At 38.4% G+C, this 56567-nt stretch carries 57 protein-coding genes, 4 tRNA genes and 2 pseudogenes (1 of these 63 running past the window's edge); 40 read left to right on the top strand and 23 right to left on the bottom strand.

The features are described from left to right. Positions 1-653, bottom strand: partial view of an aminotransferase-like domain-containing protein gene (locus tag ACINWC141_RS07710; protein WP_081400061.1) — the start only. 814 nt of this gene lie to the left of the window's left edge; only the first 653 of its 1467 coding nucleotides appear in the window; its start codon is at positions 651-653; the stop codon falls past the left edge of the window. Positions 654-883: 230 nt separating this feature from the next. Here ACINWC141_RS07710 and ACINWC141_RS07705 point away from each other — a divergent pair, with 230 nt between their 5' ends. Further along, the gene (locus ACINWC141_RS07705; RefSeq protein WP_009389965.1) at positions 884-1753 is read left to right on the top strand and encodes a PhzF family phenazine biosynthesis protein; all 870 of its coding nucleotides are present in this window, start codon (positions 884-886) and stop codon (positions 1751-1753) included. 52 nt (positions 1754-1805) lie between these two features. Here ACINWC141_RS07705 and ACINWC141_RS07700 read toward each other — a convergent pair whose 3' ends face one another. Beyond that, entirely contained in the window at positions 1806-2585 is a 780-nt protein-coding gene (locus tag ACINWC141_RS07700) for a ferredoxin--NADP reductase (RefSeq protein WP_004791202.1), read from the bottom strand. Between the two features lie 101 nt (positions 2586-2686). On the opposite strand from ACINWC141_RS07700, the gene tsaA reads away from it, so the two are divergent. Further along, positions 2687-3409, top strand: coding sequence for a tRNA (N6-threonylcarbamoyladenosine(37)-N6)-methyltransferase TrmO (tsaA, locus tag ACINWC141_RS07695; protein ID WP_034678000.1), 723 nt, complete (start codon positions 2687-2689; stop codon positions 3407-3409). 18 nt (positions 3410-3427) lie between these two features. Here the strand turns inward: tsaA and ACINWC141_RS07690 are convergent, their stop codons facing one another. Next, positions 3428-4699 (bottom strand): MgtC/SapB family protein, encoded by a 1272-nt coding sequence (locus ACINWC141_RS07690; protein ID WP_009390044.1) that lies wholly within the window; start codon positions 4697-4699, stop codon positions 3428-3430. Between the two features lie 286 nt (positions 4700-4985). Between ACINWC141_RS07690 and tfpB the strand changes: the two genes are divergently transcribed. From tfpB to ACINWC141_RS07670, 4 genes are all read left to right on the top strand, one after another. Then, the gene (gene tfpB, locus ACINWC141_RS07685; RefSeq protein ID WP_009389913.1) at positions 4986-6743 is read left to right on the top strand and encodes a type IV pilus assembly ATPase TfpB; all 1758 of its coding nucleotides are present in this window, start codon (positions 4986-4988) and stop codon (positions 6741-6743) included. A 75-nt stretch (positions 6744-6818) separates the two neighbouring features. Beyond that, on the top strand, positions 6819-7178 hold the full coding sequence (locus ACINWC141_RS07680; protein ID WP_009389941.1) for a NirD/YgiW/YdeI family stress tolerance protein: 360 nt from the start codon (positions 6819-6821) through the stop codon (positions 7176-7178). A 107-nt stretch (positions 7179-7285) separates the two neighbouring features. Further along, positions 7286-7948 (top strand): response regulator transcription factor, encoded by a 663-nt coding sequence (locus tag ACINWC141_RS07675; RefSeq protein ID WP_009389992.1) that lies wholly within the window; start codon positions 7286-7288, stop codon positions 7946-7948. Further along, positions 7945-9285: a sensor histidine kinase gene (locus tag ACINWC141_RS07670; RefSeq protein ID WP_009389977.1), complete on the top strand. Its 1341-nt coding sequence runs from the start codon at positions 7945-7947 to the stop codon at positions 9283-9285. The genes ACINWC141_RS07675 and ACINWC141_RS07670 overlap by 4 nt, the downstream gene beginning before the upstream one ends. A 72-nt stretch (positions 9286-9357) precedes the next feature. On the opposite strand, the gene hemP is transcribed toward ACINWC141_RS07670, so the two are convergent. Further along, entirely contained in the window at positions 9358-9528 is a 171-nt protein-coding gene (gene hemP / locus ACINWC141_RS07665) for a hemin uptake protein HemP (protein WP_004643472.1), read from the bottom strand. Between the two features lie 136 nt (positions 9529-9664). On the opposite strand from hemP, the gene ACINWC141_RS07660 reads away from it, so the two are divergent. Next, entirely contained in the window at positions 9665-10567 is a 903-nt protein-coding gene (locus ACINWC141_RS07660) for an NUDIX domain-containing protein (protein WP_009390025.1), read from the top strand. Between the two features lie 25 nt (positions 10568-10592). Here the strand turns inward: ACINWC141_RS07660 and ACINWC141_RS07655 are convergent, their stop codons facing one another. After that, positions 10593-11144 (bottom strand): tetratricopeptide repeat protein, encoded by a 552-nt coding sequence (locus ACINWC141_RS07655; RefSeq protein ID WP_009390003.1) that lies wholly within the window; start codon positions 11142-11144, stop codon positions 10593-10595. A 21-nt stretch (positions 11145-11165) separates the two neighbouring features. After that, on the bottom strand, positions 11166-13562 hold the full coding sequence (gene mrcB / locus ACINWC141_RS07650; protein ID WP_009389931.1) for a penicillin-binding protein 1B: 2397 nt from the start codon (positions 13560-13562) through the stop codon (positions 11166-11168). Positions 13563-13747: 185 nt separating this feature from the next. Between mrcB and ACINWC141_RS07645 the strand changes: the two genes are divergently transcribed. Together ACINWC141_RS07645 and ACINWC141_RS07640 are read left to right on the top strand one after the other, a co-directional pair. Further along, complete coding sequence (locus ACINWC141_RS07645; RefSeq protein ID WP_004791221.1) at positions 13748-14656, top strand: NAD(+) kinase; 909 nt, start codon at positions 13748-13750, stop codon at positions 14654-14656. Then, the gene (locus ACINWC141_RS07640) at positions 14653-14925 is read left to right on the top strand and encodes a YeaC family protein (RefSeq protein WP_004791223.1); all 273 of its coding nucleotides are present in this window, start codon (positions 14653-14655) and stop codon (positions 14923-14925) included. Before ACINWC141_RS07645 ends, ACINWC141_RS07640 begins: the two co-directional genes overlap by 4 nt. A 198-nt stretch (positions 14926-15123) precedes the next feature. Here the strand turns inward: ACINWC141_RS07640 and ACINWC141_RS07635 are convergent, their stop codons facing one another. Next, positions 15124-16140 (bottom strand): glycosyl transferase family protein, encoded by a 1017-nt coding sequence (locus ACINWC141_RS07635; protein ID WP_009389998.1) that lies wholly within the window; start codon positions 16138-16140, stop codon positions 15124-15126. A 504-nt stretch (positions 16141-16644) separates the two neighbouring features. On the opposite strand from ACINWC141_RS07635, the gene ACINWC141_RS07630 reads away from it, so the two are divergent. Both ACINWC141_RS07630 and ACINWC141_RS07625 read left to right on the top strand, forming a co-directional pair. After that, positions 16645-18003: a dicarboxylate/amino acid:cation symporter gene (locus ACINWC141_RS07630; protein ID WP_009389883.1), complete on the top strand. Its 1359-nt coding sequence runs from the start codon at positions 16645-16647 to the stop codon at positions 18001-18003. Between the two features lie 163 nt (positions 18004-18166). Then, positions 18167-19312, top strand: a complete 1146-nt coding sequence (locus ACINWC141_RS07625; RefSeq protein WP_009390000.1) for an acyl-CoA dehydrogenase family protein — start codon at positions 18167-18169, stop codon at positions 19310-19312. Positions 19313-19361: 49 nt separating this feature from the next. On the opposite strand, the gene ACINWC141_RS07620 is transcribed toward ACINWC141_RS07625, so the two are convergent. Both ACINWC141_RS07620 and ACINWC141_RS20060 read right to left on the bottom strand, forming a co-directional pair. Beyond that, complete coding sequence (locus ACINWC141_RS07620) at positions 19362-19988, bottom strand: hypothetical protein (RefSeq protein WP_009390031.1); 627 nt, start codon at positions 19986-19988, stop codon at positions 19362-19364. A 108-nt stretch (positions 19989-20096) separates the two neighbouring features. Beyond that, positions 20097-20228: pseudogene (locus ACINWC141_RS20060) on the bottom strand (alpha/beta hydrolase); the annotation flags it as partial. A 169-nt stretch (positions 20229-20397) separates the two neighbouring features. Here ACINWC141_RS20060 and pheA point away from each other — a divergent pair. From pheA to ACINWC141_RS07600, 4 genes are all read left to right on the top strand, one after another. After that, on the top strand, positions 20398-21507 hold the full coding sequence (gene pheA, locus ACINWC141_RS07615; protein ID WP_003650703.1) for a prephenate dehydratase: 1110 nt from the start codon (positions 20398-20400) through the stop codon (positions 21505-21507). 106 nt (positions 21508-21613) lie between these two features. Then, positions 21614-23860 (top strand): bifunctional prephenate dehydrogenase/3-phosphoshikimate 1-carboxyvinyltransferase, encoded by a 2247-nt coding sequence (locus ACINWC141_RS07610; protein ID WP_009389747.1) that lies wholly within the window; start codon positions 21614-21616, stop codon positions 23858-23860. A 127-nt stretch (positions 23861-23987) separates the two neighbouring features. After that, entirely contained in the window at positions 23988-24371 is a 384-nt protein-coding gene (locus ACINWC141_RS07605; protein ID WP_009389892.1) for a hypothetical protein, read from the top strand. Between the two features lie 171 nt (positions 24372-24542). Further along, a complete protein-coding gene (locus ACINWC141_RS07600; RefSeq protein WP_009389994.1) occupies positions 24543-26003 on the top strand; it encodes an aminoacyl-histidine dipeptidase in 1461 nt (486 codons plus the stop codon). Between the two features lie 94 nt (positions 26004-26097). On the opposite strand, the gene ACINWC141_RS07595 is transcribed toward ACINWC141_RS07600, so the two are convergent. Then, the gene (locus ACINWC141_RS07595) at positions 26098-27066 is read right to left on the bottom strand and encodes a ribonuclease Z (protein WP_034677987.1); all 969 of its coding nucleotides are present in this window, start codon (positions 27064-27066) and stop codon (positions 26098-26100) included. Positions 27067-27142: 76 nt separating this feature from the next. On the opposite strand from ACINWC141_RS07595, the pseudogene ACINWC141_RS20710 reads away from it, so the two are divergent. Continuing rightward, positions 27143-27205 (top strand): annotated as a pseudogene (locus ACINWC141_RS20710) (hypothetical protein); the annotation flags it as partial. Between the two features lie 59 nt (positions 27206-27264). Here the strand turns inward: ACINWC141_RS20710 and ACINWC141_RS07590 are convergent. After that, complete coding sequence (locus ACINWC141_RS07590) at positions 27265-27897, bottom strand: alpha/beta hydrolase (protein WP_009389756.1); 633 nt, start codon at positions 27895-27897, stop codon at positions 27265-27267. A 124-nt stretch (positions 27898-28021) separates the two neighbouring features. On the opposite strand from ACINWC141_RS07590, the gene yaaA reads away from it, so the two are divergent. Then, positions 28022-28801, top strand: a complete 780-nt coding sequence (gene yaaA / locus ACINWC141_RS07585) for a peroxide stress protein YaaA (protein WP_009389943.1) — start codon at positions 28022-28024, stop codon at positions 28799-28801. A gap of 198 nt (positions 28802-28999) precedes the next feature. Here the strand turns inward: yaaA and ACINWC141_RS07580 are convergent, their stop codons facing one another. The 5 genes from ACINWC141_RS07580 to ACINWC141_RS07560 all read right to left on the bottom strand — a co-directional run bounded on the left by ACINWC141_RS07580 (position 29000) and on the right by ACINWC141_RS07560 (position 31731). Further along, on the bottom strand, positions 29000-29785 hold the full coding sequence (locus ACINWC141_RS07580) for a thiazole synthase (protein WP_009389790.1): 786 nt from the start codon (positions 29783-29785) through the stop codon (positions 29000-29002). Between the two features lie 13 nt (positions 29786-29798). After that, entirely contained in the window at positions 29799-29996 is a 198-nt protein-coding gene (gene thiS, locus ACINWC141_RS07575; RefSeq protein WP_009389800.1) for a sulfur carrier protein ThiS, read from the bottom strand. Between the two features lie 13 nt (positions 29997-30009). Beyond that, on the bottom strand, positions 30010-30375 hold the full coding sequence (locus ACINWC141_RS07570) for a DUF423 domain-containing protein (RefSeq protein ID WP_004643452.1): 366 nt from the start codon (positions 30373-30375) through the stop codon (positions 30010-30012). A 110-nt stretch (positions 30376-30485) separates the two neighbouring features. Next, on the bottom strand, positions 30486-31352 hold the full coding sequence (gene rpoH / locus ACINWC141_RS07565) for an RNA polymerase sigma factor RpoH (protein WP_004791254.1): 867 nt from the start codon (positions 31350-31352) through the stop codon (positions 30486-30488). Positions 31353-31485: 133 nt separating this feature from the next. Next, a complete protein-coding gene (locus tag ACINWC141_RS07560) occupies positions 31486-31731 on the bottom strand; it encodes a sulfurtransferase TusA family protein (protein WP_009389770.1) in 246 nt (81 codons plus the stop codon). A 375-nt stretch (positions 31732-32106) separates the two neighbouring features. Here ACINWC141_RS07560 and ACINWC141_RS07555 point away from each other — a divergent pair, with 375 nt between their 5' ends. Together ACINWC141_RS07555 and rhlB are read left to right on the top strand one after the other, a co-directional pair. Beyond that, positions 32107-32319: a cold-shock protein gene (locus tag ACINWC141_RS07555; protein WP_000126912.1), complete on the top strand. Its 213-nt coding sequence runs from the start codon at positions 32107-32109 to the stop codon at positions 32317-32319. A 103-nt stretch (positions 32320-32422) separates the two neighbouring features. After that, the gene (gene rhlB / locus ACINWC141_RS07550; RefSeq protein ID WP_034677977.1) at positions 32423-33574 is read left to right on the top strand and encodes an ATP-dependent RNA helicase RhlB; all 1152 of its coding nucleotides are present in this window, start codon (positions 32423-32425) and stop codon (positions 33572-33574) included. 38 nt (positions 33575-33612) lie between these two features. Here rhlB and ACINWC141_RS07545 read toward each other — a convergent pair whose 3' ends face one another. Next, entirely contained in the window at positions 33613-33993 is a 381-nt protein-coding gene (locus ACINWC141_RS07545; RefSeq protein ID WP_009390023.1) for a hypothetical protein, read from the bottom strand. Between the two features lie 209 nt (positions 33994-34202). Here ACINWC141_RS07545 and ACINWC141_RS07540 point away from each other — a divergent pair, with 209 nt between their 5' ends. From ACINWC141_RS07540 to ACINWC141_RS07485, 12 genes are all read left to right on the top strand, one after another. Further along, positions 34203-34778, top strand: coding sequence for a nitroreductase family protein (locus ACINWC141_RS07540; protein ID WP_009389775.1), 576 nt, complete (start codon positions 34203-34205; stop codon positions 34776-34778). A gap of 34 nt (positions 34779-34812) precedes the next feature. Next, positions 34813-35886, top strand: coding sequence for an NAD(P)H-dependent glycerol-3-phosphate dehydrogenase (locus ACINWC141_RS07535; protein WP_009389957.1), 1074 nt, complete (start codon positions 34813-34815; stop codon positions 35884-35886). A 56-nt stretch (positions 35887-35942) separates the two neighbouring features. Then, positions 35943-36398, top strand: coding sequence for a SixA phosphatase family protein (locus ACINWC141_RS07530; protein WP_009390026.1), 456 nt, complete (start codon positions 35943-35945; stop codon positions 36396-36398). Between the two features lie 23 nt (positions 36399-36421). Then, positions 36422-37561 carry a type II secretion system protein GspL gene (gene gspL / locus ACINWC141_RS07525; RefSeq protein WP_009389907.1) on the top strand — a complete coding sequence of 380 codons (1140 nt, stop codon included), beginning with the start codon at positions 36422-36424 and terminating at the stop codon, positions 37559-37561. Continuing rightward, positions 37561-38040 (top strand): type II secretion system protein M, encoded by a 480-nt coding sequence (locus tag ACINWC141_RS07520; protein ID WP_009389990.1) that lies wholly within the window; start codon positions 37561-37563, stop codon positions 38038-38040. The genes gspL and ACINWC141_RS07520 overlap by 1 nt, the downstream gene beginning before the upstream one ends. A gap of 89 nt (positions 38041-38129) precedes the next feature. Further along, entirely contained in the window at positions 38130-39134 is a 1005-nt protein-coding gene (locus tag ACINWC141_RS07515; protein ID WP_009389882.1) for a quinone-dependent dihydroorotate dehydrogenase, read from the top strand. A gap of 6 nt (positions 39135-39140) precedes the next feature. Next, entirely contained in the window at positions 39141-39728 is a 588-nt protein-coding gene (locus ACINWC141_RS07510) for a CvpA family protein (protein WP_034677974.1), read from the top strand. Between the two features lie 25 nt (positions 39729-39753). Beyond that, the gene (purF, locus tag ACINWC141_RS07505; protein WP_009389773.1) at positions 39754-41295 is read left to right on the top strand and encodes an amidophosphoribosyltransferase; all 1542 of its coding nucleotides are present in this window, start codon (positions 39754-39756) and stop codon (positions 41293-41295) included. A gap of 78 nt (positions 41296-41373) precedes the next feature. Next, positions 41374-43263 (top strand): M48 family metalloprotease, encoded by a 1890-nt coding sequence (locus ACINWC141_RS07500; RefSeq protein ID WP_005306963.1) that lies wholly within the window; start codon positions 41374-41376, stop codon positions 43261-43263. Between the two features lie 100 nt (positions 43264-43363). Beyond that, entirely contained in the window at positions 43364-44011 is a 648-nt protein-coding gene (locus tag ACINWC141_RS07495; protein WP_009389949.1) for a hypothetical protein, read from the top strand. 11 nt (positions 44012-44022) lie between these two features. After that, positions 44023-44988, top strand: a complete 966-nt coding sequence (locus ACINWC141_RS07490; protein ID WP_009389792.1) for a 2-hydroxyacid dehydrogenase — start codon at positions 44023-44025, stop codon at positions 44986-44988. A 142-nt stretch (positions 44989-45130) separates the two neighbouring features. Then, positions 45131-46558 carry a M48 family metalloprotease gene (locus tag ACINWC141_RS07485; RefSeq protein WP_009389991.1) on the top strand — a complete coding sequence of 476 codons (1428 nt, stop codon included), beginning with the start codon at positions 45131-45133 and terminating at the stop codon, positions 46556-46558. Between the two features lie 90 nt (positions 46559-46648). Here the strand turns inward: ACINWC141_RS07485 and ACINWC141_RS07480 are convergent, their stop codons facing one another. Together ACINWC141_RS07480 and rpsU are read right to left on the bottom strand one after the other, a co-directional pair. Continuing rightward, a complete protein-coding gene (locus ACINWC141_RS07480; protein WP_004791284.1) occupies positions 46649-47095 on the bottom strand; it encodes a GatB/YqeY domain-containing protein in 447 nt (148 codons plus the stop codon). Between the two features lie 25 nt (positions 47096-47120). Next, complete coding sequence (gene rpsU, locus ACINWC141_RS07475; RefSeq protein WP_001136722.1) at positions 47121-47336, bottom strand: 30S ribosomal protein S21; 216 nt, start codon at positions 47334-47336, stop codon at positions 47121-47123. A gap of 145 nt (positions 47337-47481) precedes the next feature. Here rpsU and tsaD point away from each other — a divergent pair, with 145 nt between their 5' ends. Then, positions 47482-48492 carry a tRNA (adenosine(37)-N6)-threonylcarbamoyltransferase complex transferase subunit TsaD gene (tsaD, locus tag ACINWC141_RS07470; RefSeq protein WP_005306952.1) on the top strand — a complete coding sequence of 337 codons (1011 nt, stop codon included), beginning with the start codon at positions 47482-47484 and terminating at the stop codon, positions 48490-48492. An 8-nt stretch (positions 48493-48500) separates the two neighbouring features. On the opposite strand, the gene ACINWC141_RS07465 is transcribed toward tsaD, so the two are convergent. Together ACINWC141_RS07465 and ACINWC141_RS07460 are read right to left on the bottom strand one after the other, a co-directional pair. Beyond that, positions 48501-49598, bottom strand: a complete 1098-nt coding sequence (locus ACINWC141_RS07465; RefSeq protein ID WP_009390014.1) for a DUF6670 family protein — start codon at positions 49596-49598, stop codon at positions 48501-48503. A 108-nt stretch (positions 49599-49706) separates the two neighbouring features. Beyond that, on the bottom strand, positions 49707-50588 hold the full coding sequence (locus ACINWC141_RS07460; RefSeq protein WP_009390008.1) for an ATP-binding protein: 882 nt from the start codon (positions 50586-50588) through the stop codon (positions 49707-49709). Between the two features lie 178 nt (positions 50589-50766). On the opposite strand from ACINWC141_RS07460, the gene ACINWC141_RS07455 reads away from it, so the two are divergent. The 8 genes from ACINWC141_RS07455 to ACINWC141_RS07420 all read left to right on the top strand — a co-directional run bounded on the left by ACINWC141_RS07455 (position 50767) and on the right by ACINWC141_RS07420 (position 55054). Then, on the top strand, positions 50767-52275 hold the full coding sequence (locus ACINWC141_RS07455) for a DUF3336 domain-containing protein (RefSeq protein WP_009389794.1): 1509 nt from the start codon (positions 50767-50769) through the stop codon (positions 52273-52275). Beyond that, the gene (locus ACINWC141_RS07450) at positions 52262-53065 is read left to right on the top strand and encodes a protein kinase domain-containing protein (RefSeq protein WP_034677963.1); all 804 of its coding nucleotides are present in this window, start codon (positions 52262-52264) and stop codon (positions 53063-53065) included. Before ACINWC141_RS07455 ends, ACINWC141_RS07450 begins: the two co-directional genes overlap by 14 nt. A 105-nt stretch (positions 53066-53170) precedes the next feature. Further along, positions 53171-53255: transfer RNA gene (locus tag ACINWC141_RS07445), tRNA-Leu, on the top strand. Between the two features lie 54 nt (positions 53256-53309). Further along, positions 53310-53383 (top strand) — tRNA-Trp (locus tag ACINWC141_RS07440). A gap of 27 nt (positions 53384-53410) precedes the next feature. Continuing rightward, positions 53411-53495 (top strand) — tRNA-Leu (locus tag ACINWC141_RS07435). A gap of 68 nt (positions 53496-53563) precedes the next feature. Next, positions 53564-53637: transfer RNA gene (locus tag ACINWC141_RS07430), tRNA-Trp, on the top strand. Between the two features lie 459 nt (positions 53638-54096). Further along, positions 54097-54306: a cold-shock protein gene (locus ACINWC141_RS07425; RefSeq protein ID WP_003650775.1), complete on the top strand. Its 210-nt coding sequence runs from the start codon at positions 54097-54099 to the stop codon at positions 54304-54306. Positions 54307-54583: 277 nt separating this feature from the next. Then, complete coding sequence (locus tag ACINWC141_RS07420; protein WP_009389951.1) at positions 54584-55054, top strand: AnBLUF65 family BLUF photoreceptors; 471 nt, start codon at positions 54584-54586, stop codon at positions 55052-55054. On the opposite strand, the gene ACINWC141_RS20055 is transcribed toward ACINWC141_RS07420, so the two are convergent. Both ACINWC141_RS20055 and ACINWC141_RS07410 read right to left on the bottom strand, forming a co-directional pair. Continuing rightward, complete coding sequence (locus ACINWC141_RS20055; protein WP_034677960.1) at positions 55029-55376, bottom strand: hypothetical protein; 348 nt, start codon at positions 55374-55376, stop codon at positions 55029-55031. The genes ACINWC141_RS07420 and ACINWC141_RS20055 overlap by 26 nt on opposite strands. A gap of 182 nt (positions 55377-55558) precedes the next feature. Continuing rightward, a protein-coding gene (locus tag ACINWC141_RS07410; protein WP_155757872.1) for an IS3 family transposase occupies positions 55559-56567 on the bottom strand; the annotation gives its coding sequence in 2 pieces (ribosomal slippage) (positions 55559-56382 and positions 56382-56567; 1010 coding nt annotated over the 2 pieces). This gene is flagged as partial in the annotation.

The raw sequence follows: 56567 nt of genomic DNA, 5'->3' as shown, positions 1-56567 counted from the left end.
CGACCTAAATTATGAAGAAGCGGGTACAGATTGTGAAATGTAGGGATCTCAAGTGCAATGCTGTCACCGGCTTGAGTCGTTGCCATAATCGCGAGACTTAAAGCCTCCATGGTGCCGTGAGTCAGCACAACGTCATCTGCTGAAAGAAACATACCAAGCTGTAAGCCTCGCCTAGCAATTTGAGTACGTAAACGTATGGATCCAGGCGGTAAAGTATAGTTTTTAAAAATGTCCGGCTGTGTTCGTAAAACCTGTGCAGTTAAGCGTTTTAAGCGGTCAATCGGATAGAAATTTTCACCAGCAGGGCAAGCTAAAGCCAAATTGATATAGTCGGGGTCCATCTGTTTTTTAACAATTTGCGCGAGAAAACAGCTAATTCCTGAAAGTGATACTTTTTCTTCACTGACATAACGCTCTTCGAGCTCTAGCAAGTTCGAAGGTGCATGACAAACATAGTAACCAGACTGGGGGCGAACAGAAATTAAACCTTGGTCTTCAAGCTGACGATAAGCTTCTTTTACGGTGTTAATGCTGACCTGATAATGATTTGCGCAGTCGCGAATTGATGGTAAGCGTGAACCAATAGGCTGCCTGCCATTCTGAATTTGCAGGGTTAGGTCATCACTCACTTTTTTATATTTGTACATGTCAATTCATTAAAAAACCAAAGCAATGGTTACACTTTATAGCGATCTCTTATTTAACTCAAATATTGTGATGACTTTAAATTGGTCGGTTTATTTATGATTTGTAATTAGCAACTGTGTCTATTATTTTTCATATTAACTGATACTGTGACCATTAAAAATAAATGAGTAAGATCAAAAAATGGTAAGGACTTAAAAGCCATATTTTTTAATTACAAAATCAGTAGGAGTGGTCTATGTCTGTTGTTGCATTTAAACAAGTTGATGTTTTTACTTCCCAAGCATTTAAAGGAAATCCTGTCGCAGTCATTATGGACGCCAGTACCTTAACATCTGAACAGATGCAGGCGATTGCCAATTGGACCAATCTTTCTGAAACCACGTTTGTACTGCCTGCGACCAATGCGCAAGCAGACTATCAGGTTCGAATTTTTACTCCGCAAAGTGAATTGCCATTTGCAGGACATCCTACAATTGGTACTGCCTATGCTTTGCTTGAAGCGGGCTTCGTGACAGCTAAAGAAGGTAAACTGGTACAGCAATGTGGTGCGGGTTTGGTAACGCTTACCGTGAGTGGCTCAAGTCATATTTCATTTGAACTACCTAAGCCTAAAATTACTCCACTCGATGCAGAACATACTCAGAATTTGGCAGAAATTTTAAAATGTGAAATTAATACTCAATGGAATGCTACATTGGTTGATGTAGGCGCACGTTGGATTGTATTACAAGCGGTAAATGCCCAAGCTGTTTTAGCGACCCAACCAGACTTTGCTGCTCTAAAAGAACATGATTTAGAAATGAAAGTTACGGGCGCCACAGTTTTCGGTTTTTATGAAAATAATGATGAGCATAAACGTATAGAAGTTCGTTCATTTGCACCTGCATGTGGTGTAAACGAAGACCCAGTTTGTGGTAGTGGGAATGGGAGTGTGGCATCTTTTATTCGTTACCATGGTATTTTGCCAGCACAAAATGATGCTGTGCTTTCTTCACAAGGCCAGGCTTTAGGTCGTGATGGACAGCTGAAGCTTGAATTACATCAAGATAAAATCTTAGTGGGTGGAACCGCCGTTACCTGTATCGACGGTACGATTAACTTATAAAACAAATAAAAAAACCGAGGACCTTGCCTCGGTTTTTTTATTTGGAAAAATCTTATTTTTCTACGAAAGCACGTTCAATCACGTAGTCGCCCATTTCACCCATACGAGGTGATTCAACTAAACCGTGTTGGTCAAGTAACGCAGCCACATCTTTTAAGAATGCAGGGCTACCACAAAGCATGGCACGGTCAGTTTCACGGTTGAAACGTGGTAAACCGATTTTTTCAAATAAAGCGCCAGTTTCAATTGCAGTGGTAACACGGCCTTGAGTGTGGAAAGGTTCACGAGTAACAGTTGGGTAGTAAACAAGCTTGTCTTTAATACCTAACTCTTCAAAGAATTCATGGTTCGGTAATTCGTTCAAGATCAGGTCTTGGTAAGCTAATTCAGAAATATAGCGTGTACCATGAACAACAATCACTTTTTCAAAACGTTCGTAAGTTTCTGGGTCACGAATAATTGATAAGAATGGTGCAAGGCCAGTACCAGAAGATAAAAGGTACAAGTTTTTACCCGGTAAAAGGTCATCATGAACCAAAGTACCTGTCGGTTTTTTAGAAATTAAAATTTCATCGCCAACTTGTACTTTTTGCAAAATCGAAGTTAAAGGACCGTCTTGTACTTTAATTGAGAAAAATTCTAACTCTTCTTCGTAGTTTGCACTTGCAATCGAATACGCACGCATTAACGGTTTGCCATTCACTTCAAGTCCGATCATTACGAACTGACCATTTTTAAAACGTAAGCTAGTGTCGCGTGTAGTTTTAAAACTGAAAAGGGTGTCATTCCAGTGGTGAACATGAGTAATGCGTTCGACGTTAAAAGCAGCCATTAAAGGTCTCGATCACGATTAAAAGAAAACAGATTGCTATTCTAATCTAATTTCATTCCCGATAAACTGAATATATTTAATTGTGTTTATAAGAAAAAGTGATGATCAATTCTGTCACCTTCCCCGTAATTGGCCATATGTGTTCCCCTTATCGTGAAAAATTTGGGATTCCACGCCAGCCTAATTTGGTCAATATTGAGTCTTATATCGACATGGTAGATCCGTTTAACGACTTGTTAGCATTTGAGGGAATTGAGCAATTCAGTCATCTCTGGTTAGTCTGGCAGTTTCATGACAATAAAAATCAAGGGAGTATAGAGAAGTTCCGTGCACAGGTTCGTCCACCACGTTTAGGGGGCAATGAAAAAATTGGCGTATTTGCTACACGTAGCATGTATCGACCATCACCACTAGGCCTGTCAGTTGTAAAGCTTAATAAAGTAGAAAAAGTCGGTAAGTCTGTTCGCGTCTATGTCACAGGAAGTGATTTATTAGATGGCACTCCAATTTTAGACATCAAACCCTATATCCAATATTCTGATGCAATTATTGATGCAGAAAGTGGTTATGCACATGCAGAACCTGAACGGAAGTCAGTCATTTGGTCAGAAGCTGCGTTAACAGCGCAAAAATATTTTCTGCAAAATAATGAAATGAATTCACAGTACATTGATGAGCTTGAGCAAGTGTTAGCTTTAGATCCTCGGCCTGCCTATCAAGAAGACCCTGAAAGAATCTATAAAATGAAATTCTCAGACTTTGATATTCATTTTAAGGTCGATCAATTTGTCGTTACTGTGATTGATGTAGTGAAGACTTTTTAGCTTATACAATAGAAATCTTTAAAACCAATGGATGTTGAGCCAAAGTAAACTAATAAATATAGCCATATGAATGAGTTGGGCGGGAACGAAAGCAAGGGCATAGCGTAGCCCGCCCGAAATTACAGAGTTCACACTTTTGGCAAGCGCATGAACTGCAAAACCTCCCAAAAAGGCAATTAATAAAGGCGTCATATGTGTGCTATCGGGTTCACCTTGCACAATGACCGCCGCAATAGCTGCATGGATTTCAAATAAAGAAGCAAGTAAGGTCCCCGCGATTAATCCTGCATCACCTAAAGATATACTTAAGCCATAAACACCTGCCTGAATGAGGGTAAGTGTGCCTGCAATAATAATGGCTTCTTTTAAGCTGAACATTCTGGAGTCGAGTTCGGGCGAAGTTGTACTGGGCTCTGCTTTACGTAATAAAATGAAAGCCCAGATTGCTAAAACTGCCACTGCAATAAGGGTAGGAAATATAATCAGCTTAAACCAAGCAAAGCTAATCCCAATCACAATAATTAAAGTTTGAATCAGTGTGGAAACACACGACATTAATGCAGCGCCTGCATTTGTAGTGGCATTGGCGCTGCCAGAACGTACTTCCAAGCCTAAACTGGCAATGGTCGCTGTACTGGAAACAAATCCTGAAGCTAAAGAAGAGAGTAATAAAGCGTTTTTAGATGAGAGTAACCGTTTCGCAATATGGGCGAGTGCTTGTACAAATAAGATTAAAGTGAGTAATTTTAAAATCACATGCGGATTTAAAACTGGGCCCCAAAAGGGTTTATTGGGTACTAAAGGCAGTGCTATTAAAAGTAAGGCAAGTAGAAAAATACCATCACGCAATTCTGATTCGGTAATCCACTGACTGGCAATGCCATGCATAGATTGTTTAGCCAATAAAATAATGGTCATGATGACGGCGAGTCCAGCGGCCAATGAGATATTCCAAATGCAAAGTGCCCCAATGAAATAAGTCATAATAAAGGCGAGTTCAGTGGTCACACCGGGGTCATTGGGCTGATTTTTGAGAGATACAATACTAATTGCCCCAATGAGAAGGGCACCTACAATTCCAATTTCAGTTCCGAATAAAAAGCAGATTGCACCGAGTAGGGAACTAATTGCAAAAGAACGAAATCCGGCAAAAGTTTTGTATTCATGTTTGAGCTTGCTTCGTTCACGTTCTAAACCAATTAATAAGCCACAACCGAGCGCCGCAGCAATCACAGTAATGAAGTCTTCAAATGATGTTGTTTGTAATGACATTGTCATTTGAAGTTCCATATTACTTCCTCTTTGGTTTATTGTTATATAGGATTGAGTCACTTTAAAATCATATATTCACGTTCAGTTTATGCTTTTTATTATAGTGAGCATAGTGTCTTTTTTAGACAACGCAACCTACAAAATATTTTTATAAACATGAACTATGACGCAAAAAAATATCAAGTTGAGAATTTGTTTAATTATTTGAAGTTAAAGAATATTTAAAAGTACGATTTAGCAAATTTGTGGTGAGCTAAATCAAAAATATCTCTGCTATATTATAAAAATATATTGGGGATAACGCATGAATGCACATGTAGAAATAGATACATATTGGTGTCTAGAACAATTATTACAAGAAGACCGTATTACAGAACGAGACAAATTACTGGTACAGTCGAGCCACCGCCAAAAAGACCAGCTAAAGTGGCATCCATTACAGTGGATCGCACATTTTAATTTAAAAGATCAGCAGCACACACATGCCCATTTAAGTTTAAACCGCTTGTGTTTATGGTTTGCAGACCGGGTTCAACTTCCTTTATTTGTGATTGATCCTTTAAAGGCAGATGTGAGTGCTTTAACGCAGGTAATGTCACAAGAATTTGCTATTCGCAATCATATTTTAGCTGTTGAAATTCATGCTGACCGAATCATGATTGGTACAGACCAGCCTTTTCAAACAGATTGGTTAAACAATTTAGAGCGGAGTCTAGCGCCTAAAAGAATTGAACGAGTATTACTTAACCCTGAACAGTTGCAACGCTATTTGCGCGAATATTATCAGGTCAGTCGTGCGGTGAACTCAGCTCAAAAAGATGCAGCTCATGAACGTGACGCTAAAAATGTTGAAGCTCTTTTGCAGCTTGGTGATAGTCAAAACCCAGATGCGAATGATCAGCATATTGTGAAATTGGTCGACTGGATTTTACAGTTTGCATTCGAGCAGAGTGCCAGTGACATTCACATGGAACCGCGTAAAGACAATGGCAAAGTCAGGTTCCGTATAGATGGTGTTTTGCACACTATTTATAACATGCCTTCAAATACACTGACCGCCGTGATTTCCCGAATTAAAATTTTAGGGCGTTTAAATGTAGCGGAAAAGCGTAAACCGCAAGATGGTCGATTAAAAACTCGGACACCTAAAGGGCAAGAAACGGAACTCCGTTTATCAACCTTGCCAACTGCATTTGGTGAAAAACTGGTTATGCGGATTTTTGATCCAGATGGGTTGGTACGTTCTTTTCATCAACTGGGTTTTGAAGAGAGTCTATTACAACAGTGGCAACAATTAACAAAAAATAGCCATGGGATTATTTTGGTTACTGGTCCCACAGGTTCAGGTAAAACCACAACGTTATATTCATCTTTAAAGCAGCTCGCAACAGATCAGGTTAATGTCTGTACCATTGAAGATCCGATTGAAATGTTAGAGCCTAGTTTTAACCAAATGCAGGTCAATAATGCAATTGAATTAGGCTTTGCAGATGGTGTTCGTGCACTTATGCGACAAGATCCAGACATTATTATGATTGGGGAGATTCGTGATCAAGATACAGCAAATATGGCCATTCAGGCAGCATTAACCGGTCATTTAGTGTTATCAACTTTACACACCAATGATGCGCCGTCTAGCTTGACTCGTTTACATGATTTAGGTGTGCAGCCATTTTTAACAGCAGCCACCATTTTGGGTGTTCTCGCACAGCGTTTGGTACGACAGCTTTGTCCGCACTGCAAGCAACAAACTCATATTAATGAGGATGAATGGCAACATCTCACATTTGACTACATTATGGAAATGCCAGAAAAAGTTTATCAAGCAATAGGCTGTGAACAATGTCGTCATACAGGCTATAAAGGACGAATTGGTATTTATGAATTTATGCCGGTCAGTCTTGAGCTTAAACATCTTATTAGTAGTCATGTCACATTAAATGATTTAAGAACTCAAATTAAAAAAGAAGGTATAGAACCTTTAAGAATTGCCGGTGCTCGTAAGGTGATTGATGGCCTTACAACATTAGAAGAGGTATTGCGGGTTGTGCCATTAAATTAACTTTTTCTTAAGATTCACCTCATCTATGTCTGTTGTACTTACGCTATTCCAAGATGTGGTTAAAAAGGTGATTTTATGAAAATGCTTAAAGCGATACTAATGACTACAGGTCTAACAGCGGCTGGTGTGGTTGTAGCGAATACACCTGTGAACCAGGCAGCAATTGCTCCAACAACTTTAACAACCGTTAAGCATGCATTAACGGCAAAAGATAATACACCAGTCAAATTACATGGGCAGGTTGTAAAATCTTTAGGTGATGAAAAATATCAATTTCGTGACAAGACAGGTAGCATTACAGTTGATGTAGATGATGAGCTTTGGCAGGGGCGTCCTATTTCAGCAAATACAAATGTCACTCTAATTGGTGAAGTAGACATCGACTATAAGCCTTTAAAACGTGTAGAAATTGAGGTAGATCAAGTTCAGTTCTAATTTATTGATCTCTGAATCTACTATTTTTAGCCGCATTTAAATGATGCGGCTTTGCTTTTTTTATAAAGGCTTGGCAAGATCAAATTAGTATATAACAGGAAAAATAGATGAGAATTTTGCTTGCAGAAGATGATCGCTCTCAAGCTGAAAGTATTCAATCATGGTTAGAATTAGATGGTTATCAGGTTGATTGGGTGGAAAGAGGTGATTATGCACTTACGGCAATTGAGCAGCATGACTATGACTGTATTTTACTTGATCGGGGACTGCCGCAATTAGCGGGTGAAAAAGTTCTAACAACGATCCGTTATAAACAAAAAAATGTTCCTGTTATTTTTATTACTGCGCGTGACAGCATTCATGACCGGGTAGAAGGATTAGATTTAGGTGCGAATGATTACTTGGTTAAACCTTTTAGTCTAGAAGAGTTATCTGCCCGAATCCGTGCTCAATTACGCAAACAAACTTTGAGTCAGCAATCGGTTTTAACATGGGGCGATCTGCAACTCGACACACAAGCGAAAGTTGTATTAAGCGCTGGTAAGACTATCGATTTAACGGCAAAAGAATTCCAAATATTACGTAAGTTGATGGTTCATCCTGAACACATTATTACCCGTGATCAATTAGAAGAAGCGCTTTATGCATGGGGTGAGGAAATTGAAAGTAATGCGATAGAAGTATTTATTTATCAACTTCGAAAAAAAATCGGAAGTAGCTGCATTAAAACCATACGGGGGTTAGGCTACCGTATGGGAGATTTAAAATGAAATCAAATCGCTCATCTTTGCAGTCGCAACTGGTTAAAACCACAATGTGGAGTAGTATCGTGGTGGGCTTGTTGGCTTTAAGCTTACTCACCATATTTTCTTTTTATCACAACATGTCAGTGCAAGACGAAATCATGGATGAAATTTCAGATACTTTGCTGGTTTCTGATCTTTCTAAACACTCTATGAAACAGTTTGATCAGCTCAGTGATGAATTTGATATTCAATATGAATTATTAAGCTCTGGTCAATTACTTACACATTCTCATAGCTATCAGCACGAGCTTTTTGAACAAGGAAACTTATCAAAAGGTTTTTCATATTTTTGGTTTGATGGTCAATTATGGCGTAGTCTGGCTGCACAACAAGAAGACTCTCAACTTCACGTTGAAGTCTTTCAGCCAATGAGTACCCGTATTGAAGAAGTACTTAAGGCACTTGCTGGGTATAGTGGACTTATGGTGTTGTTCTGGCTGCTACAATGGGTCATTGTCAGTTGGCGTACTGAGCAACAATTGGCTGCGCTAAATTTACTTTCTAAACGTATTGCCCAAAAAACAGCATCAAATTTAGAACCCATTCAAGACCCAGATGTCATTACAGAAATTCAACCTGTGATTGATGCTCTAAACCAATTACTCGCAAGGTTGCAAAGGGCATTAGTGGCAGAACAGCGTTTTACCGCAGATGCTTCTCATGAGCTACGATCTCCATTGTCTGCCATACAAATGCGTCTTCAGGTTTTACAACGTAAATATCAAGATGTTCCAGAACTTCATCAAGACTTTGAGCGCATACAAGAAGACGTTTCAAGAAGTACAAAAGTACTTGAAAATTTACTCCTTCTGGCTCGCTTGGAACCCAATGAAGTAGAGCAACCAGAACTTCCTAAAACAACTATCGATTTGAATTACTTATTGGCCAGAGTCATTGAAACTGTAAATTTAGATGCGCAAGCTAAACAAATGTTGATAAAGACAAATACTTTATCGACAGAAACTAAAACATATGCGAATGAAGAATTACTATTCATTGCTTTTAGAAATTTATTTGATAACGCCATTCGTTATAGCCCGACACTAGGCTCTATTCATGTTGAGATGAGTCAGGATGAACAACACATTAAGGTTTCTATAGAAGATACAGGAACTGGTGTAGATGATGAGGTATTGCAACGTTTAGGGCAGCGTTTTTTTCGAGTATTGGGTACTCAGCAGCAAGGTTCAGGGTTGGGAATTTCGATTACACGAAAAATTATTGAATTACATAATGGCGAGTTGCGTTTCATGCATGCTGAACAGGGCGGTTTGAGAGTAGAAGTTAATCTTCCTTTATAAAAAATAGCATGGTTACCCATGCTATCCATTTTTTGTTTTCCCACGAATATTATTGAAACGCGAGTGTATTTTTTATTTAGTTAAAATTAGACGATTATTGCGAGTGAGACGTAAACGATATTCCTCGCCAGCATGCATAATGCGGATTTCACGGCCTAATGCAAAGAGGTTATTAGAATGTAACATTGGTAAGGCATGAGCTGTTTCATTGTTACGAGTAAATAAGCTAAAAGGTGCGTTCATTTGTTGTGCTCCGTGGTATGTTCTTGAACGATTTAAATGATAATCATTATCGAATAGATCTGTCAATGAGATTTTTAAGATTTTATAAAATGATAAAATTTGCTTACACTTGAGAAAAGTTTTAGAGAGTAAAAAAATGCCCAAACCTATCGTCGATGTCGCTATAGCAATCTTGATCCATCGCGGAAAAATATTAGTAGGATGGCGCGAAGAGCAGCAGCATCAAGGTGGAAAGCATGAGTTTCCGGGAGGAAAGGTTGAACAGGGGGAAACACCCGAAGAAGCCTGCCGCCGTGAAATCTATGAAGAAGTCGGTATCGGTTTAAAAAATTGGCACCAGTTTGATTATATTCATCATGAATATGACGACATTATTGTCAATTTACATTTATTCCATAGTTATGTGCCTGATGAGTTATTAAATCTTATTCATCAACCATGGGCATGGTACACACGTGAACAGCTACTTCACTTAAACTTTCCAAAAGCGAATAAAGACATCATAAAACGACTCTATTGGCCTCATCTCATTAAAATTAGCAATACGCTCACACCCGTAGAGAGCAGTGAGACTTTATTGTATTGGCGTATAGAAGAAGATGGTTCTGATCAGAGATATTTAGAGCAATTAACTACTTTAGATGAAAATCAGTTATCAAATTTAATTATTAATATCGATATCTGGCAGCAATTGAACCCTGAATTAAAAAAACAGATTAAGACTGTTCATTTAAAACAATCTCAGCTCATGAATTTGCATAAGGGCGATTTAACCGTGGGCATACGTCATATTGCCGCTTGTCATGATGCTGTTTCTTTAAAGCAGGCTGAGCAGATTGCCTGTGACGCTGTTTTTATTAGTCCTGTACAACCAACAACGACTCATCCAGAAGCCTTAGCATTAGGCTGGGAGCGTTTTGCAGATTTAGCCCAAAATAGCCAAGTTCCAGTCTTTGCATTAGGAGGCGTGCATCCTGATGATTTAGCCACTGCACAGCAGCATGGTGCATATGGCTTGGCAGGTATTCGAAATTTTTAAAAAGAAAATAAACAAGCATTAAAAGCTAAAGAGCTTTTAATGCTTGTTGCGCTTCTTGAACAGTTTTTTGATTATTGTGTTGTTGTCCGGCTTTTAAAATGACTAACCAAAGCTGTTTTTTCATTGCTTGACTTTGGGCAAAACTCAAACCACGTCTTGCCAAAGATTCAGCATTAGAATATTGCTGTTTATGATTTGCTGTAAGGGCAAGAAATAAATAGGTCTCCGCCGCTTGTGGTGCTAAACGCTGCGCTTGAAGTGCATAGCTTTCAGCTTGTGACCATTGCTGGTTTTTGTAAGCCTGTTGCGTTTTTTGCATTAAGACTTTAAATGCAGGTAATTGACTTCCATCATCATTAAAGCGTTGCAGCTTTTTTTGCTGCGGAACAATGACCTGTAAATTTTTGCGTTGAATTTCCGGATGCTCATAAGGTGTAATTTTTATACCCGATGGAGTTTCCGTATTTTTCTTCACTGGCGGAGTAGGTGTTTTATCTTTGGAGTCAGAATGATCAGGCAAAGTTGTACAGCCGACCATAAGCACAGCACCAATATAAAAAACACCTTTCTTTAACATATCCTAATTTCCTGTTAACGCTTAGTTGTTATAACTACCACTTGAAATTACACGTGAGTTGTTTGACAGATCTTGTTCCATCTGATTTTCACTTTCACGAATATAACTGTCGGTATTATCATCCTGAGAGTCAGGAATTGTGTTATCACTTTGTGGCGTATATGTTGGATCAACTTGATAATAAGGTGCTCCACATGGCGTAGCACGGTGCGGAACCGTATGCGTTAGCATAGGAATATACATAGCACCATCACAAGCCTGAGCAGATAAATCACCTGATGCACGATCAATCCATTGCCACTGTACAGTGTCTGGTTGACGTAGATTCACAGGTGTCTGGCGTAACTGTTTCATCACATTAATCCATACTGGCAATGCACCAGATGAACCTGTTAAACCAGTTACTTTATTATCATCTAAACCTAACCACACGACAGCCACATGATTACCTGAGTAACCCGCAAACCATGAGTCACGTGTATCGTTAGTCGTACCTGATTTACCCGCCAATTTTAAAGCTGGAGATAAGCTACTATAGGCTGCACGACCAGTACCCGAAGACATCACCTGTTGTAAGCCATAATTCATGATATAGCCAACAGCCGGATCAATGGTTTGTTGAACATTAAGGCCATAACGGTCAAGTAAACGACCATTCGCATCTACGACAGATCGAATCGCACGTGTTGGATATTTAAAACCGCCTGTAGCGAAGTTCTCATAAATCCCGAGAACTTCCATTGGTGACATATTGACTGCCCCAAGGAAAATAGAAGGGTAGGCAGGAATGGTCGACTCGACACCAAATTTTCTTAAATTATTAGTAAATGTCGATAGACCAAATTCTTGACCTAAACGTACAGCAGATAGGTTATATGAGTTTGCTAATGCTTCACTCAAGCTGACTACACCATGTCCGCCACCACTATAGTTTTTAGGTGTCCAGCTTTTACCGCCGTCTACAGGAACACTAATCGGTGCATCTTCAATTTGGCTTGCCCAGTTATAACGTCCAGATTCAATAGCACTTAAATAAATCACAGGTTTTAATAAAGAACCAACCTGACGTTTTGCATCTAACGCACGGTTAAAACCAGTAAAGTCTTGTGTAGAGCCCACTGCCGCAACTAACTCGCCATTTTCAGGATGTGCAATGAGTACAGCGCCTTGTAAGTTTTTCAAACGAGCTGGATTACTATTAGCTAAACGGTCTACTGAAGCTTTAAATGCATCTTGAACTTGAGTTTGAGTAATTGGGTCTAAAGTCGTAAAAATACGTAAGCCCTGATTAGTTAAATCACTTTCTTGATATTCTGTACGCAATTGACGACGCACAATATCTAAAAAGTCTGGGAATTTTGCAGGCCCTAAACTTGGTTTACTCAATACATTTAAAGGACGTGCAATTTCATCTTCGTATTCGGCTTGAGTTAAATAGCCCATCACACGCATGTTATTTAACACGGTATCACGGCGTTTCTTTGCACCTTCAGGGTTTTTCCAAGGGTTATATAAAGAAGGGCCTTGAACTAAACCTACTAAATAAGCTTGTTGTGCAACATTCAGCTCACGTAACGGTAAACCAAAATAAAATTGAGAAGCCAAACCATAGCCATTAATTGAGTAGCTACCGTTTTGGCCCAGATTCACTTCATTTAAATAGGCTTCTAAAATTTCATCTTTACTGTAATGCAGCTCGATGAGCAAAGCCATTAAAGCCTCATTAACTTTACGTTTTAATGTACGCTCAGGTGTGAGATAGAAGTTTTTAACTAATTGTTGAGTCAGGGTTGAACCACCTTGACGCTTACCGCCTGTAACATTACTCACTAATGCACGGGCAGTACCACGGATCGAAACGCCATGATGGTGATAGAAATTACGGTCTTCTGTGGAAATTAAAGCTTCAATGAGTGGTTTAGGGACATTATTCAGTTTAATGAGTACACGGTCTTCATTGTGTTGAGGATAAATTCCTCCAATGAGTAACGGTTCCAAGCGTGCAACGCCGGTTGAAGAAGGTTTAGTACTTCGAACTTCAACAACTTGATCATTTGCAAAACTTAACTCTAGTACTTGTTCAGGTTCAACACTGTCACCGTAATCAAAACCACGTGTGTGGATATACATATTGCTACCTTGAGCAACATAGCTTCCAGACTTGTCATAATTACTTGAAGTTTTGTAACCCAATAGCTTTAATTCTTGAGTGAAATTTGCTTGAGAAATAGGCGCGTTATTATAAATTTCTAAAGGTCGTGCAAACACTTTGGCAGGAATATCCCACCGCTGGCCTTCAAATTTTTCACGGATAATATTATCTAAACGAATCAGATAGATACTAAGAGCAATAAAAGCACCAATGACCAAAATGGAAAAGATTAGTGCAAAGAAACCGATACCACGTTCAAACTTCATAAAAATGAGATAAAACCCTAACAATGCCTGTAATGATGCGATAGCTTGTCATCAATTTGCAATGATAAAACTGTGAATAATTGGAAAACTTAGATTGAATTTTACAGCATCTTGTAGTTATGTTTTTTTAAATTAATCAGGTTAATGTTATTATAGGCAAGTATCGCAGCGGAGCTTACTCATTCGTGCAAATTTCACATAAGTCCTTCAGAAACGTCGGGTTAATCGGTCGACCAGATAAATCATCAGTTGTAGAAACACTATGTTTAATTCATGATCATTTGTTGAACCTAGGCTTAAACCCCATTTTTGATCAGGAAACTGCTGAATTAGTGCCTTATGATCATGCACAGGTAGTGAGCCGTCATTTATTAGGTGAAGTCGCTGATTTGGTTATTGTAGTTGGCGGGGACGGTTCTTTACTCCATGCAGCAAGAGCTTTGGTTCGTTACAATACACCTGTTATTGGTATCAACCGTGGGCGATTAGGTTTTTTAACCGATATCAAACCGTCAGAAGCCATTTTTAAACTTGACCAAGTGCTTCAAGGGCATTTTCAACTCGATCGCCGTTTCTTACTTGAAATGGAAGTGCGAACAAATGGCGAAGTCATTTATGATGCGATTGCTTTAAATGATGTCGTACTACATTCTGGTAAGTCGGTCCACATGATCGACTTTGAGCTCAACATTGATGGGCAATATGTTTATCGCCAACATAGTGATGGTTTAATTGTTTCGACTCCAACAGGATCAACAGCGTATGCTTTGTCAGGTGGGGGACCAATTTTACATCCAAGTATGGATGCGATTGCATTAGTTCCAATGCATCCCCACACATTGTCATCACGTCCCATTGTCGTGGGTGGACAAAGCGAAATTAAGATTGTTATTCGCGAAAATCGGGTGTTACCGATGGTGAGTGCAGATGGGCAACATAGCATATCGCTCAATGTTGGAGATAGTTTACACATCCGTAAACATCCATTTAAACTAAGTTTATTGCATCCACCAGGTTATGATTTTTATATGGCCTGCCGTACCAAACTTGGTTGGAACCAAGATTTTGAATCTTTTCAAAGAGATGAATCATGAATATTGAACAAATGCTATCTATTTTAAACCCTGAGATTGTAGAGCGTTTAAAAACAGCAGTAGAAATTGGTAAATGGCCAAATGGCGTTGTTTTAACAAAAGAGCAGCGTGAAACTTGTATGCAAGCTGTAATTGCTTGGGAGTTAAAGAACTTACCTGAAGAGCAGCGTAGTGGCTATATTGACCGTGGTACGAAAGAAGAGGGTGAGGTTTGTGAAGATGATCATCACAAACATGAACCTGAGTTTAAACCGATTCGTTTTGTTTAAAACAGCATTTTAGAATAAAAAGATAAATCGTATTAGCATTTGCTATCGCGTGGGCGACATGGATGTCGCCTGTTGAGCAACAGTACAAGAACGTACTGTTTGCTCAACGAAAGATTTTTGTTACTTTTCATCTTTGAAAAGTAAATATTGCCTATATGTAACCATATCGAAAAGACATAGCGTATAAGGCTGTATGAACTAAATTTTGTCTTTTAGCCCTGAATTTCTTGTTTCCCATAATACTTTTGCTTTCTGCATTGCCTCATCAAAACTAGCAACAACTCCCATGGTATATAGTGCAATTCCCATTGTTTCAGTTACTGCCATTTCACCGTATTCATGGTGCTGTTGACCTAGCCATACTGCTTTAAAAGTTGCTAAATCTAACTCGTCTTCAATTGGACTTCGTTCAGGTGTGAGTTTCGGTAACTCATGTTCATAGAGTTCACCATTTTTGATACCACAAATGAGTGTTTTTGCGTCTGGATTTCGCTCAAATTCACCACCTTCACCCTTAATGACTGCACTATTTTGATAGCCTAAGCGTAGGGCACTATGTTGATGGGAAGTTCTATAGGCAGGATGGAATATTGCTTGTAAGGTGGCTTTAGCATTAAAAGGATTAATTAAGCGGGCTAAAGTATGAATCGGTGAGCGTAATCCCATCACATTTCTTAAAGAAATTAGTTCACTTAAAACTGGTGAAATCACTTCTAAAGGTAAATAAGCAAAATTCTGTTCTGCGAGTTGCGTGCGAACTTCTTGTTCAGAGTGACAAATTGGATAACCCAGATATTCTAAAACCTGCTCGGTATATACTCGGTTAAGCGTGTGCCCAGACGCACCATGCATCACGATTTTATAACCGTGCTCTGCAAGAGTGAGCGCTGCTAAAAGAAACCATGGGTAATGTTTACGTTTACCAGCATAAGATGACCAGTCTAAATCGACGTCTAATGGCTGAAAATTGAGTTGATCTCTAGTGGCTTGAACAAATCCTGCGAGTTCATCAATTGATTCTTCTTTAACCCGAAGCAGCATCAAAAAAGCGCCTAACTGCACATCAAGCACTTCACCTTTTAAAATCATGCTAAATGCTTGATAAGCTTCTTCATAGCTTAAAGAGCGTGAACCACTTTTTCCCTTACCTAAAATACGGACATATTGAGCGAATGGGTGTTCAGCATCTTTATAGATATTACGTTTAGTATTCATCGTGGTTCAAAAACAATAAAAATGATGGGATGTAGGCAGCTCAAAATGAAATGTCCACAAGTATTTAATCAATATGACATAAAAAACTGTCGAAAAAATATCAAAAGTGTTTCTTATACTAAAGTCTTAGGGCTGCATGAGTGTTTTTTATGCGTATTAGCTAAAAATTTAACCGAATCATAATTTAATTCGAGTACACTTTCTCGTGCTTTTTTGAGCACTCATATCATAATTTTCTGTGATTCTCCTATATCTTCAGCTTTTTATTGAAAAAGTAAGAGGTTATTTCTAACGACTCAAAGTAGTTAGAAACTTCAGGTATTCTCCTGTTTTAGAAAACAGCTTTTTTGTTTTCATTGAGGTAGTAGGAAGGTTTTTTGTTTACAAAGAACCGTTTCCCTTTTGCGGTGTTTATGTGAAAGGTTAGGGCTGTGTATTCGTAAAGAATAGACGTTTCATTTTGGTATTTCCAACGGACTTGGAAATATAGATTGAAGTAAAGTTATGGCTAAAAAACCGATTTATAAATCACTTTATTTTCAGGTGATTATTGCGATTATTGCGGGTGTTTTGGTAGGGCATTTTTCCCCAAGCTCAACGCAAATTGTCAATGGTGTCGAACAACATATCCCAGGTTTAGGTGAGAAACTCAAGCCATTAGGTGATGCCTTTATTCGTTTGATCAAGATGATCATCGCACCCGTTATTTTCTGTACCGTGGTCAGCGGTATTGCTGGCATGGAAAGCATGAAGTCAGTCGGAAAAACTGGCGGCGTTGCGTTGTTATATTTTGAAGTTGTTTCAACAATTGCACTTCTGATTGGCCTTGTTGTAATTAACATTGCTAAACCGGGTGTAGGGATGAATATTGACCCTACAACTCTAGACACTTCGGGCATTCAAAAATACGTCAGTTCTGGTGAGTCACAATCTACCATTGATTTCTTAATGCACATCATTCCAGATACGGTTGTTGGCGCATTTGCAAATGGTGAAATCTTACAGGTCCTTCTTTTTGCAATTCTTTTTGGTTTTGCTTTACATAAGTTAGGTGATGCAGGACGCCCAGTTTTAAAATTTATTGATCAAGTTGCACATGTATTCTTTAACATTGTGAACATGATTATGAAACTGGCTCCGATTGGTGCATTCGGTGCAATGGCATTCACTATTGGTAAATATGGCGTTGGTTCACTTGTACAATTAGGGCAATTAATTCTCTGCTTCTATGTTACGTGTCTACTCTTTATCTTCTTGATTTTGGGTACAATCAGCCGTATGAGTGGATTCAGTATCCTCAAAATGATTCGCATGATTCGTGAAGAGTTATTAATTGTACTTGGTACATCTTCTTCTGAATCTGTTTTACCTCGCATGTTGCGTAAACTCGAAATTGCAGGTTGTGAAAAGTCTGTAGTCGGTTTGGTTATTCCAACAGGTTATTCATTTAACCTAGATGGAACGTCAATTTATTTGACCATGGCTGCAATCTTTATTGCTCAGGCAACGAATACTCAGCTTGATATTCAACATCAGATCACTTTGTTATTAGTACTCTTAATTTCATCTAAGGGTGCGGCAGGTGTAACTGGCTCTGGTTTTATTGTTATGGCGGCAACTTTGTCTGCTGTAGGACATATTCCCGTTGCAGGTTTGGCATTGATTTTAGGTATTGACCGTTTCATGTCAGAAGCACGTGCTTTAACTAATCTTGTTGGTAACTCTTTAGCGACAATTGTTGTTGCTAAATGGGTCGGTGCTTTAGATAAAGATAAACTCAATGATGCCTTAAATAATCCAGATGAAGTCGACAGAAAAATGATGGAACCAAAAAATCCTCAGGTCGCTGAAGGTCTAGATTAATTCAAATAAACCTATATAAAAAAGGAAGCTAAAGCTTCCTTTTTTATTGGCTGACTGAAAAGTACAGTTTTAATGAGCAGCTATGCCATGACAGTTGCTAAAAAAATGATTAGCATGCACAGCAATGAGATTCGATAAAACAATAAAGCTGAAGGAAAATATTATGTTGGCATACGATGCAGATTTAGAATTATTTCGTGATAATTTTAAACGTTTTATGAGTGAGCATATTGCACCGCACTACGACCAATGGGAACGCGAAGGAATCATGCCTCGTTCAGTTTGGAATCAACTAGGTGAAAATGGCTATTTATGTGTGGATATTCCAGAAGAATATGGTGGTTATGGGGTTCCAACTTACTATTCATTAATGTTGGTTGAAGAGTCTGCCCGTGCTGGTTTTTGTGCATTATCAACAGCTATTTCTTGTCACTCTGAAATTGCTGCACCGTATATTTTACACATCGGGACAGAAGAGCAAAAACAATACTGGTTACCGAAAATGGTAACAGGTGAAGTTGTTGGTGCAATTGGTATGACTGAACCTGGAGCAGGCTCAGATTTACAATCAATGCGTACCAGTGCAATTTTGCAAGACGATTACTATTTATTAAATGGATCAAAAACCTTTATCTCAAATGGACAACATGCTGATCTTGTTGTGCTGGCAGTAAAAACTGATCCTCAAGCTCGTGCGAAAGGGGTGTCGTTATTATTGGCAGATACTCATTTGGAAGGCTTTAAAAAAGGAACGAATTTAGACAAAATTGGCCTACATTCTCAAGATACATCTGAGCTGTTTTTTGACAACGTGAAAGTGCCTAAAAACCAGTTACTTGGTCAAGCTGGACAAGGTTTTGCTTATTTAATGCAAGAGTTACCTCGTGAACGTACAGCAATTGCATCGACTGCAATTGGTGCAATTCGCGGTGCAATTGATTTGGCAACGGCTTATGTAAAAGAGCGCCAAGCATTTGGTCAACCCATTTCACAGTTCCAAAATACACGTTTTGTTTTAGCACAAGCCAAAATTGATGAACTTGCTACAGCGGCTTTTTATGAAAGAAATGTGGCTTTATATCAAGAAGGCAAACTAGATGTAGAAACAGCTGCGGCATTAAAAAGCTTCAGTAGTGATATGCAAATGAAGGTAGCTGATAACTTACTCCAACTTTTTGGTGGTTATGGTTATATGACTGAATATCCAATTTCACGTTTCTTTGTCGATGCCCGCATCCAACGTATTTACGGTGGTACAAATGAAATTATGAAAGAAATCGTAGCGCGTGGATTAATTGGCAAAGCCTAATTAAGTAGAGAAAAACAGCCTGTCTTAGAACAGGCTGTTTTGTTTTTAACTATTTGGTCTTCTGTTGAATGATAGGATAGTCTTGTTGTTTCGGTAATTGCTGTAATGCATGATTCATTTTTCTTAAAAACTCATCGGCTTCATCCTGACGGAATGAATCTTCGGTGTATGCACTACGTTCTTGGATATTGATACTACAACCTCTTATTTTCATATTTTTAGGATTAAATGACCAGTCATTTGGATCCTTTAAAGTAATGTTTAAATCACTTTCACAGCTTTTCCATAGACGTAAAAAATCATTTGATAACTCTGTGTTAAATCCTTGTGCAGGATAGACCGAGAAGCCTTTCATTTCGGGATTAGAAAACTGTATAAACATGTTTACTGGCATTCCACCCCAAATGATTGCTGTATCAGTTGGTAAAGAGATGCCTGATAAATTTTTCTCTTTTAAAGCATGTGTTTGTTCAAATTTTTGCCTGAAATTTTGTGGCTGATAGGTCAGCTTGGTGTGGGCAGGTACGGGAATACCTCTCAGTTGATTGCTGGCAGTCGTTATGTAATACGGGGAATTATCAGTACCATTGCATCCTGCAATTATTGGGCAACCGCCACAAGCCGTTAAACTAAAACTTGTAAGACCCAACAGGCCTAAAACAATAATTTTATTCATTCTATTTTACTGTTGTTATGACATATTTGGTCAGTATAACTAAACTATGCATTAAGAGGTCTATCTTTAAGAATAACGAAATAATCAGCTTTAAATGAAAGTATGTTTTTACTTGGCTGGCTGCTGTAATACCCCATCAAATAGAGATTTGCAGCTTTCTAGGTTTTTGCACGAAGCAAACATAAGGGTTTTAGGTAGACTCGCATATAGATTTGTAATGCGTTGTTCAGCAGGGTTATAAAATGGCCCAAAGAATAGTAAGTGAAAATCATTATCAAATAAAGTAATTCAAGAAATCTGCGCAAAAAGGTTAATGAAAAAAGCTCTTACAGCTATATTGCCTAACAAATCAAAGCAGACTATTGTTATACTCTCGTTTAAAAGATGATTTTACTGAGGCTGCATTCTAATGATCAACGATGATCAAAACAAAACGACTTCTCTTAGTTTAGAACAAATTCGCGAAGATATTGATAGCGTGGATCAACAGATTCAAGAATTATTAAATCGACGTGCAAGCCTTGCTGAAGCTGTTGCGAAAGCTAAATTTGCTTCCGAAGAGAATCCTTTGTTTTATCGTCCTGAACGTGAAGCACAAGTCTTACGTAAAGTTATGGAGCGCAACCAAGGTCCTTTGTCTGATGTCACCATGGCGCGTTTGTTCCGTGAAATTATGTCTGCTTGCCTTGCTTTAGAAGCCCCGCAAAGTATTGCATTTTTAGGGCCAGAAGGTACTTTTACTCAATCTGCTGTACTTAAGCACTTTGGTAAAGATGCAGTTGTACGTCCACTTCCAACGATTGATGAAGTCTTCCGTGAAGTAGAAGCAGGTAGTGCACATTACGGTGTAGTTCCAGTTGAGAACTCATCTGAAGGTGTTGTAAACCATACCTTAGATTGCTTTAAAACATCGAATTTAAATGTAATTGGTGAAGTTGAATTGCGTATTCATCATCAATTCCTTGTTTCTGAAAATACACGTAAAGACAGTATTAAGCAGATTTATGCGCACCAGCAAACTTTGGCGCAATGTCGCCAGTGGTTAGATGCGCATTATCCGGGTGTTGAGCGCGTTGCTTTAAACTCAAATGCAGAAGCTGCACGCCGTATTCGCAATGAATGGCATTCGGCAGCGATCGCATCTGATATTGCAGCAGGTATGTATAACCTTGAAATCTTACATAGCAATATTGAAGACAATCCGGAAAATACCACACGTTTCTTAGTGATTGGCCGTGAAAAAATTCCACAAAGTGGCAATGATAAAACATCATTATTGATTTCGGCTCATGATCGTGCGGGTGCTTTATTGGAAATTTTAGCACCATTTGCAAAACATAATATTAGCTTAACAAGTATTGAAACTCGTCCAGCATTGCCTGAAAAGTGGGCATATGTATTCTTTATCGATTTAGAAGGTCATATCGAACAAGAGAATGTTGCTGCTGCGATTAATGATATTCGCCCAATGGTGAAAGAGATTCGTATTTTAGGTTCTTATCCTGCCGCTGTTCTGTAATCACTTATGTGGAATAATGACATGCATCAAGATAAGCATGTCATTATGCTTAAAAACAAATTGCTCAATGGTTTAAATAACTTTGAGCAAAAGCAAAGTTGAAGTTATGTCACAACCCCTATTTAAAAAAGTTGCATTTATTGGTTTAGGACTCATCGGGTCGAGTTTAGCTCGTGTTATTGTTGCAGAAAAGTTGGCGACAACAGTTGTTGCATCTACACGCTCACAGAAAACTTTAGAAGATGCAAAATCACTTGGCTTAATACAAGAAGGATTTTCTGATCCTGTTGAAGCCGTGAAAGGGGCAGATTTAGTCGTTTTAGCCTTGCCAGTGCGCGCTACGCAAAAAGTGCTTGAGCAAATTAAACCTTATTTGTCAGAAACCACAATTTTAACCGATGTGGGAAGTACAAAAGGTAATGTCGTTGATGCAGCAAAAGCTGTATTTGGTGAAGATTTACCAGCAGGTTTTGTGCCGGGACATCCTATTGCTGGTAGTGAGCATACGGGCGTTCATGCAGGTAAGGTCGATTTATTTGCAAATCACAAAGTTATTTTAACGCCGTTACCCACAAGTGCAGAATGGGCAGTTGAGAAACTGATTCAACTTTGGTCAGCTGCTAAAGCTGAAGTTATTTGTATGGATGTTGCCAAGCATGATGAAGTTTTAGCACATACAAGTCATTTACCGCACTTGATGGCATTTAATTTGGTCGAGCAACTTGCAAACCGTGAAGATAATCTTGATATTTTCCGTTATGCAGCCGGTGGTTTTCGTGATTTTTCGCGTATTGCTGCTAGTGATCCTCAAATGTGGCATGACATTTTCTTTGCCAATAAAACCGCTATATTAAATGCTGTAGATGGCTTCGAAAAGCAACTTACCGTACTTAGAAAATTGATTGAAAACGAAGACTCTCATGCATTAATGGGTTTACTCGGTCACGCTCAGGCAGCACGTCAGCATTTCAATCATATGTTAGCCAAAAAACCTTTAATGGAGAAAAATAAGGTGACACAGCAATTCAGTATCTTACCGGGAAATAAGGCATTTAAAGGTAAATTTACCGTACCGGGTGACAAATCTGTGTCACATCGCTCCATTATGTTTGGTGCTATTGCCGAAGGCACGACTCATGTCACTGGCTTCCTTGAAGGTGAAGATGCTTTGGCAACTTTGCAAGCTTTCCGTGATATGGGTGTAAGCATTGAAGGCCCTAAAAATGGTGAAGTGACCATTCATGGTGTAGGCATGCATGGTTTAAAAGCGCCAGCAAGTGCATTGTATATGGGTAACTCTGGTACAAGCATGCGTTTGCTTTCAGGCATGTTATCAGCGCAAAAGTTTGACTCAGTGATGACGGGTGACGCTTCACTTTCTAAACGCCCAATGGAGCGTATTGCTAAACCGCTACGTTTAATGGGTGCACAAATTCAGACTACAGGCGAAAAAGGTACACCACCTGTCAGCATTACGGGTAGCCAGCAATTAAAAGGCATTCAATACGACTTACCAATGGCGTCTGCTCAGGTGAAGTCTGGTATTTTACTTGCGGGTTTGTGGGCTGAAGGTGAAACTTCGGTAACTGAACCAGAGCCAACTCGTGACCATACAGAGCGCATGCTTCGTGCATTTGGTTATGATGTTAAAACCGAAGGCAACAAGATTTCTCTTGTTGGTGGCGGTAAATTAGTGGGTACTGACATTCAAGTACCATCAGACATTTCATCCGCTGCTTTCTTTATGGTGGGTGCGGCAATTACTGAAGGTTCCGATGTTGTTCTGGAAGCTGTAGGTATTAACCCAACACGTACGGGCGTAATCGAAATTTTAAAACAGATGGGTGCTGACCTGACTGTTGAAAATGAGCGTATTGCCGGTGGTGAACCTATTGCTGATATTCATATTAAAGGTTCACGCACGCTTAAAAGCATTCATATGCCAGAAGACCAAGTACCTTTAGCCATTGATGAATTCCCAGCTTTATTTATTGCAGCAGCTTGTGCCGAAGGACAAACGGTATTGACTGGTGCAGCAGAGCTTCGTGTGAAAGAGTCTGACCGTATTCAGGTCATGGCAGATGGTTTAAAAATCATGGGCATTGACTGCACGCCAACTGATGATGGCATCATTATCGAAGGTAAAGGCAAATCTGGCGATTGGTCACCAATTTTTGCTGGTGGTGAAATCGAATCGCACCATGACCACCGTATTGCTATGAGCTTTAGTATGGCAGGTCTTCGTACTTCTGGCCCGATTACGATTCAAGGGACTGAAACGGTGGCCACAAGCTTCCCGACTTTCACTGAGTTGGCGAATCGTGCAGGCTTAACAATCGAAGTTAGCCAATAACTTTTTACCTAACACATTTTATAATTGCTAACACAATAGCAACGGCAGCAGCGGGCTAAAGGCTTGGCTGCTGTTTATTTATTGCTTATGCTAAGCGCAGATAATGATAAAAGTGTTAGGACAAAGGATGAAAAAATTACAATTTATTGCCAGTTGCCCACAACATGGGGTGCTTGATCATCCACCAAATGAATGCCATATCACTCAAGAATATGTAGCGGCTTTACTGTTTAAACAATTGGGGCATTATGGCTTTGATGCACAGCATATTGTGCACGAACATGAAAAAGTAGAAGTCAGTATCGATAATCATCTTTTGCCATTATCTATTACTTGTCAGAAAACAGACCATGAAGGGCATTTAATGTGTGAAATCTCCGCCAATCCTGATGAAGAACAAGATTGGTTTGAGAAAATCGAAACGCAAAGCATTATCCGTCAGCTTGCACAGGCCGTTGAAAATAGTTTGAAAGCTGATCATAGCTTTTCAGCGTTTGAATGGAAAACCTAAGGCATATACCTGTTAAGATTGATTTATGACGTACGGCTTTTTAGAAAAGTCGTACAATCTCTTTAGATTAAATATAAAAATACAAAATCTTTCCCGAAATCCCTACCTATCTTTAATGCATTGTGTATATTGAAATTATTGAGATATTTACATAATTAGAGTGTGATTTTCATGACACAAGTTGATATTGCAGCGTTGTCTCCTCAAGTGGTTTGGCAGCATTTTCAAACACTATGCACTATTCCTCGTCCATCCAAGCATGAACAGCAGCTTCGTAATTTTTTACAAAACTGGGCCGAAAGTCGGAATTTAGAAACTTACCTAGATGAAGTCGGTAATTTGATTATCCGTAAGAATGCGACTGCGGGTAAAGAACATGTGTCTGGAGTTATTCTTCAGGGCCATTTAGATATGGTCACACAAGCCAACACTGGCACAGTGCATGACTTCTTTAAAGACCCAATTCGTCCAGTGCTCGAAGATGGCTGGTTAATTGCTAAAGACACCACTTTAGGTGCTGATAATGGCATTGGGGTGGCATTAGCTTTAGCAGTTTTAGACTCAAATAACATTGCTCATGGACCAATTGAAGTTCTTTTAACAGTCGATGAAGAAGCAGGCATGAGTGGTGCGCGACTTTTAGAGGCTGGTGTACTAAAAGGAAAATGGTTATTCAATATTGATACAGAAGAGTGGGGTGAGTTATATCTCGGCTGTGCTGGTAGTATTGATGTTGAAGTAGAACAGCCACTCACGTATGAGACAATTCCTGAAAATTTAACGGTTGTAAATATTCAGGTTGCTGGCCTTAAAGGTGGTCATTCTGGTGTAGATATTCATTTAGGACGTGGCAATGCCAACGTTATTTTAGCTCGCTTTTTAAATGAGTATTTAGCAAAGCTTGATGGACATCTTGTTGATTTTACAGGGGGTACAGCTCGTAATGCTTTACCCCGAGAAGCAATAGCAACCATTGCAATTTCATCTAGTCAATTATCTGAACTAGAAAAATTACTTGCTGAATATCAAATGACATGGAAACAACAGCTACAAGGTATTGATGACAACTTACAATTAACTATTCAACCTACAAGTGTTGAAGTGAATCAAGTGATTGCTCAACAGCAGCAAAACGAGTGGTTACAAGCTTTAGCAACAAGCCCTTACGGCGTTGCAAGTATGAGTCAAGCTTTACCAGATGTAGTTGAAACTTCAAATAATATTGGGGTGGTAAAACTAAATCGAGAGTGCGGAAAAGCTGTCTTAATGGTCCGCTCAATGGTGAACCAAGAAGCTCAAGATTTTGCAGAAAAAATTCAGGCACATTTTAGTCAATTTAATATCGCTTCTGCACTCACGCCCTTAGTGTCGGGTTGGACACCAAATCCTGACTCAGCTGCTCTAAAGTGCTTACAACAAGCCTATCAAAAGGCATTTAACATTGAGCCAAATCTAAAAGTAATTCATGCAGGCTTGGAGTGTGGGATTATTGCCGAGCATTATCCTGATTTACAGATGGTTTCGTTTGGCCCAGATATTCAAGGAGCGCATGCACCAGGCGAGCGAGTTAAAGTAGATACCGTAGAGAAATGCTGGAAGTTGTTGGTAACCGCTTTGGCATCTGTAGAGTAGTTTTTACAAATAAGAAGCTCAATCATGAGCTTCTTGAACTTTAACCTTTACGTGAAAATTATTCGTACCTAATTCTATAAATTCGATTTTATAGCTAACATGATTTTTTCTCGATTTTTAAAAGCTGTCCAGCTTCGTTTAAAGAAAACTCATCGAAATCATTCGCTAAATAAAAATGACCTGTATAAAACTGGTGAACTTCTTCGGCAATAGCTAGCTGTCCAGCTTTATCCTGATGTCGGGGACTAAAATGCGTCAGAATTAAATTATCCAGAGATTGCTGCTCTGCAAATTCAGCCACCATTTTTGCTGAGCTATGCATTGGACCTTTGCCTACTTTATCTAAAACTGTTTGCAAATAAGTCGATTCGTGAATAAGTAGTTGAGCATCCTTACAAGCATCGGCTAATAGTTCAGGCTGATCATTATCTCCACCTATAATTACATGAATTTGCTGATTTTGAATTTTGATAAAGTCTTTAGATTTTAAAACTCGTCCCTCAAAGTCAACATCGTAGCCTCGTTTTAAATGACCCCAAATATCGCCTTTAGGTATGCCAAGCTGAGTTAAAGTTTGAATGTCTAACTTTTTTTGCGTCGTTTTCATATAAATACTAAAGGCAAAACTTGGAACACGATGACTAAGTGGATGCGCCTGAACTAATAGTTCATTAGTGAGTCGCTGTGATTCGAGCGCCTCATTAATATCAATAAATTCGATTGAATAGGGTAAATGTAAATCTGTAAGTTGAGCAGTGATTTCAAACCATTGTTGAATTTCTTTCGGCGCAATCACTATTAACGGTTTGCTGCGGGCATTCATGCCTGCACTTGCCAATAAACCAATTAGGCCATAACAATGGTCGCCATGAACGTGTGTAATACAAATGGCAACTAGGTTTTGTAGAGAAAGTCTGGCTTGTTGAATGCGGTGCTGCGTACCTTCACCAGCATCAACTAAAATCCAGTCCTTATTTTTACTATTACGAATTGCTAATCCTGAAACATTACGTGTCAGGGTAGGTACACCTGAAGAAGTACCTAAAAAAGTAAAATGAAGGATATTGTTGGAATTTTTTAGTCAAATGTTTAGAGAGATTATAGACACTTATAAAATTTTATAGAAATTATGGTGAACAAATAATAGCGACCGAGTAAAAAAATATTTGGCCCGTCTTGGATTAAGTTGGAATAATTTTTAGCAGTTACAGTGCTCATAAGATGATGGACATAGACACAATCTATGCCCATCAAATACACTTTATTTCATAATAATAAAGCGTGTAATGATTTGACGAAGCTGTTTTAAATAGCCAGTAAAGAAGTGGTTAGCACCCGGTAAAATCGTAATTGGGTGCTTCTGCGGTTTTGCCCATGCAATTGCATCTGAAAGCAAGGTAATGTCATCTTGCTCTCCATGAATGAGCAGAATATCACCTTGAATTTCAGGGGTTTTATAGTGGCGCAAGCCTACTACAGTAGCGGTTGGTAAGCCGCATAGAATTAATTGTATAGGTCGTAATTCGGGACTAAGCTGGGCAAAGCATTTTGCCAAAACATGTGAACCGAAACTGAAACCACCTGCATAAAATGGTAGGCCTTCATGAAGCTTACGAACATGTTCAATGACAGCTAAGATATCTTCAGTTTCACCATGGCCTTCATCATGAACGCCTTCACTGCCACCTAGGCCACGGAAGCTCGGGCGGTAAACAATGCAACCATATTCATTAAAGATTTGGGTTAAAAGGGCAGGGACTTTATGTTGAGGGGTTCCACCTTGCAATGGGTGCGGATGACATACAACCGCAAAGCCTTTGATTTCACCTTCAGGGCGGTCAACGAAAAGTTCAATTTTACCTACTGGACCCTGGATGAAAGTTTGCTCAGACATATAAGAACCGCTAAATAACAATACGTGATGCTATTTTACCGATAGTCGTCATTGAAAACACGAGTTAGCATTAAAAAATATCTACTGTTATAGTTGGTATTAAGAATAATTTTTCAGGTTGTCTATGCTTGCTTTAATTTCTCCTGCAAAAACTTTGGATTATGAAACAGCGTTACCTACAGATGAGTTTACTCAGCCTCGCTTGTTAGAACACTCAGCGCAATTAATTGATGTTTGCCGTAAACTTTCTGCTTCGGAAATTGCGAGTTTAATGAGTGTCAGTGAAAAAATTGCCACACTAAATGCAGACCGATTCAGAGACTGGAATCCCGAATTTGATTTTTCAAATGCCCGTCAGGCAATTTATGCGTTTAAAGGTGATGTCTATACGGGTTTAGATGCTTATCACTTAACAGACAAAGATATTGATTTTGCTCAGCAGCATTTACGTATGCTCTCTGGTTTATATGGTTTATTGCGTCCTTTAGATTTAATGATGCCTTACCGTCTTGAGATGGGTACTAAATTAAAAAATTTACGTGGCCATAATTTATATGAGTTCTGGGGTGAAATTATCACGAACCAGATTAATGAAGATTTGGCCGCAATTAAATCTGATTTGCTTGTAAACCTAGCTTCAGATGAGTATTACAAGTCTGTCAATGAAAAGAAAATTAAGGCTGAAATTGTAAAGCCTGTTTTTCTTGACCAGAAAAATGGCAAATATAAAGTCATTAGTTTCTATGCGAAAAAAGCACGCGGTTTAATGGCTCGTTTTATGATTGAGAACCAATTAAATAAAGCTGAGGATATTAAAGCGTTTAATACAGATGGGTACTACTTTGATGCTGAGAATTCATCAGCAAAAGAGTTGGTATTTAAGCGCGATGAGCAAGTGGCTTAGCCTTACTCAAGTTAAACTCTCGTAAGCGGTAACTATCGTGAAGTGGCATGGATGCCACCGTTTCGCTGTATTACATGGATGTAATATCAGCGAAACAAAAGATTTTTGTTACTTTTCATCTTTGAAAAGTAAAATGGCTATACAAGTTGCACTAAAATTACAACGGCAATTAAAGGCTGTGTTCTTGCAAGAAATAGATTATTTAAAGAAATACCCTGTTTCTGGTGAGCTTGCATTTGCCATACGTTTACGTGGCATACGTCCAGCTAAAAATGCTTCACGTCCAGCTTCAACAGCTTTTTTCATTGCAGAAGCCATCAAAATAGGATTTTGAGCAGCTGCAATCGCTGTATTCATCAACACGCCATCACAACCAAGTTCCATAGCAATAGCTGCATCACTTGCTGTACCAACGCCTGCATCTACCAAAACTGGCACTTTTGCATTTTCTTTAATAATTGAAATAGTATGTGGGTTTAAGATACCTAAACCTGAACCAATTAGACTACCTAAAGGCATAATCGCAACACAGCCCATACTTTCAAGTTCTTGAGCAATGATCGGATCATCAGAGGTGTAGACCATAATCTCAAAACCGTCATCAATCAAAGTACGAGCCGCTTTTAAAGTCTCGGTTACATTTGGATATAACGTCTTTTCGTCACCCAAAACTTCAAGCTTTACCAAGTTATGACCATCTAGAAGTTCACGCGCTAACATACATGTGCGTACTGCGCTATCAGCATCAAAACAACCTGCGGTATTTGGCAAAATTGTATACTTTTCTGGTGGAATGACAGACAGTAAATTCGGTTGATTTGGATTTTGTCCAATATTCACACGGCGGATTGCGACAGTAACGATTTCTGCACCACTCGCTTGAATGGCTAAATCTGTTTCATTTAAGTCTTTATATTTGCCAGTTCCTACCAATAAACGAGATTGAAAAGAACGTGAACCAATAATGAGAGGGGTGTCTTGCATGGATAACTCCGACTTAGCCGCCGCCAACAGCGTGAATAATTTCGATACGGTCATGTTGAGCAATAGTGATTTGCTCTAATTTGCTTTTTGGAATAATTTGCTGGTTGTATTCGACCGCAAATCTTTTTCCTTCGAGTGCCAAAGCCTGAATGAGCTGCAGTAGGTTTTGACAAGGCGTGTCCGTTAATTCGCCATTTAAATAAATTTGCATGATCACATTCCAATTATTTTGCGTATTTGAGGGCATTCCAAGCCAAAACGAGCCAGCCAGCTATCATAAATGCACCACCAATTGGGGTAATTGCCCCTAAAATTCTCGGTAATCCAAGCGCCATGATATAGAGTGAACCACAGAAGAATAAAATACCGATTTGAATCAATATGAATGGCAATTTAATGGGGAACGTAAGGATGACTTTGCTTAAAATACCAAGTGCTAAGAGACCTAAAGCATGGTAGAAAAAATAGTCGGTTGCAGTATGCCACCAAACAAGTTGCTCAGGACTCGCATGAGCTTTAAGACCATGTGCTCCAAAAGCACCCAACATGACTGCAAAGGCAAGATTAAGGGCTGAAATGGCAATCCACATAACAAAAAACGCAAATGAATAATGAACGGCAACGTTATCATAGATTGGGTTGGCTAAACATAGCCAGATAAAACAAAAGGGCTAAACGCCCTTTTATTTTTAAACTTATTTTAGCTTGCAGACATGGCAATTTTAATTTTTTCCATTGCATTCTTTTCAAGCTGGCGAATACGCTCTGCTGATACATTATATTCGGCTGCTAACTCGTGGAGAGTAGACTTGTCATCATCTAACCAACGACGTTGTAAAATATTACGCGAACGGTCATCTAACTGATCCATTGCATCATGTAAAGCAGATGTGCTTTGCTCTTCCCAGTCTTCATTTTCGACTAAACGAGCTGGATCATAGCGATTATCTTCGAGATACAATGCAGGTGCAGTATGTGGAGTATCATCATCATCGTCGCCTTGAGCTTCAAAAGCAGCATCATAAGCGGTTAAACGACCTTCCATCTCCAACACTTGTTCTGCAGTAACATTTAAGTCATTCGCAATCGATTGAGCTTCTTCGAGCGTTAATTTTTTACTCGATTTTTTTAAACTACGTAAATTGAAAAATAATTTACGCTGAGCTTTGGTCGTTGCAATTTTGACAATACGCCAGTTACGAATAACGTATTCGTGAATTTCTGCCTTAATCCAGTGGACGGCAAAGGATACAAGACGCACGCCCATATTTGGGTCGAAACGCTTCACGGCTTTCATTAAGCCTAAATTACCTTCTTGAATAAGGTCGCCTTGTGGTAGGCCATAACCTGCATAGCTGCGCGCAATGTGAACGACGAAACGTAAATGCGACATTACCAGCATTTTTGCGGCATCAAGATCTTGGTCATAATAATAACGTTCAGCAAGTTCTTTTTCTTGCTCGGCCGTTAAAATAGGAATCTGATTGACAGTACTGATATATGCACCAAGGTTTACACCGGGCGCAGACAATGACAGGGGCATCAATTGATTGCTGCTGTCACTCATGATTTCTCCTTGTAGGATCGGATGGGATAACCAATAAATTCATCTTAATTTGAATCAGCTTCATAATTAAGGAAAATTGGGTAGAGAAATGTAAAATTTTATGCAATTTCTAATCTTTTAGTTTAGCAAAGAATTATTGAGTTTCAATTAAATAGTGAAATTCTCTGTCTGATATATGTGTAGTCTGACACATAAAATGATGTAAACCACAGTAACGAGTTACATCTATTTCACTATGAGGATCAGAAGATTTTAATAAGAATAACTGTTTACCCGATACTTTTTTGAGTTCGCGTTTTAGCATTAACAAAGGCATTGGACAAGGTTGGCCCATGGCATTAATTTCAATGATTGCAGGAATAGAAGAAGTGTCGGTCATTCATTATCAAAACAACTAAAAAGATTATTCTAACAAATTTTTTTATAAACGCTGCACATTTTATAAAAGAAGAAACAAGCAATTACCTATAAAAAATATTGTAATAAGCTGTTTAAAAAAAGGACTAAAAATACGGGGAATAATTGAAAAAAATTCTATTAATTGTCATAAACCCATGGTAAGCTCGAACCGTTTTAGGATTTACCACACACTTAAATTGGTTTAAAAGTCTTATAACAAATGGATGTAACCGGAAATTGTTGATAGTTTTACAGAATGATTACAAGCTTTAAGATTATAAATATTTTAAAAACTTGTTTGCTCTGCTGTTTGCAACACCGGAAGGTCCTTTTTTCAACATCTGAGGATTGACTTATGACAGCTCGCGAACAAGGCGTAGTAAAGTGGTTTAACGACACTAAAGGTTTTGGCTTTATTCAACGTAACGGTGGTGACGACGTATTCGTTCATTTCCGCGCAATCGTTGGTGACGGCCACCGTTCTTTACGTGACGGCCAACGCGTAGAATTTAGTGTAGTACAAGGTCAAAAAGGTTTTCAAGCTGAAAACGTTCAGCCTTTAGACTAATTCATCTTTTTGATGAATCATGGACGCTCCAATTTTTGAATTGGGGCGTTTTTGTTTATAATGATCTTCTCATTAGAGAGATTGTTTGTTAGAGCATGTATTTATGACATCTGGTTTTGAAACCTTGAATTTACATCCGCAACTTAAAAAGGCGATTGATGCTTTAGGGTTTAAGCAAATGACCCCGATTCAGCAAAAGGTTTTAAAATATACGTTGGGCGGGCATGATGCGATTGGTAGAGCACAAACAGGAACAGGTAAAACTGCTGCTTTCCTTATTAGTGTAATTAATGACTTGTTACACAACCCGATTCAAGAGCAGCGTTTTCGTGGTGAGCCACGTGCCTTGATTTTGGCACCTACTCGTGAATTAGCATTGCAAATTGAAAGCGATGCAAAGTTACTCACAAAATTTACAGATTTACACGTCGTGACACTTTTAGGTGGCGTAGATTTTGATAAGCAAAAGAAACAGCTAGATGCTAATTTTGTCGATATCATCGTTGCTACGCCTGGACGTCTAATTGATTTTGTAGAACAAAAAGAAGTTTGGCTCGATCAAATTGAATTTTTAGTCATTGATGAAGCTGACCGCTTATTGGACATGGGTTTTATTCCTTCTGTGAAACGCATCGTGCGTTATTCCCCGCGTAAGGAACAACGTCAAACCCTCATGTTCTCGGCTACCTTTAGTTATGATGTGCTTAATTTAGCGAGACAATGGTTATTTGAACCTATTACTGTTGAAATTGAGCCTGAGCAAAAAACCAATAACGATGTTGAGCAGCGTGTTTATGTCGTAGCTAAACAAGATAAATATCGTTTGCTACAAGATATTTTGCGTGAAGAGCCTATCGATAAAGTTATGATTTTTGCTAATCGACGTGATCAAGTACGTCGTCTTTATGATCATTTAAAGAGAGATGGATACCGGGTCGGTATGCTTTCTGGTGAAATTGCTCAAGATAAACGTTTAAAAATGTTAGACCAGTTTAAGCAGGGTAAAAATAATATCATGATCGCAACTGACGTTGCAGGCCGTGGTATTCATGTTGATGGCGTATCTCATGTGGTCAACTATACTTTGCCTGAGCAATCAGACGATTATGTACACCGCATTGGCCGTACAGGTCGCGCTGGGTCACAAGGTGTAAGTATTAGTTTCTTATCTGAAGATGATGCTTTTTACTTGCCAGAAATTGAAAAAGCAATTGGTAAGAAATTGCCATTAACCCGTCTTGATGGTTATTGCTAATAAAAAAATCCCAATCAAATGATTGGGATTTTTTTTGATTAATTAATTTTACAATAGAAAGTAAGTGTTGTTTGATAATCATCATCTTTTGCTAGAGATGCATTTTTACCCGTTAATGTGCCAATAACTCCAGCCGCTGCTTCCACCATTTGACCTGTTTTCTCGCTTACTACATCTTTTAATACACCGTTGTAGGTTGTTTTTTCATCTACAACAACAGGCGAGGTGTTTTTTGAACAAGTTTTTTGAGCGGCAGTAATTGCATTATTTTTTGCAATTAGATTTGTTTTGCCAATACCTGTGACTTCAAATTGATTATTCTCTTTTTGAACTGCCAAGGTGTTTTTAGGGGTAGTGGCACAAGCACCTAGTAATAAAACAACACTGCTCAATGCACTCGCTAAAATTATTTTTTTCATGTTTCACCTAATATTGTTAATCCTAAAAAGATCTCACTATTTGAACACAAGTTTTCTAATTGATTTTGAAGACGTTGTATAAGTTTTGATGTTTTGTCTTAAAAAAATGTCAAAGCATGAACTCGTTATTTTTATGTTCTAGATTCAATGGTGGATTATCTGTAGATTATGCTAATCTATTTTGAATTTTTTGAGTTAGATCAATATTAATGACGGATTCAGCAACACAGATAATTCATCAGAATATTCACCAACGTCAATCTATTGGTCAATTGACTGAGCCTGCGCCAAATGCAGATCAATTAGAGTTGGCTTTTCAAGCGGCTTTAACTGCTCCTGACCACCATAGACTTAAACCAACACGTTTTGTCGTCATTGAGACAGAACAACGCGCTGCTTTTGGTGAGGTTTTAGCGAAAGCACTTGCCGATTTAGGTGAAACTGACTCAGCGCAACTTGAGCGCGTTAAGCAACATCCTTTCCGCGCACCTTTGCTCATTTTAGCGCTTACACAATTGCAAGACCATCCTAAGGTTCCTCATTTTGAACAGATTTTAAGTACGGGGGCTGCCGTACAAAACCTTTTATTATCTTTACAAGTTCAAGGTTTCTCTACCATGTGGCGTAGTGGGGCTGTTGTTGAATCAAATTGGTTAAAACAGCATTTAGGATTGCAACCACATGATTTAATTTCAGGTATTATTTATGTGGGCACAGCAGCTAAAGCGATTGCACCGCGTGCAGAGATTGATAGTAAAGAATTTGTAAAGGTTTGGCAGGCTTAACGAGCCTCAAAAGTAAGAAATAGGATAATAAAGCATGGCTGAATTTAAGTTTACAGATTTAGTGGAACCTGTTGTGGTCGATAAAAAAACGGCATTACGTATTACTGTTTTGGGTGGAGGCAGCTTTGGTACAGCTATGGCCAATTTAGCTGCACGTAATGGCTGCGATACTATGATCTGGATTCGTGATACGGATACAGCAGAAGAAATCAATAAAACTCATATTAATAAACGTTATCTGCCAGATTTTGTTTTAGAGTCATCATTACGTGCCGTGTCTGATTTAGAACAAGCAGTATGTGATCGAGATATTATTTTGGTGGCGATTCCTAGTCACTCATTTCGTGATGTATTAAAACAAATTGCGCCGTATATTACTGCGCAAGCTGTGGTCTCTTTAACGAAGGGTGTCGAGGCTAAAACTTTTAGCTTCATGAGCGATATTATTCGTGAAGAACTACCAGAAGTTCCTTACGGAGTCTTGTCTGGTCCGAATCTCGCTAAGGAAATTATGGCGGGAATGCCATCAGGTACTGTGATTGCTAGTGATTCTGAACTTGTTCGTTACGCTGTACAGCATGCTCTTCATAGCGCTTTATTCCGAGTTTTTGGTAGTGATGATGTGCATGGTGTTGAACTAGGTGGGGCACTTAAAAATATTTACGCCGTTGCAATGGGAATTGGTGCAGCTTACAAAATTGGTGAAAATACCAAGAGTATGATTTTAACGCGTGCTTTGGCTGAAATGAGTCGTTTTGCAGTTAAACAAGGGGCAAATCCCTTAACGTTCTTAGGTTTATCTGGTGTTGGTGATTTATTTGCAACCTGTAATAGTCCATTAAGTCGTAATTATCAGATTGGATATGCTTTGGGTTCAGGTAAAACACTTGACCAAGCAAGTAAAGAGTTGGGGCAAACAGCGGAAGGAATTAATACGATTGTTCAGGTACGTGGTAAAGCCGAAGAACTAGACGTATATATGCCGATTACCAATGCCTTATATGAGGTGATCTTTGAGGGGGCGCCACCTTTGAATATTGCTTTATCTCTTATGAAAAATGGACATCGTAGTGATGTTGAGTTTGTTTTACCTCATCATGAAGTCTGAAGAAGAAATGTCATAAATTACGGTTATAATGCAAGAATTATTAACAAGGAATATTTATGCAACTGACATTAGTTCGTCATGGGGAAGCCGCTCCTCCAGTGAATGGTAATGATACGAAACGTTTGCTTACTGCCCGTGGGCATGCTCAAGCTGAGCAGACAGCAACATTTTTAAAAGATATTGTTAAGCCCGATATTTTTGTAGTGAGTCCTTTATTGCGTGCACAAGAGACATTGGCTCATATTCAAACCTATTTTAAAGATGTGCCTGTGCTGTTATGCGATAAAATTAAACCGGATGATAATGCCAAAGAAGCAGTGGAGTGGTTGTCTCAAGTTCCTTATGAGTCAATTGTAGTCGTGTGCCATATGAATGTGGTGGGGCATATTGCCGAATTACTGACACATGAGAACTTTAATCCATTTGCACTGGCCGAAGCTCGAATTTACGATCAGGCTGTGATTGCAACTGGTTTATCAACACAAAAAAATAGTTTTGTACCCACAATATAATTAAAAAGGTCATTTAGCCCATTATGCTGTATTTATGGATGCCTGAAACCAATGGAATATGGCATTGGTCTAACGGAGAAAACTGGTTGCAGGCAGCAAGTCTTGAACAATTAATACAAGATCTGCAACTACATCAAGGAAAAGAAGCTGTCATCTTTTTCCCTAGTCGCCATGCTCAGGTACTCCAGCAGCACATGGCAAAGTCTCATTACAAGCAACTCGGGGCAGATGGTGTTAAATATTTGCTTGAAGAGTTTGTGACTTTGCCGATTGATCATATGAAAGTGGTTCATCATTTTCATGCTGATCAATTAACCATATTGGGCGTGGCAAAAACAACAGTGGAAACGTGGCAGCATGCAATGGCTTTGTTGCCTATTAAGCTCGTTGCTTTATTGCCGGACTTTCTGATTTTACCGGAACCGCAAGAACAGCAAGTGGTCTTGTGTAATATTGATCAGAAATTACTTGTGCGTGAAAGTAAATGGGTCGGTAATTCGCTAGATGATTTAGGATTATTTTTAGAGTTCCAGCCAGTTGAAACTCATTATCAATATAGTGGTTTGACAGCAGAGCAATTAGAAAGCTTGATGGCAGCTTCAAGTGCGGAGCAGCGTTCAGAATTTATTTATCAATTTCAGGGTTTAGATAAACCTAAACAGCATCCTTTTAATGTTCTACCTAAAGCGAAAGGGCAAGAACAAACTGTTTCTGGTTATTGGAAAGCATGTGCAGCCGTTATTTTAGCAATTATAGTGGTTCAGTTTAGCTATGACTTGTTGCGCTGGGTTAAGTTAAAAAGTGTGGCTAATCAAACCGCTGAGCAGACGATTGAGCAATATAAATATTGGTTTGGCTCTTCTAGTCGTGTAAATGAGCAGAACATAAAAAGCCAATTTGAAAGTCATTTACGCCTGAGTAAGCAAGGTGATACACAAGCACTTTCTTTATTGAGCCGTGTTGGTCCTATTTTAATGCAAAGACAAATTTTAGCTCAGCAGTTAAATTATGATGCTTCAACACTGACCATGGCATTAAAAGCAAAGTCAGCAGATGATTTGCAAGCTTTAACTCAGCAACTTAACCAGCAAGGATTCAAAGCAGAGCTCGGTAATGTTCAAGCCGATGGTGGTGGGGCAATCGGGGTGGTGAAAATACAATAATGAAAATGATAACTCAATTGCAAAACCGCTTTGATCAGTGGATTGAACAGATCGTTCAATATTTAGATCGTTTAACTGTGCGCGAACGTATTATGGTGGTTTTTACTACAATTTTTGTTGTGGTTGCCATTGTCGGTGCTTCACTCTGGAAAATGCATTCCTTGGCGGAGCAACAACAGCAACGTTTAAATGATTTAAAAGATTTGATGGTATGGATGCAGAGCAATGCGGTTACCATGAAACCCGCAAATGAACTTGAGTTAGGCCAGTCGGAAAAAATACAACGAGTAGCTCAGCAACAAGGCTTAACGGTCACTTCTCAACAAAATGGTGAGCAGTTACAAATTATTGTTACTCATCAGAATTATGCAATTTTAGCAAACTTTTTAACCCAACTTGCTCAAATGGGCTTAAGTATTCAAAAAATGGAAATGGTTTCAAGTGACGGACAGATTAAATTAACAGCGACGGTTCAATAACATATTAAAATATGGTGTTCTTAAGCATGGTGTTTTGTGCTGCCTGTGCCTATAATATGCCTACCTAAAATCAGTAGACTGTGATTGGTATGTTATATTCACTTGCTCGCCCGATGTTGTTTAGTTTAGCACCAGAGCGTGCCCATGAATTAACATTATCTATGCTTGATAAAGCACATAAATTCGGCCTGCTACGTCAGAGCGTAGAATCAAAACCAACAACCTGTATGGGAATTGAATTTCCAAATCCGGTAGGTTTAGCGGCTGGGCTTGATAAAAATGGTGCACATATTGATTCTTTAGCCGGACTGGGTTTCGGTTTTATTGAAATTGGAACAATTACACCTCGTCCTCAGTCGGGTAATCCGCAGCCGCGATTGTTTCGTATTCCTGAAGCGAAAGCTATTATTAACCGCATGGGTTTTAATAATGAGGGTGTTGACAAACTTATTGAGAATGTCAAAGCTTCAAAATTTAAAGGAATTCTAGGTATCAATATTGGTAAGAATGCAGATACGCCTGTAGAAAAGGCTGTTGATGATTACCTGATTTGCCTCGAGAAAGTTTATAACTACGCTTCTTATATTACCGTTAATATCTCATCTCCAAATACGAAGAACTTAAGAAGTTTACAAAGTGGCGATGCATTAACTGAATTATTGCAAACGTTAAAAGAAAAACAACTTGAGCTTGCCGAGCAATATAACCATTATGTTCCTTTAGTGTTAAAAGTTGCGCCTGATTTAACAGCAGAAGATGTTGAGTTTATTGCAGCGCAATTATTGGAATTTAAAATTGATGGACTAATTGTTACCAATACGACTTTATCTAGAGAAGGGGTAGAAAACCTTCCTAATGGTAATGAGTCAGGTGGCTTATCAGGTGCGCCTGTTTTTGAAAAAAGTACAGAATGCTTACGTTTATTTGCTCAAACGTTAAAAGGACAAATCCCGCTCATTGGCGTAGGTGGAATTTTGTCGGGTGAACAAGCAGCAGTCAAACAGCAAGCTGGAGCAACACTAGTACAGATCTATAGCGGATTGATTTATACCGGTCCTATATTAGTAAAACAATGTGTTGCAGCCATGACTTAAGTGAATATGAACACAATTGATATCATTATTCTGATACTTTTGCTCATTGGGGGGCTAAACGGTTTGCGACAAGGATTTATCAAAGCCTTTGCGAACTTGGTAGGATGGATCATTGCATTAATTATGGGTGCAAAATATGCTGTCCTTCTTGCGCCGTCCATGTCAGGTTTAAGTCATGATCCGGTTGTTCAAAAAATTGCAGCTTTCGCTTTTATCGCACTTATGATCATTGTTTTAACATGGATCGTCACTGCATTTTTAAATGGCCTCTTGAAAAGTCTGAAATTGGGGCCATTAAATCGTTTAGCGGGTGGTGCTTTTGGTTCTTTAAAAGGCTTGTTAGTTGTGCTGATTACAATGCAGGGCGTAGGACCTTGGGTTGAAAGTTCACCACATTGGAAACAGTCCAAACTTATACAATTTTTATTGCCTTATGCGCCTTTAGCTACCGAGTTATCTAAAGATGCAGCAAGTGAGGCATTTCATCAAATAACATCTGGAAGCAGTGCATCAAGTACTCCTTCAAAACCAATGGCCGAATCGGAAGAGTTAGAAAATCGATCCGACCATTCGACAAAGAATCCTTTTTATTAATTCCTAGCTTGTCTGCGAGGTTGCTATGTGTGGAGTTGTTGGTATAGCCGGTAAATCGCCAGTGAACCAAATGTTGTTTGATGCTTTAACGATGTTGCAACATCGTGGGCAAGATGCAGCTGGAATAGTAACCTGCCATGAAGGCCGTCTTTTCCTTCGTAAGGATAACGGTATGGTGCGTGATGTTTTTCATACTCGTCATATGAGAGCATTACTTGGTAATTATGGTATTGGCCATGTACGTTACCCAACTGCTGGTTCTGCTAGCAGTGCTGAAGCACAACCATTTTATGTGAACTCACCTTACGGTATTACGCTTGCACATAATGGTAATTTAACCAATGCTGAAGATATTCATGACGACCTGTTTAAAACAGATTTACGTCATATGAATACGGACTCTGACTCAGAAGTTCTTTTGAACGTATTTGCGCATGAGTTGCAGAAGAACGGTACTTTAAACCCAACACCAGATGATATTTTCCATACGGTTTCTCGTGTGCACGAGCGTTGTAAAGGTGCATATGGCGTAGTAGCGATGATTACTGGTCATGGTTTGGTAGGTTTCCGTGATCCAAATGGTATTCGACCACTCATTTATGGTTCGCGTATGACTGAACAAGGCGAGATGGAATACATCATCGCTTCTGAATCAGTTGCTATTACTGCTCTTGGTTTCAAAATTGAACGTGATATTGAGCCAGGTGAAGCAATTTTCATCAATTCAGATGGTGAATTGTTTACAAGACAATGTGCGGCTAATCCAAAATACCGTCCATGTATTTTTGAATATGTTTATTTTGCACGTCCTGATGCGATTATTGACGGAATTTCAGTTTATAAAGCCCGTTTGAAAATGGGTGAAAAGCTTGCTCATAAAATTTTACGTGATTGGGGTGAGGACCATGATATTGATGTGGTTATTCCAATTCCCGATACGAGCCGTACTTCAGCACTAGAACTTGCAAATATTCTAGGTGTTAAGTTTCGTGAAGGTTTTATGAAAAACCGTTATATCGGTCGTACCTTCATTATGCCGGGTCAGCAGCAACGAAAAAAATCAGTACGCCAGAAATTAAACCCTGTAGAACTTGAGTTTAAAGGTAAGAATGTTTTACTGGTTGATGACTCAATTGTTCGTGGTACGACCTGTAACGAAATCATCCAGATGGCACGTGATTCTGGTGCGAAAAAAGTATACTTTGCATCAGCCGCGCCTCAGGTTATGTATCCAAACGTTTACGGTATTGATATGCCTGCTAAAACTGAGCTAATTGCTTCAGAACGCAGTGTAGAGGAAATCCAGGAAATTATTGGTGCTGATCGTTTGGTTTTCCAAGAGCTGGAAGATTTAAAAAATGCTGTACGTACTAGCAAAGTTCCTGATCTAACTGAGTTTGATTGCTCCGTATTTGATGGAATCTATGTTGCTGGTGATATTGATGGTGCTTATCTAAATAATTTGGAGCAGAAGCGTAATGATTCTGCGAAAAAGAAAAAAGATGGCTACATTGATGTTAATGTTGATGCAGCTTCTGTAGATTTAACAGGCATTAAAGAAGAATAGAAATAGCTGAAAAAAGCGGGTGTTTCCCGCTTTTTTCTTTTATGATGAAAACTAACAATGTAATTGGGAATATTTACATTGAAAGAAGTAAGCCACTATCTAATTGAAAATAAAAATATGGCATGGTCCATCACTATGTGTTTGGTTGCTGTGCTGCTTACTATTTTTATCTTAAATTTAATTTTAGGTTTACTCGTTCATTTTTTTGATTATAGTCAGCCCATTTGGTGGCACACTTTAAGCCCTTATTTTGTCGCGCTATTACTTTTTATTATGGTTTGGTCGGTAGTGACTGAACTTTATATCTTGCGTAAAGGTGGGCATTCTTTAGCAAAACAACTTAAAGCGCGTCGTTTAGTAAAAGAAGAAAGTACACCAGAAGAGCTTGAAGCATTAAAAATTACTGAATATTTGGCGCAAAATTTTTCACTGAAAGTTCCAACCTTATACGTTTTACCTGATGAAGTAGGTGTAAATGCGCTTACTGCAGGTTTTCACCCTAAAGATATTGTGATTATTTTGACTTGGGGAGCCCTGCAAAATCTAGATAAACTTGAACTATATGGTTTGTTAGGCCATGAGTTTAATCAGATTTTATCGGGTGAAGCTGTTGAAAATACTAAATTAAAGATTTTATATAGTGGATTAACAACGTTTAGCCAGTGGGGTAGTAAATTAGCGAAACAAGGTTTTAAGCGCTATAGCCCAGGTTATAAACATAAGTTTGAAACTGTTTTTGTTGCGGTGGGTGGGGTAATTTGGTTGGCTGGAAGTTTAGGCGTACTGATTACCCGATTCATTAAATACTTAACTTTGAGTGGACGCACATTTCGTAATGACCAAAAAACAGTACGATTATTAAAAAATAGTGCTAATACTCAGACTTTATTGCGTATTTATGTTCACCATTCCGGTTCACAAATTCATAGTGCTTATTCTGAGTCAATCGCACATATGTGTTTTGCTAACTCACTTAGCCCTCAAAGCTGGATGAATATTCATCCGAGTATTCGTGAGCGTATTTATGAATTAAACCCGACTTTGCTCCAAGATTTACAATTAGAAAATTTAAAAAAACTCCGCAATCGTCCGTTATTTAGTTTATTTCATTTTTTAGAGGAATCTGAGAAAGAAATTTATGTACCGTGGTCATCTCCACAACCTCTGCCTTTATTAAGATTGTCACCGATTAGTTTTGCATTAAATGATGCGATTAAGCCTCTTAGTAGTGATGTACGTCGAAATAAAAAGCGTCCTGAGCTCATTCAGCGTGCGCTACAAACTGCTACAGGTTCGCGCGAGGTAATGGTCGCTATTTTGATGATTCGTCAATATCGAGAATTTATCCCTAAAGATGCGCCAGTTAGTCATGCCATTATAGATGCCTTATTAAATCTTGATGGTCGTATTCATATTCAAATATTTCATGATGCTTGTAAAAATATTGGACATATGCCAGCAAGCATTGCGAGGCAATTTCTCACTAAACTAGCGCTCATTATTCAAGAAGATGGCGAGATTGGTTTGCTAGATGCACTTTTGCTGGAGCGAGTTAAATATGAGTTGAATTTGATGCCGTTACATTTGCCAACTGCATTTGAAGAAGTAAAACCTCAAATTGTCCGTTTGATTGATGCCTTGCTTCATGTTCAGCAAATTAATAGTCCAAATCAGTTAGAAGTACGTGAGCGTATTTTGCGTTCGCTACTCAACCCAGATGAAATGTATGTCTATGATGAGATTTCGGATGAGCCTTTAGATTTGGCTGAAATTTTAAATGATATTGCGGGTTTATTATTGCGTGACCGTCTTAGTATCTTAGCAATTGCAGAAATGTGCTTGTGGAGCGATCGTATTATCACACAAGACGAGTTAGATGTACTTGAATTGCTTTATTGGCGTTTTGGCTTTGAGACAGAAGAAATTGTTGAGCAAATGCAAAAACGAAATAGTGTGATGATTATTTAAAAGACATATAAGACTATAAAAACAACTGAACGAAATAAAACACTGAAAAAAAAGCTGAAGCCCGTTAGAATGTAGCTTAGGTAGAGGTATTGATTCAAACATGATTGGGCAGCAAAGAAATATATTGGCAACTTTAGGAATTGATTTATGGATTCCTAAGACACAGGTGTGCCAAAAAAATAATGCTCAAAGCCTTTGGCGAGATCATGTCGTTGAAGAACCTCAGCAGCCGATATTGCCTTCTGTGGAACCGGTGGTTCTTGAACAACCAATACCTCCGCAAATCAATGATATTCCAAAAGTTAAACCTGAAATTGTGGCACCCGCTCCAATTCAGGTTCAGTCTGTTATACCACCTCAAAATGAAGTACCGGCACCTGTAATTAAGATTGCATCATTTGAGTTGCAGGCTTTCTCTCTTGAAAAATGTGTTATTTTTTTAGATGTTACGAATTTAACCAAAGAAGAAAAACAGCTTTGGAGCAATATACAAAAAGCAAAAATAGGGCAGTATGCTGAACTAAAATGGCCTTTCCCTTTAGCGACTTATCAAGATCAGCGGGGTGCTAGTTCATATATACAAGGCTTTTTAGATGCTGTCGCAGCAGAGAAGAAGATATTGTGTCTTGGTGATTGTTCTTATATTCAACACGCTAATATTATCTACTTAGCAAGTTTAAAAGAAATGCTGGAGAAACCACTCCTTAAAAAAAGGTTATGGAAATTAATGCAAGATAACAACGAGTAGTAGGGATTTACATGAAAAAAGTTGTAGTTTTTAGCCAAATTGATGAAGAAATTTTGTCTCGATTGCAACAGACTTATCATGTTGTAGTTCTTAACCCAAAATTGGGTGATATTAATGAACAAATACGACAGCACGTTGTAGATGCTGATGGAATGATTGGTGCAGGACGGTTACTGAACGAAAATAACCTTGCACCTGCCCAAAAACTAAAAATTATTTCATCTGTAACAGTGGGCTATGACAATTATGATCTGGCTTATTTAAATCAAAGAAAAATCTGGTTATCAAATACGCCTCATGTTTTAACTGAAACAACAGCTGATCTTGCTTTTACATTATTACTAAGCGCGGCTAGAAAAGTTCCTTTTCTTGATCATTGGACCAAACAAGGTGAATGGAAAAGAACTGTGGGACCTCAGCAATTCGGTTTAGATGTTTTTGGAAAGACACTGGGAATTATTGGGCTTGGCAATATTGGAGCTGCTATTGCTCGACGTGGTTTTTATGGATTTAACATGAATATTGTTTACCATAATCGTCGTGAAAAGCCTGAATTAGCTGAACCATTAAATGCACAATATCTTGGTTTGGATCAATTACTACAGCAGTCTGATTTTGTAGTAACCGCAGTTGATTTAAATAATGAGTCGAAAGCTTTAATGGGTAAGACTCAGTTTGACCTTATGCAAAAACACGCTATTTTTATTAATATTGCGCGTGGTTCGGTGGTGGATGAGCAAGCTTTAATTGAGGCTTTGCAGCAAAATCAGATCTTTGCTGCTGGTTTAGATGTATATGAAAAAGAACCTTTGCAAGACTCAGCACTTTTTAAATTGCCAAACGTAGTCACTTTACCTCACGTGGGCTCTGCTACTGCCGAAACCCGTAAAAAAATGGCAAATCTTGCCTATAAAAATTTGGTTGAAGCTTTAGAAGATAAAACACCCCGATATTTGGTAAACCCAAACTTTGTATAAGTGATTAATAACACTTCATTGCAAAACTAGTCGATTTCGAGTGATATAGTAAAAGTCTATTGATTGAAAACCATTTTTTGTGGTTTAAATCAGTAGGCTTTTTTTATGGTTTAATTTTAATAGAGAAAAACTTTTGAGATTTTTGCCAGTTATTTTAAGTGCGACTTTTATAGCAAATGCTTCGTATGCACAGTCTTTCGACCCACAGCCATCTGCGAGTCAGGTGGAAATTCCGAATATTGGAAGTGGGATAGGCTTGCTTGATCAGCAAAAAGAAAAATTTATTGGTGAAAAAGTTTTTCGTGAAGTTCATAAACAAATGCCCGTTATCCAAGATATCTGGCTAGAAGACCAATTTTTTCAAGTATTTTCGAGTATTTTGAGTGAGACTCAACTTGGTCAGCCTATTGGTCTAGTTGTTATTAAAGATCCACAAATTAATGCTTTTGCTGTTCCAGGTGGTCTATTTGCACTTAATACTGGACTTATTGGTTCAGCTCGCAATATTGATGAAATTGCTGGCGTCATGGCGCATGAAATTGCACACGTATCACAAAGGCATTTTAGCCGTTCAGAGGAAGCCTTTAAGGGCCAAACGTTATTAAGTTTAGCTGGGCTTTTAGCTGGTGTCGCCATAGCTGCACAGGGTGGTGGAGATGCAGGAGCAGCAGTGATGTTGGGAACGCAGGCTGCATTAATGGATAAACAGTTAACATATAGTCGAAATCAGGAGCGTGAAGCGGACCGTATTGGCATGCAATATATGTATGCAGCGGGTTATAACCCGCAGAGTATGGCAGACTATTTTGAAACAATGCATCGTGCGACTAGTCGGGTGAGTTTTTTACCAGATTTCTGGCTGACCCATCCATTAACGACTGAACGCATGAGTGAAGCTCGACTTCGTGCGAACCAGATGCCTAAAGTTAAAAATCGCATATATGATACCGATTTTGAAATTTTAAAATGGTACACCATGGTGGTTTCAAATCAGGCTACTGAAAACCAACTACAGAGTCTGGCCTCACAAAAAAATATTGCTGGTCTTATTGCTTTAGCGGCTTTTTACGTGAAACAAGGTGATTACGCACAGGCACAGTCCACTTTAGACCAAGCGAAATCTAGTGGAAAACCTCTTGTTACGTTATTGCAGACTGATATTTATCTTGGACAAAACAAATTGGATCAAGCCTATACTTCAATTGCTTCAACACAAATGACTATGCCTGAAAATAGAGCTTTTAGTTATAAGTTGGCTGAAGTGTTGCTACGCCAAGGAAAATTTGCCCAGGTTCAAACTCTGGTTCAACGGTTTATCAATAAAAACCCGAGAGATATCCAAGGTTGGCAATTTTTACAGCAAGCAGCTAATTTGGACAAGGGAGCATCTTTGAGGGCAGTCAACGTCCTGCGCTATCGAGCGGAAGCTGAATATTGGTCGGGGAGTGAAGAGAATGCAATTAAATCGATGTTGCATGCTCAACGATTAGCAAAAGACAATCAAGCAATGTCGGCTAGAATAGACAGTAGATTGAAACAAATGCAAGATGAGCGAAGAATGAAAATTTAAAGATATATCTTTAAAAAGTTTCAAATATATAAACACGCACAAACTAAAAAGAAATTTGGTTTGAGGGAATATAGAATTTAAGAGAAGAGGTTAAGCTAATTTAGCTTTAATTTTTGCTGAAACTACAGAAGGATCGGCACGCCCGGCTATGATCGGACGTAGAGAATTCATCACCTTACCCATATCTTTCATGCTAGTTGCTTCTTGAGCAGAAATCGTTTGCTCAATAAGAGAATCAAGCTCTTCCTCAGTCATAGCTTCTGGTAGAAACTGAGATAAAATCTCAGCTTCGGCTTGTTCTTTACTAGCTAAATCATCACGACCAGCACCTTCAAAGGCTTTGATCGATTCTTTACGTTGTTTAATTTGCTTTTCAATGACCGCAAGAACCTGAGCGTCGCCAAGCTCTATGCGCTCATCGACTTCGATTTGCTTAATTGCTGCTTGTAGACTACGCAAAACCGTCACTGTTGCCATATCTTTGGCACGCATAGAAGTTTTTAATGCATCAGTAATTTGGTTTTTTAAAGTAGTCATAATTCAGCAGTCAATCACAAATTAATTAGTAAAGGCGAGTAGTACGTACAGATTCGCGAGCCAATTTCTTTTGGTAGCGTTTAACTGCAGCAGCTTTTTTGCGCTTACGTTCTTGAGTTGGTTTTTCGTAGAATTCGCGTTTACGAACGTCAGCTAAAACACCAGCTTTTTCGCATGAACGTTTGAAACGACGGATAGCTACGTCAACTGGTTCGCCTTCTTTCAACTTAACTTGTGGCATGTAAAATCCTCTAGATTATGGATAAGATCAAGCACACTATTGTGCCGGATCACAAGTGAAGGTCAGTATTTTACTCATTTACAACTCATATCACAAGTCTATAATAGCGATTGCAATATTTTGACTCATATAAAAGGCAGTTTTGATGATTGTTTTAGGCTTGGAAACTTCTTGTGATGAAACAGGGTTGGCACTTTATGATAGCGAACTCGGCTTGCGGGGACAGGTTCTTTATAGCCAGATTAAACTTCATGCCGAATATGGTGGAGTAGTACCTGAACTTGCTTCTCGAGACCATGTTCGTAAATTAATTCCTTTAATGAATCAACTGCTTGAGCAAAGTGGTGTAACAAAACAAGAGATTGATGCTGTTGCTTATACACGTGGTCCTGGCTTAATGGGAGCCTTAATGACAGGGGCTTTATTTGGAAGAACTTTAGCTTTTTCTTTAAATAAACCTGCCATTGGTGTTCACCATATGGAGGGGCACATGTTGGCACCTTTACTCTCAAGTCAACCACCCGAATTTCCATTTGTTGCCTTATTAGTTTCAGGTGGACATACACAACTAATGGCAGCTCACGGGATTGGTCAATATGAGCTTTTAGGTGAATCTATTGATGATGCAGCAGGGGAAGCCTTTGATAAAGTTGCAAAAATGATGAGCTTGCCATACCCAGGCGGTCCTAATATTGCGAAATTGGCTTTAAGTGGTAATCCGTTAGCATTTGAATTTCCGCGACCAATGCTTCATCAAGGTTTAGATTTCTCTTTTAGTGGTTTAAAAACAGCAGTTTCTGTGCAATTGAAAAAATTGAATGGTGAAAACCGAGACGCAGATATTGCAGCTTCATTCCAAGAAGCAATTGTAGATACATTAGTAAAAAAATCAGTAAAAGCCTTAAAGCAAACTGGACTTAAGCGTTTAGTTATTGCGGGTGGAGTAAGCGCAAATTTACGATTACGTGAACAGTTGGAAACCTCATTAGCTAAAATTAAAGCACAAGTTTATTACGCAGAACCTGCTTTATGTACTGATAATGGGGCAATGATTGCTTTTGCAGGTTATCAACGCTTAAAAGCAGGCCAACATGATGGTCTGGCTGTAACCACAACACCACGTTGGCCAATGACTGAGTTGTCTATTCCTGAGTAAAACAACTTCTATTCAAAAGCTTTTTGGTTTTCAATATCAATGTATTCGATATATCCACGGCCTTGAACTTCATTACCGAAATAATTACCGGTAAATATATAACTACTTGCATAACCTCGCCCATGACCGTAGCGGAGTGGGCAGTCAATTTCTGCCTGAATATTTAAAATAATTTGTTTCGCATCATTTCTAGCAATCCATGAAAAATATTTCGGAAGTCGCATCTTTTGTCCAGTTGGTGAGACGTAATCATCCACTTGATGGGAAATAACGTCAAAACTGACATCTGTATAAATTTCTGCGGGTCGGTCAAGATATCTAATATGCAAAGTATAAGCCGCTGTCTGTCCCGCAATATCTGCTTTTGTTAGAAGAAGTTGAGTGGTTTCATTTAAATTAATAATTTGATAAGTAAAAAAATCAAGCGGCAGTTTGTGGGCATCAGGAAGAAGTTTGTTTATGAAACTATGTGGCCCAACCGCTCGGGCATATTCATAAGTGCAGAGCCCCTCGCTTTCAATGTGTTCTGCTTGGTAGTTTAAATAGCCTTTAAACTTTGCCAATAAACTAAAATGATCATAAATCGGTGTTTTTATGAACCAAGAAACATGTGGGGTAACATCGATATCAAAGTTGAAATCAAGTCCCTCATAGTGTCCATGGACATGAATTTGCGGGAATTTTCCTTGAATTGAAATTTCTTGACCTAGTTCGATTAAGCTTCCATCTTCATTAATTTTTGTATCTTCAGGAATGATATAAGCCTTAAGCAAAGCTTGCTCAATTGCGGCTGTACTTGAAAAGAAAGTAGCTGTTTTTCTAGGTTTTCCATCAATTATATTATCGTGATCAAATGCGAGAGCACCGGGTGTGCCTAGTAAAATCATAATATTTAAATAACGATGTGGCTCAGGCAAAAGCGGAAAAAAGATGCCGTAATGAGTCCAGCTATAATATTTTTCATTAACTCGGGGCTGGATGATATGAGACTGAGAAAAAGGAAGAGTTGAGTATTTTTCTGCTTTATCTATAACACCTTGCGCGAGCAATAAGCTTTGACCTAAAACTTTGCTGCCTATAGAAATTTTGGGCAATTGTTTTTTCATATATAAACCTAAATCATGATAAGACTATCTTTGTTTTAGGTTATGAAAAACAACTATCAAAACTAAGCGGTTTTCAGGCCAAAGCTAAGGCTTTGTGGGACATTTTGTTTAATTGTTAGACAGCTCTTTTAAGCCATTTAAACCAATCCAGTGCTTAGAAAACTGATAAGCGGCACGACCTGAACGTTGACCACGCATTTGACACCAACGCAAACTTTCAGCACGAACTTCGTCGTTAAAAACCATATTTGCCTTATGAATATAATGCTCTACGATTTCTAAATATAAACTCTGATCCATTGGATAAAAAGATAACCATAAACCAAAACGATCTGACAAAGAGATCTTTTCTTCAATCGCTTCTTGTGGGTGCAATTCAGTATATTGTGGAACATCAACCTTGGTTACAGGCGTATTTTCATGCATGAATTCTGGTAACAAATGACGGCGGTTACTGGTCGCATAAATAATAAAATTACTTGAACCTGACTGTAATGAACCATCCAATACACTTTTTAAACTACGGTAATTTTCATCTTCAGCATTAAACGCTAAGTCATCACAATACACGATGTATTTTTCAGGTCGGTTTTGAATAAGTTTCTGAACTTTAGGTAAATCTGCCAGGTCGTCACGCTCAATTTCAATTAAACGTAATCCTTGAGGGGCATATTCAGTCAATAGAGCACGAACAATTGATGACTTTCCTGTACCACGCGAGCCAGTTAAAAGCACATCATTTGCGGGTAAACCATTTAAAAATTGCAAAGTGTTTTGAATGATTTTTTCTTTTTGACGTTCAATTCCTTTTAAGTCATCAAGATAAATATCTTTAGGTGTGTAGATAGCTTTAAGTTGCTGATTTTCCCATCTAAAAGCAGGTGCGTTAAAATCTGTCTCTTGTTTAGGTTCAGGTAAGACCTGCTGTAACTGATTTAATACAAGTGATAATGTTTGAACTAAATTATCTGGTAAATCAATGGTAGCCATGGTAAGTCAATCATGTTAAACAGTAATTTAATAGGATACTAACACCGAAATTAACAGGCTGACAAAAAAGTTGTTATCTATACAGTTTATCGGTTTTGCAATTGATTGAAATCTTCAGACCGCGCATAGTGTTGCTGTGTCTATTCAGTAAAATCATCTGTGAAGATGAGGACGAAATATGTTTGAAAAAATACGAAGTGATATGAATCCGCATCAGGCCTACCGTATCAAAAAATTACAACGTCAATTAGACATGGCTGAATCTTATGAAGAGTGGAAATCTTTTGCACTAAAACTAGATGAAGAAACAGGTGTGCAAGAGTGGAAGTTTGATAATAGTTCGCCTTACTTCGATGCAGAACTCATTTCTTATAGATACACTTTACTGAAAAGATATCGTCAGCAACATCGAACGCTAGATCTCATTTATTTACTCAAAGAAGGTCTAACCTACGATATTGCAAATATTGGTCACCCTATGTTGTTTGCTGCAACGCATGTGGGAACAAAAAAATTAATTGAAGATTATATTGAAGAAGTTAGTCAAAGCTTGGCCTATATTGCTTCAAGTGAATGTATTACTTTTCAAAGAAAAGAAAAAATTGAGTTTTTTGAAAATTGTGAAAAAGCATATGGACAACCAGCGCTTATGTTCTCGGGTGGTGCGACTTTAGGTCTTTTTCACACTGGAGTGTGTAAAGCTTTAATTGAACAAGATTTAATGCCTAAAGTATTGTCTGGCTCAAGTGCAGGGGCAATTATGACAGGCATGCTCGGAACTTCTGCCCGTGAAGATGTTCAAAATTTATTAAATGGAGAACAATTTTTTAGTGATGCTTTTCACTTTAGAAAACTTCGTGAGCTCATTAAAGGAAATGGTGGAATTGCCGATGTGCACTATTTGAAAAAGTTCCTTGTTGAAAATCTGGGTGATCTCACGTTTGAGGAGGCTTTCAAAAAATCTGGTTTAAACATTAATGTTGCGGTTGCACCCTATGATGCAACAGAAAACCCGCGAATCATGAATGCCATTATGACGCCTAATGTTTTAGTGTGGAGTGCTGTGTTGGCTTCATGTGCTGTACCTGTATTATTTCCACCCGTACGTTTAACCAGCAAACGTTATGACGGCGAACACACGCCTTATATGGCAAATACAAAATGGGTAGATGGCAGTGTAAGAAGTGATTTTCCGCAAGAAAGAATGGCACGTCTATATAATTTAAATTACACCATCGCGAGTCAGGTTAACCCACATATTGTTCCATTTATGCAAAATGACGCAGACCGCTTTCGTAAAGACGTTTTAAGTTGGCCAGAACGGATTTTAAGACGTCAAGGTAAAGTGCTATCTATGGGACTTATGGACTTTACACGTCAAAGACTTGGTTCTATTTCTCCGGTTAGACGATTACTCGATCATGGCTATGGTGTAATGGGACAGCGTTATTATGGCGATGTGAATATCATTGCTAAATATGGTTTGAGTCACTATACCTATACTTTGCAAAACCCACGTCCGCATTTGTTTAAACGTTTGCAACGAGAAGGGGAGCGTGCGACTTGGCCAAAGATTTCTTCGATTGAGACCCATGCTCGTATTGGTAAGACGATTCAGCATTGTTTAGAAGTTTTGCGTTTTGAAGAAAAGCAACAACAGCCAGAGTCATATTATGCTGAAGCATGATTTTGCTTCGCATATAGAAAATTTAAAAAGTGTGACAAAGCCTGCAAGTGCCGCTTTAGGGCGGTATCTATGGCTATGTCGTATAGATAACAAAAACTATTGGTTAAAATATCATTTGCCTGAGACATTTGTTCAAAGTGAGCGAGACTTCATACATGAACAATTGTTTTACGAAGAAATCAATCATAAAAAAACTGCATGGCTTTTACCCCATAAATTAATCGAAGTGAGTACTATTCCTCAGTTAAACCATTCTTTAGGTAGAGTTTTAATTTTACCTGATACTGATTTGTGGTTTGGCCCATTGCCTCATAAGACGGATTTAACTGATATCTATCATACGATTTGGTTCTCGCTAGATAAACTCGCAGAACTCCATAAATTTGGTTGGATTCATGGAGATATTAAGAAAGAGCATTTTCGAAAGTTTGAGCAAAATGCTTATTTGATTGATTTTGAGAAAGCTCGACTTTTATCGAATTCAGATTTAAGGATGGATGCTACACCACGTTATATGGCTCCAGAGTTGTTTGGAGGGGCCAGTAAAGATATACAAAGCGATTTATATGCATTTGGTATTGTTCTATATGAATGGTTAACCCAAACTCGCTTAGAAGCAGGGAGTTACTATGATTGGGCAGTATTACATTGCCAAAATTTAACCATTCAATTGCCAACACAATTTATGAATTTTTATCCATTACTTTTAGGTTTATTGCAAAAAAAGCAGCAAAATCGATTCTCAAATGCTGCTGAAGCGTTAAATTGCTTAAAATCAGTTTCAATCTGATAAAAATCATTGATCTAGTTTCTGTATACTATTTACTCGGTCAGGAATTTTTGAAAAAAAAACACTTGTCACTGCAAGTTCTTATCGCTAATATACACAGCCATCGGGGGCGTGGCGAAATTGGTAGACGCACTGGATTTAGGTTCCAGCGCCGCAAGGTGTAAGAGTTCGAGTCTCTTCGCCCCCACCACTTTAAGTTAAAGCTTAAAGTTTGATACAGGTGTTAAGTCATCTATATCTTGGAAGAGGATTGGTGTAATGGTAGCATGACGGTCTCCAAAACCGTTCGTCAAGGTTCGAGTCCTTGATCCTCTGCCACATTTATTTTAAATAAATGTCCCAGATGGGGGCGTGGCGAAATTGGTAGACGCACTGGATTTAGGTTCCAGCGCCGCAAGGTGTAAGAGTTCGAGTCTCTTCGCCCCCACCATTAAAAGAAGCAAGACGATGTTCTTGCTTTTTTTATGATTAAATCCTTAGCTATTTAATCATAAAGATAGAGGATTGGTGTAATGGTAGCATGACGGTCTCCAAAACCGTTCGTCAAGGTTCGAGTCCTTGATCCTCTGCCAAGATTTAAAAAATAGAACTCCTCTTTAGGAGTTTTTTTATTGCCTGAATTTTTTAAAGCTCAAATTATTTCATCTCTTTATTTATATTTTATTCTGTTGTTTGATAAGTTATAACCATGCATTCTTCTGCTCACCTCTATTTTATCTAATCAGATGTAAGTTGTTGGTTAAGTAGGGAATATACTAAGTTTTTAGTTGTCTTATTAAGTTATTGTTTTTCGGTTTTTTATTATAATTTATAAAATTTTTTTCATAAAAAGCTTGAATAGAAATTTATTTAGTGTATCATGCTCTTAACTAGAAAAAAGTCTTGTTAGTAAATCTTCTTTAAAGTATCGTAGTTTTAGTCATAATCCTTCGTTTTTTAAGATCTTAACTCAATTTGTTATTCTTTTTTCAAAGTTATGTTAGTGTCATTATTAAATGATGCTAAAATATTAGAAATCAGTAGGATATATCATGTCTAATACAGTAAGCGGTACAGTAAAATGGTTTAACGAAACTAAAGGTTTCGGTTTCATTCAACAAGACAACGGTCCAGATGTGTTTGCTCACTTCAAAGAGATCTCTGGTTCAGGTTTCAAAACTTTACACGAAGGTCAACGTGTAACGTTTACCGTTACTCAAGGTCAAAAAGGCCCAAATGCTGTAAATATTATTCCACAATAATATTTCAGTAAGAAAAAAAGCACTATTTAGTGCTTTTTTTATTTTTGTCTTTTAAAGGAAATTCTGTTTTCTTTTAAGATCTCTAAAAGTCCTCTAGTAAGAGGGCTTTTTGTTTTATATCCAGTATATAAGTCTAATAAGTTTTTCATAATCACTCATCAGTTGGTTGTTTAAGCATATACTTAATGTGGAGAAGAAATATAAATTATCAGGAATAGATATATGTTAGATTAGAAAATCTTTAAATAAAGAAATTTTATATTTCACGGAATTGTTAATGAACGTTCGACTGTGTTATGCCAGCCAACGAAACGAAAAAAATGAAGATTTATTACAAGATTTACGTGATATCCTGACAGAAGCTCGAAATTTCAATGATTTGAATCAAATTTGTGGTGTGCTCTATTATGCTGATAATGCTTTCTTTCAATGTCTAGAAGGTGAGCAAGAGTTAGTTGAAGGATTATTTGAAAAAATTAAAAATGATCAACGACACCATAATATTAAATGGTTGTGTACATATTCCATTGATAAAAACTCTTTTCAGCGTTGGTCAATGAAATATGTACAGCGTAATACAAATATTGAATCTTTCTTTTTAAATATGGGTGAATCAAGTTTTAATCCCATCCGTCTTGATGAACAAAATCTCAAATTCTTCTTAGATGAGCTATTAATTACTGAGCAAACTAAAATTATTCCTGTTAAGAAAGTGGGAATGGTCAATCGTGGTGTAAATCCGTTCTAACATTTGACGTTATACCGATCTGGATATACTTGAGTTTAGGTATTATTTTAGTCATGATTAAATACACAATAACTGAAATTGAGAACATCCAGATCACTTCTAAACTTTGACTAATAACGAACATTGCCCAATAAAAAAAACTAAATAAGGCTAGGCATAGTCCACTACCTTTGTAATACCAAGTGATAAATATTCCAAAGAGAGCTGAAGAAAGAACGAGGTTGGTCGTCTCATTCATTCCTAGGTAATTAAATAAAATAATGAGTAAGCATAAAGCTAACATTGATAGTAAATATACAAATATATTTTTTGCAATAAACATTTTCTATATCCTATCTGATGATTAAAAAAGTTATCTTTCCTCTGTTTCCAGAGGAAAGATAGTACATATTAATTTTTTGAGATTCTTTTTCTATTGTTAGGAGTTTTTATATTAATAAAGATTACGTTATTTTTTCTCCAGATGGTAATCCTCCCATAAATAACCGAAGTTAAAAGTAGAGGTTAAGCAGCCATTAGAGGTGGCTTTCCTTTGTTAGCTTGATGTGGTCTTTCATGGTTGTAATGCCACAACCAGTTTGTTGCATAATCTTGTACTTCATCCAAAGTATCAAATAAATGCTTGCTCAGCCAACTATAACGTATGGTCCGATTATAGCGTTCAATATACGCATTCTGCTGTGGCTTACCCGGTTGAATATATTCAATACGAATACCGTGCTCAGTAGCCCAGCGCACAAATTCGTGACTGATAAATTCGGGACCATTATCGCATCGGATCACTAACGGTTTTTCTCTCCACTCCAGCAATTGATTCAACGTACGAATAACCCTGATTGTGGGCAATGAGAACCCTGCTTCAATGGCTAGGCCTTCGCGGCGGTAATCATCAATCACATTCAATAATCGAAACTTGCGACCATCGGAAAGCTGATCATGCATAAAATCTAATGACCAAACCTGATTTTCTCGGATTGGTTCTTTCAATGGTTCAGGCGCATGCCGTTTTAGTCTTCTTCTCGGTTTAATACGCAGATTCAGTGCCAACTCACAGTAAATGCGGTAAACCCGCTTGTGATTCCAGCAGCAACTCTCAACATGCCGTAAATACGAGAAGCACAAACCAAAGCCCCAATCGGAATTTTCCTCAGTGAGTTCAATGAGCTGTTCAGCAATGAGTGCATTGTCATCGCTGAGTTTGGCTTGATAGCGGTAGCAGGTTTCACTAATGCCAAATGCTTTACAAGCCAAACGAATACTAATGGCATGCTGGGCAACTGCCTGTTGTGCCATCTTACGCCGGCAAGATGGCTTTACCACTTTTTTGCCATCGCTTCCTGGATGATTTCGGCCTTTAATCGCTCTTCCGCATACATCTTTTTAAGTCTGGTATTTTCGGCTTCTAGCTCTTTCAGTCGAGCCATTAATGATGTATCCATACCACCATATTTGGCACGCCATTTATAAAAGGTAGCATTACTCATGCCGTGTTCACGGCAAAGGGTCGCTACAG

Source organism: Acinetobacter sp. WC-141, assembly GCF_000313935.1.
Taxonomy (GTDB): Bacteria; Pseudomonadota; Gammaproteobacteria; order Pseudomonadales; family Moraxellaceae; genus Acinetobacter.
The sequence above is the reverse complement of the archived record's forward strand: the minus strand, read 5'-3'. Positions and strand labels throughout refer to the sequence as shown.

What these genes read in the sequence shown, in the direction of transcription:
- ACINWC141_RS07625 (WP_009390000.1), top strand. Translation starts at nt 18,167, where the DNA reads ATGTTGGCATACGATGCAGATTTAGAATTATTTCGTGATAATTTTAAA.
- ACINWC141_RS07425 (WP_003650775.1), top strand. Translation starts at nt 54,097, where the DNA reads ATGTCTAATACAGTAAGCGGTACAGTAAAATGGTTTAACGAAACTAAA.
- ACINWC141_RS07530 (WP_009390026.1), top strand. Translation starts at nt 35,943, where the DNA reads ATGCAACTGACATTAGTTCGTCATGGGGAAGCCGCTCCTCCAGTGAAT.
- yaaA (WP_009389943.1), top strand. Translation starts at nt 28,022, where the DNA reads ATGCTTGCTTTAATTTCTCCTGCAAAAACTTTGGATTATGAAACAGCG.
- ACINWC141_RS07495 (WP_009389949.1), top strand. Translation starts at nt 43,364, where the DNA reads ATGATTGGGCAGCAAAGAAATATATTGGCAACTTTAGGAATTGATTTA.
- mrcB (WP_009389931.1), bottom strand. Translation starts at nt 13,562, where the DNA reads ATGAAGTTTGAACGTGGTATCGGTTTCTTTGCACTAATCTTTTCCATT.
- ACINWC141_RS07610 (WP_009389747.1), top strand. Translation starts at nt 21,614, where the DNA reads ATGTCACAACCCCTATTTAAAAAAGTTGCATTTATTGGTTTAGGACTC.
- ACINWC141_RS07490 (WP_009389792.1), top strand. Translation starts at nt 44,023, where the DNA reads ATGAAAAAAGTTGTAGTTTTTAGCCAAATTGATGAAGAAATTTTGTCT.
- rpoH (WP_004791254.1), bottom strand. Translation starts at nt 31,352, where the DNA reads ATGAGTGACAGCAGCAATCAATTGATGCCCCTGTCATTGTCTGCGCCC.
- ACINWC141_RS07535 (WP_009389957.1), top strand. Translation starts at nt 34,813, where the DNA reads ATGGCTGAATTTAAGTTTACAGATTTAGTGGAACCTGTTGTGGTCGAT.
- hemP (WP_004643472.1), bottom strand. Translation starts at nt 9,528, where the DNA reads ATGAACGCACCTTTTAGCTTATTTACTCGTAACAATGAAACAGCTCAT.
- ACINWC141_RS07580 (WP_009389790.1), bottom strand. Translation starts at nt 29,785, where the DNA reads ATGCAAGACACCCCTCTCATTATTGGTTCACGTTCTTTTCAATCTCGT.
- ACINWC141_RS07705 (WP_009389965.1), top strand. Translation starts at nt 884, where the DNA reads ATGTCTGTTGTTGCATTTAAACAAGTTGATGTTTTTACTTCCCAAGCA.
- ACINWC141_RS07690 (WP_009390044.1), bottom strand. Translation starts at nt 4,699, where the DNA reads ATGGAACTTCAAATGACAATGTCATTACAAACAACATCATTTGAAGAC.
- ACINWC141_RS07590 (WP_009389756.1), bottom strand. Translation starts at nt 27,897, where the DNA reads ATGTCTGAGCAAACTTTCATCCAGGGTCCAGTAGGTAAAATTGAACTT.
- ACINWC141_RS07515 (WP_009389882.1), top strand. Translation starts at nt 38,130, where the DNA reads ATGTTATATTCACTTGCTCGCCCGATGTTGTTTAGTTTAGCACCAGAG.
- tsaA (WP_034678000.1), top strand. Translation starts at nt 2,687, where the DNA reads ATGATCAATTCTGTCACCTTCCCCGTAATTGGCCATATGTGTTCCCCT.
- tsaD (WP_005306952.1), top strand. Translation starts at nt 47,482, where the DNA reads ATGATTGTTTTAGGCTTGGAAACTTCTTGTGATGAAACAGGGTTGGCA.
- pheA (WP_003650703.1), top strand. Translation starts at nt 20,398, where the DNA reads ATGATCAACGATGATCAAAACAAAACGACTTCTCTTAGTTTAGAACAA.
- ACINWC141_RS07600 (WP_009389994.1), top strand. Translation starts at nt 24,543, where the DNA reads ATGACACAAGTTGATATTGCAGCGTTGTCTCCTCAAGTGGTTTGGCAG.
- ACINWC141_RS07570 (WP_004643452.1), bottom strand. Translation starts at nt 30,375, where the DNA reads ATGTGGATTGCCATTTCAGCCCTTAATCTTGCCTTTGCAGTCATGTTG.
- thiS (WP_009389800.1), bottom strand. Translation starts at nt 29,996, where the DNA reads ATGCAAATTTATTTAAATGGCGAATTAACGGACACGCCTTGTCAAAAC.
- ACINWC141_RS07555 (WP_000126912.1), top strand. Translation starts at nt 32,107, where the DNA reads ATGACAGCTCGCGAACAAGGCGTAGTAAAGTGGTTTAACGACACTAAA.
- ACINWC141_RS07675 (WP_009389992.1), top strand. Translation starts at nt 7,286, where the DNA reads ATGAGAATTTTGCTTGCAGAAGATGATCGCTCTCAAGCTGAAAGTATT.
- ACINWC141_RS07620 (WP_009390031.1), bottom strand. Translation starts at nt 19,988, where the DNA reads ATGAATAAAATTATTGTTTTAGGCCTGTTGGGTCTTACAAGTTTTAGT.
- tfpB (WP_009389913.1), top strand. Translation starts at nt 4,986, where the DNA reads ATGAATGCACATGTAGAAATAGATACATATTGGTGTCTAGAACAATTA.
- ACINWC141_RS07460 (WP_009390008.1), bottom strand. Translation starts at nt 50,588, where the DNA reads ATGGCTACCATTGATTTACCAGATAATTTAGTTCAAACATTATCACTT.
- ACINWC141_RS07510 (WP_034677974.1), top strand. Translation starts at nt 39,141, where the DNA reads ATGAACACAATTGATATCATTATTCTGATACTTTTGCTCATTGGGGGG.
- gspL (WP_009389907.1), top strand. Translation starts at nt 36,422, where the DNA reads ATGCTGTATTTATGGATGCCTGAAACCAATGGAATATGGCATTGGTCT.
- ACINWC141_RS20055 (WP_034677960.1), bottom strand. Translation starts at nt 55,376, where the DNA reads ATGTTTATTGCAAAAAATATATTTGTATATTTACTATCAATGTTAGCT.
- purF (WP_009389773.1), top strand. Translation starts at nt 39,754, where the DNA reads ATGTGTGGAGTTGTTGGTATAGCCGGTAAATCGCCAGTGAACCAAATG.
- ACINWC141_RS07680 (WP_009389941.1), top strand. Translation starts at nt 6,819, where the DNA reads ATGAAAATGCTTAAAGCGATACTAATGACTACAGGTCTAACAGCGGCT.
- ACINWC141_RS07480 (WP_004791284.1), bottom strand. Translation starts at nt 47,095, where the DNA reads ATGACTACTTTAAAAAACCAAATTACTGATGCATTAAAAACTTCTATG.
- ACINWC141_RS07630 (WP_009389883.1), top strand. Translation starts at nt 16,645, where the DNA reads ATGGCTAAAAAACCGATTTATAAATCACTTTATTTTCAGGTGATTATT.
- ACINWC141_RS07640 (WP_004791223.1), top strand. Translation starts at nt 14,653, where the DNA reads ATGAATATTGAACAAATGCTATCTATTTTAAACCCTGAGATTGTAGAG.
- ACINWC141_RS07635 (WP_009389998.1), bottom strand. Translation starts at nt 16,140, where the DNA reads ATGAATACTAAACGTAATATCTATAAAGATGCTGAACACCCATTCGCT.
- ACINWC141_RS07420 (WP_009389951.1), top strand. Translation starts at nt 54,584, where the DNA reads ATGAACGTTCGACTGTGTTATGCCAGCCAACGAAACGAAAAAAATGAA.
- ACINWC141_RS07455 (WP_009389794.1), top strand. Translation starts at nt 50,767, where the DNA reads ATGTTTGAAAAAATACGAAGTGATATGAATCCGCATCAGGCCTACCGT.
- ACINWC141_RS07560 (WP_009389770.1), bottom strand. Translation starts at nt 31,731, where the DNA reads ATGACCGACACTTCTTCTATTCCTGCAATCATTGAAATTAATGCCATG.
- ACINWC141_RS07660 (WP_009390025.1), top strand. Translation starts at nt 9,665, where the DNA reads ATGCCCAAACCTATCGTCGATGTCGCTATAGCAATCTTGATCCATCGC.
- rpsU (WP_001136722.1), bottom strand. Translation starts at nt 47,336, where the DNA reads ATGCCACAAGTTAAGTTGAAAGAAGGCGAACCAGTTGACGTAGCTATC.
- ACINWC141_RS07700 (WP_004791202.1), bottom strand. Translation starts at nt 2,585, where the DNA reads ATGGCTGCTTTTAACGTCGAACGCATTACTCATGTTCACCACTGGAAT.
- rhlB (WP_034677977.1), top strand. Translation starts at nt 32,423, where the DNA reads ATGACATCTGGTTTTGAAACCTTGAATTTACATCCGCAACTTAAAAAG.
- ACINWC141_RS07655 (WP_009390003.1), bottom strand. Translation starts at nt 11,144, where the DNA reads ATGTTAAAGAAAGGTGTTTTTTATATTGGTGCTGTGCTTATGGTCGGC.
- ACINWC141_RS07540 (WP_009389775.1), top strand. Translation starts at nt 34,203, where the DNA reads ATGACGGATTCAGCAACACAGATAATTCATCAGAATATTCACCAACGT.
- ACINWC141_RS07545 (WP_009390023.1), bottom strand. Translation starts at nt 33,993, where the DNA reads ATGAAAAAAATAATTTTAGCGAGTGCATTGAGCAGTGTTGTTTTATTA.
- ACINWC141_RS07520 (WP_009389990.1), top strand. Translation starts at nt 37,561, where the DNA reads ATGAAAATGATAACTCAATTGCAAAACCGCTTTGATCAGTGGATTGAA.
- ACINWC141_RS07605 (WP_009389892.1), top strand. Translation starts at nt 23,988, where the DNA reads ATGAAAAAATTACAATTTATTGCCAGTTGCCCACAACATGGGGTGCTT.
- ACINWC141_RS07670 (WP_009389977.1), top strand. Translation starts at nt 7,945, where the DNA reads ATGAAATCAAATCGCTCATCTTTGCAGTCGCAACTGGTTAAAACCACA.
- ACINWC141_RS07465 (WP_009390014.1), bottom strand. Translation starts at nt 49,598, where the DNA reads ATGAAAAAACAATTGCCCAAAATTTCTATAGGCAGCAAAGTTTTAGGT.
- ACINWC141_RS07450 (WP_034677963.1), top strand. Translation starts at nt 52,262, where the DNA reads ATGCTGAAGCATGATTTTGCTTCGCATATAGAAAATTTAAAAAGTGTG.